The sequence below is a fragment of the Pseudomonas sp. OV226 genome, assembly GCF_003148705.1.
In the GTDB taxonomy this organism is placed as follows: domain Bacteria; phylum Pseudomonadota; class Gammaproteobacteria; order Pseudomonadales; family Pseudomonadaceae; genus Aquipseudomonas.
This window is the reverse complement of record NZ_QGGS01000003.1, coordinates 519,044-564,071: the sequence shown is the minus strand read 5'-3', so window position 1 is coordinate 564,071 and position 45,028 is coordinate 519,044. Positions and strand designations below refer to the sequence as shown.

Annotated in this window: 42 protein-coding genes and 1 pseudogene; 24 read left to right on the top strand and 19 right to left on the bottom strand. The window is 60.4% G+C overall.

Annotated features, from left to right (window positions below):
- Positions 1–348: 348 nt before the first annotated feature.
- Positions 349–1,842 (bottom strand): CoA-acylating methylmalonate-semialdehyde dehydrogenase, encoded by a 1,494-nt coding sequence (locus tag C7534_RS08550; RefSeq protein ID WP_046032948.1) that lies wholly within the window; start codon positions 1,840–1,842, stop codon positions 349–351.
- A 143-nt stretch (positions 1,843–1,985) separates the two neighbouring features.
- The gene (locus C7534_RS08545) at positions 1,986–3,335 is read right to left on the bottom strand and encodes an aspartate aminotransferase family protein (protein WP_046032949.1); all 1,350 of its coding nucleotides are present in this window, start codon (positions 3,333–3,335) and stop codon (positions 1,986–1,988) included.
- Positions 3,336–3,459: 124 nt separating this feature from the next.
- Here C7534_RS08545 and C7534_RS08540 point away from each other — a divergent pair, with 124 nt between their 5' ends.
- The 6 genes from C7534_RS08540 (at position 3,460) to C7534_RS08515 (ending at position 9,967) form a co-directional block, all read left to right on the top strand.
- Positions 3,460–4,380 (top strand): LysR family transcriptional regulator, encoded by a 921-nt coding sequence (locus C7534_RS08540; RefSeq protein ID WP_007940170.1) that lies wholly within the window; start codon positions 3,460–3,462, stop codon positions 4,378–4,380.
- A gap of 189 nt (positions 4,381–4,569) precedes the next feature.
- Positions 4,570–5,220 carry a TetR/AcrR family transcriptional regulator gene (locus C7534_RS08535; RefSeq protein ID WP_046032950.1) on the top strand — a complete coding sequence of 217 codons (651 nt, stop codon included), beginning with the start codon at positions 4,570–4,572 and terminating at the stop codon, positions 5,218–5,220.
- A 7-nt stretch (positions 5,221–5,227) separates the two neighbouring features.
- A complete protein-coding gene (locus C7534_RS08530; protein ID WP_109785522.1) occupies positions 5,228–5,809 on the top strand; it encodes an IMPACT family protein in 582 nt (193 codons plus the stop codon).
- Positions 5,810–6,341: 532 nt separating this feature from the next.
- On the top strand, positions 6,342–7,907 hold the full coding sequence (locus C7534_RS08525) for an ABC transporter ATP-binding protein (protein WP_109785521.1): 1,566 nt from the start codon (positions 6,342–6,344) through the stop codon (positions 7,905–7,907).
- Between the two features lie 27 nt (positions 7,908–7,934).
- Complete coding sequence (locus C7534_RS08520) at positions 7,935–9,041, top strand: ABC transporter permease (protein WP_109785520.1); 1,107 nt, start codon at positions 7,935–7,937, stop codon at positions 9,039–9,041.
- A complete protein-coding gene (locus C7534_RS08515) occupies positions 9,041–9,967 on the top strand; it encodes an ABC transporter permease (protein WP_046032954.1) in 927 nt (308 codons plus the stop codon). Before C7534_RS08520 ends, C7534_RS08515 begins: the two co-directional genes overlap by 1 nt.
- 40 nt (positions 9,968–10,007) lie before the next feature.
- Here C7534_RS08515 and C7534_RS08510 read toward each other — a convergent pair whose 3' ends face one another.
- Positions 10,008–10,448 (bottom strand): hypothetical protein, encoded by a 441-nt coding sequence (locus tag C7534_RS08510; protein ID WP_109785519.1) that lies wholly within the window; start codon positions 10,446–10,448, stop codon positions 10,008–10,010.
- Between the two features lie 82 nt (positions 10,449–10,530).
- On the opposite strand from C7534_RS08510, the gene C7534_RS08505 reads away from it, so the two are divergent.
- The 3 genes from C7534_RS08505 to C7534_RS08495 all read left to right on the top strand — a co-directional run bounded on the left by C7534_RS08505 (position 10,531) and on the right by C7534_RS08495 (position 13,206).
- Positions 10,531–10,881 carry a MerR family transcriptional regulator gene (locus tag C7534_RS08505; protein ID WP_077432433.1) on the top strand — a complete coding sequence of 117 codons (351 nt, stop codon included), beginning with the start codon at positions 10,531–10,533 and terminating at the stop codon, positions 10,879–10,881.
- A gap of 25 nt (positions 10,882–10,906) precedes the next feature.
- Complete coding sequence (locus tag C7534_RS08500; RefSeq protein WP_109785518.1) at positions 10,907–11,593, top strand: SDR family oxidoreductase; 687 nt, start codon at positions 10,907–10,909, stop codon at positions 11,591–11,593.
- A 254-nt stretch (positions 11,594–11,847) separates the two neighbouring features.
- Positions 11,848–13,206 carry an 8-oxoguanine deaminase gene (locus C7534_RS08495; RefSeq protein ID WP_109785517.1) on the top strand — a complete coding sequence of 453 codons (1,359 nt, stop codon included), beginning with the start codon at positions 11,848–11,850 and terminating at the stop codon, positions 13,204–13,206.
- Positions 13,207–13,303: 97 nt separating this feature from the next.
- Here C7534_RS08495 and C7534_RS08490 read toward each other — a convergent pair whose 3' ends face one another.
- Positions 13,304–14,392 carry a calcium:proton antiporter gene (locus tag C7534_RS08490; RefSeq protein WP_109785516.1) on the bottom strand — a complete coding sequence of 363 codons (1,089 nt, stop codon included), beginning with the start codon at positions 14,390–14,392 and terminating at the stop codon, positions 13,304–13,306.
- Positions 14,393–14,692: 300 nt separating this feature from the next.
- Between C7534_RS08490 and C7534_RS08485 the strand changes: the two genes are divergently transcribed.
- The 3 genes from C7534_RS08485 (at position 14,693) to C7534_RS08475 (ending at position 17,934) form a co-directional block, all read left to right on the top strand.
- Positions 14,693–15,775: a BMP family ABC transporter substrate-binding protein gene (locus C7534_RS08485; protein WP_077432445.1), complete on the top strand. Its 1,083-nt coding sequence runs from the start codon at positions 14,693–14,695 to the stop codon at positions 15,773–15,775.
- Positions 15,776–15,932: 157 nt separating this feature from the next.
- Positions 15,933–16,898, top strand: a complete 966-nt coding sequence (locus tag C7534_RS08480; RefSeq protein WP_109785515.1) for an isopenicillin N synthase family dioxygenase — start codon at positions 15,933–15,935, stop codon at positions 16,896–16,898.
- Between the two features lie 82 nt (positions 16,899–16,980).
- The gene (locus tag C7534_RS08475; RefSeq protein ID WP_046032961.1) at positions 16,981–17,934 is read left to right on the top strand and encodes an adenosine deaminase; all 954 of its coding nucleotides are present in this window, start codon (positions 16,981–16,983) and stop codon (positions 17,932–17,934) included.
- A gap of 33 nt (positions 17,935–17,967) precedes the next feature.
- Here C7534_RS08475 and C7534_RS08470 read toward each other — a convergent pair whose 3' ends face one another.
- Entirely contained in the window at positions 17,968–18,702 is a 735-nt protein-coding gene (locus C7534_RS08470) for an ArsR/SmtB family transcription factor (RefSeq protein WP_109785514.1), read from the bottom strand.
- A 317-nt stretch (positions 18,703–19,019) separates the two neighbouring features.
- Positions 19,020–19,949 carry a LysR family transcriptional regulator gene (locus tag C7534_RS08465; protein ID WP_046032963.1) on the bottom strand — a complete coding sequence of 310 codons (930 nt, stop codon included), beginning with the start codon at positions 19,947–19,949 and terminating at the stop codon, positions 19,020–19,022.
- A gap of 118 nt (positions 19,950–20,067) precedes the next feature.
- Here C7534_RS08465 and C7534_RS08460 point away from each other — a divergent pair, with 118 nt between their 5' ends.
- From C7534_RS08460 to C7534_RS32595, 3 genes are all read left to right on the top strand, one after another.
- Complete coding sequence (locus C7534_RS08460) at positions 20,068–20,361, top strand: putative quinol monooxygenase (RefSeq protein ID WP_109785513.1); 294 nt, start codon at positions 20,068–20,070, stop codon at positions 20,359–20,361.
- Positions 20,362–20,588: 227 nt separating this feature from the next.
- Positions 20,589–21,602 carry a zinc-binding alcohol dehydrogenase family protein gene (locus C7534_RS08455; protein ID WP_046032965.1) on the top strand — a complete coding sequence of 338 codons (1,014 nt, stop codon included), beginning with the start codon at positions 20,589–20,591 and terminating at the stop codon, positions 21,600–21,602.
- 150 nt (positions 21,603–21,752) lie between these two features.
- Positions 21,753–21,923: a hypothetical protein gene (locus tag C7534_RS32595; protein WP_175649049.1), complete on the top strand. Its 171-nt coding sequence runs from the start codon at positions 21,753–21,755 to the stop codon at positions 21,921–21,923.
- 8 nt (positions 21,924–21,931) lie between these two features.
- Here the strand turns inward: C7534_RS32595 and C7534_RS08450 are convergent, their stop codons facing one another.
- Together C7534_RS08450 and C7534_RS08445 are read right to left on the bottom strand one after the other, a co-directional pair.
- Positions 21,932–23,128, bottom strand: coding sequence for a multidrug effflux MFS transporter (locus tag C7534_RS08450; protein WP_109785512.1), 1,197 nt, complete (start codon positions 23,126–23,128; stop codon positions 21,932–21,934).
- Positions 23,129–23,236: 108 nt separating this feature from the next.
- On the bottom strand, positions 23,237–23,434 hold the full coding sequence (locus C7534_RS08445) for a cation transporter (protein WP_046032967.1): 198 nt from the start codon (positions 23,432–23,434) through the stop codon (positions 23,237–23,239).
- Positions 23,435–23,581: 147 nt separating this feature from the next.
- On the opposite strand from C7534_RS08445, the gene C7534_RS08440 reads away from it, so the two are divergent.
- From C7534_RS08440 to cueR, 3 genes are all read left to right on the top strand, one after another.
- A complete protein-coding gene (locus C7534_RS08440; protein WP_109785511.1) occupies positions 23,582–23,965 on the top strand; it encodes a hypothetical protein in 384 nt (127 codons plus the stop codon).
- Positions 23,966–24,084: 119 nt separating this feature from the next.
- Complete coding sequence (locus C7534_RS08435) at positions 24,085–26,478, top strand: heavy metal translocating P-type ATPase (protein WP_109785510.1); 2,394 nt, start codon at positions 24,085–24,087, stop codon at positions 26,476–26,478.
- A complete protein-coding gene (gene cueR / locus C7534_RS08430) occupies positions 26,475–26,888 on the top strand; it encodes a Cu(I)-responsive transcriptional regulator (RefSeq protein WP_046032970.1) in 414 nt (137 codons plus the stop codon). The genes C7534_RS08435 and cueR overlap by 4 nt, the downstream gene beginning before the upstream one ends.
- On the opposite strand, the gene C7534_RS08425 is transcribed toward cueR, so the two are convergent.
- Positions 26,842–28,059: an MFS transporter gene (locus C7534_RS08425; RefSeq protein WP_109785509.1), complete on the bottom strand. Its 1,218-nt coding sequence runs from the start codon at positions 28,057–28,059 to the stop codon at positions 26,842–26,844. The genes cueR and C7534_RS08425 overlap by 47 nt on opposite strands.
- Before the next feature lie 216 nt (positions 28,060–28,275).
- Positions 28,276–29,169 (bottom strand): PA4780 family RIO1-like protein kinase, encoded by an 894-nt coding sequence (locus C7534_RS08420; protein ID WP_046032972.1) that lies wholly within the window; start codon positions 29,167–29,169, stop codon positions 28,276–28,278.
- A gap of 443 nt (positions 29,170–29,612) precedes the next feature.
- Between C7534_RS08420 and C7534_RS33270 the strand changes: the two are divergent.
- Both C7534_RS33270 and C7534_RS33265 read left to right on the top strand, forming a co-directional pair.
- Positions 29,613–30,701 (top strand): annotated as a pseudogene (locus C7534_RS33270) (cache domain-containing protein); the annotation flags it as partial.
- A gap of 90 nt (positions 30,702–30,791) precedes the next feature.
- Positions 30,792–31,559, top strand: coding sequence for a methyl-accepting chemotaxis protein (locus tag C7534_RS33265; RefSeq protein WP_371916749.1), 768 nt, complete (start codon positions 30,792–30,794; stop codon positions 31,557–31,559).
- 141 nt (positions 31,560–31,700) lie between these two features.
- Here C7534_RS33265 and C7534_RS08410 read toward each other — a convergent pair whose 3' ends face one another.
- Both C7534_RS08410 and C7534_RS08405 read right to left on the bottom strand, forming a co-directional pair.
- Positions 31,701–32,492: an AraC family transcriptional regulator gene (locus tag C7534_RS08410; RefSeq protein WP_109785508.1), complete on the bottom strand. Its 792-nt coding sequence runs from the start codon at positions 32,490–32,492 to the stop codon at positions 31,701–31,703.
- Positions 32,493–32,593: 101 nt separating this feature from the next.
- Positions 32,594–33,871, bottom strand: coding sequence for an acetyl-CoA C-acetyltransferase (locus tag C7534_RS08405; RefSeq protein WP_109785507.1), 1,278 nt, complete (start codon positions 33,869–33,871; stop codon positions 32,594–32,596).
- Positions 33,872–34,058: 187 nt separating this feature from the next.
- Between C7534_RS08405 and C7534_RS08400 the strand changes: the two genes are divergently transcribed.
- Together C7534_RS08400 and C7534_RS08395 are read left to right on the top strand one after the other, a co-directional pair.
- On the top strand, positions 34,059–35,411 hold the full coding sequence (locus C7534_RS08400; RefSeq protein WP_109785506.1) for a 3-oxoacyl-ACP reductase: 1,353 nt from the start codon (positions 34,059–34,061) through the stop codon (positions 35,409–35,411).
- A 2-nt stretch (positions 35,412–35,413) separates the two neighbouring features.
- The gene (locus C7534_RS08395; RefSeq protein WP_109785505.1) at positions 35,414–36,268 is read left to right on the top strand and encodes a MaoC family dehydratase; all 855 of its coding nucleotides are present in this window, start codon (positions 35,414–35,416) and stop codon (positions 36,266–36,268) included.
- 109 nt (positions 36,269–36,377) lie between these two features.
- Here C7534_RS08395 and C7534_RS08390 read toward each other — a convergent pair whose 3' ends face one another.
- From C7534_RS08390 to C7534_RS08375, 4 genes are read right to left on the bottom strand one after another with little or no spacing between them, the layout of a single operon-like run.
- Positions 36,378–36,944: a DUF4136 domain-containing protein gene (locus C7534_RS08390; RefSeq protein WP_046032978.1), complete on the bottom strand. Its 567-nt coding sequence runs from the start codon at positions 36,942–36,944 to the stop codon at positions 36,378–36,380.
- A 54-nt stretch (positions 36,945–36,998) separates the two neighbouring features.
- Entirely contained in the window at positions 36,999–37,613 is a 615-nt protein-coding gene (locus tag C7534_RS08385) for a DUF4136 domain-containing protein (protein ID WP_046032979.1), read from the bottom strand.
- Positions 37,614–37,625: 12 nt separating this feature from the next.
- Positions 37,626–38,375: a methyltransferase domain-containing protein gene (locus tag C7534_RS08380; protein ID WP_046032980.1), complete on the bottom strand. Its 750-nt coding sequence runs from the start codon at positions 38,373–38,375 to the stop codon at positions 37,626–37,628.
- The gene (locus C7534_RS08375) at positions 38,375–38,677 is read right to left on the bottom strand and encodes a MazG-like family protein (protein ID WP_046032981.1); all 303 of its coding nucleotides are present in this window, start codon (positions 38,675–38,677) and stop codon (positions 38,375–38,377) included. Before C7534_RS08375 ends, C7534_RS08380 begins: the two co-directional genes overlap by 1 nt.
- Before the next feature lie 144 nt (positions 38,678–38,821).
- On the opposite strand from C7534_RS08375, the gene C7534_RS08370 reads away from it, so the two are divergent.
- Both C7534_RS08370 and C7534_RS08365 read left to right on the top strand, forming a co-directional pair.
- Positions 38,822–39,115, top strand: coding sequence for a hypothetical protein (locus tag C7534_RS08370; RefSeq protein ID WP_077432444.1), 294 nt, complete (start codon positions 38,822–38,824; stop codon positions 39,113–39,115).
- An 89-nt stretch (positions 39,116–39,204) separates the two neighbouring features.
- Entirely contained in the window at positions 39,205–40,545 is a 1,341-nt protein-coding gene (locus C7534_RS08365; RefSeq protein ID WP_109785504.1) for an MATE family efflux transporter, read from the top strand.
- Positions 40,546–40,559: 14 nt separating this feature from the next.
- Here C7534_RS08365 and C7534_RS08360 read toward each other — a convergent pair whose 3' ends face one another.
- The 3 genes from C7534_RS08360 to speA all read right to left on the bottom strand — a co-directional run bounded on the left by C7534_RS08360 (position 40,560) and on the right by speA (position 44,817).
- Positions 40,560–41,357: a DUF4123 domain-containing protein gene (locus C7534_RS08360; protein ID WP_109785503.1), complete on the bottom strand. Its 798-nt coding sequence runs from the start codon at positions 41,355–41,357 to the stop codon at positions 40,560–40,562.
- On the bottom strand, positions 41,354–42,670 hold the full coding sequence (locus C7534_RS08355; protein ID WP_109785502.1) for a type VI secretion system Vgr family protein: 1,317 nt from the start codon (positions 42,668–42,670) through the stop codon (positions 41,354–41,356). Before C7534_RS08355 ends, C7534_RS08360 begins: the two co-directional genes overlap by 4 nt.
- A gap of 233 nt (positions 42,671–42,903) precedes the next feature.
- Complete coding sequence (gene speA / locus C7534_RS08350; protein ID WP_077432419.1) at positions 42,904–44,817, bottom strand: arginine decarboxylase; 1,914 nt, start codon at positions 44,815–44,817, stop codon at positions 42,904–42,906.
- Positions 44,818–45,028 lie beyond the last annotated feature (211 nt).

Below are 45,028 nucleotides of genomic sequence, written 5' to 3'. Positions count from 1 at the left end.
ATTTTCAGAAGTTTTCAAAGTTTCGCTTGGAAATCTTTAACAACTTCAACCACTTGCGCTTCCGATCACCCGGTAGCGGGAGGCGAATTCTACAGCGTTACACGCTGCTGTCAACACCTCTTTTTCAACTCCTTTCGGACTTCGATGAACTGAAGCCACTCACTGCCGAAAACTGCGTAACTCTTTGTTTACCAAGGAGTTTCCCGTTTCGACTGCGCCGGAAGTGGGGCGAATTATAGACATCCTGAATCTGCCGTCAACACTTAATTTCACAATTCTGTCATATGGGTCAAAAAACCCCGGAAACACAAAGGCCGGCCCCAAGGGGCCGGCCTTCTTCCCTTCTACTTACAAGCTAGGGAATGCGAATTGCGAAGCTTCATGGCTCGCGCGCTGCGGCCAGCGCTGAGTGATGGCTTTACGGCGCGTGTAGAAACGCACGCCGTCCGGGCCATAGGCATGCAAGTCGCCGAACAGCGAACGCTTCCAGCCACCAAAGCTGTGATAAGCCACCGGCACCGGCAGCGGCACGTTAACGCCGACCATGCCCACTTCGATTTCATCGCAGAACAACCGCGCCGCTTCACCGTCACGGGTGAAGATGCAGGTGCCATTGCCATACTCGTGATCGTTGATCAGCTGCATCGCCTCTTCCAGGCTGTTGACCCGAACGACGCACAACACCGGCCCGAAGATCTCTTCTTTATAGATGCGCATCTCTGGCGTGACGTTATCAAACAGGCAGCCACCCAGGAAGAAACCTTCCTCGTGACCCGCCACGGTCAGACCACGGCCGTCCACCACCAGCGTCGCGCCGGAAGAAACGCCGTCTTCTACATACCCGCTGACCTTGTCACGTGCCTGCCCAGTCACCAGAGGCCCCATGTCCAGACCACAGTTGGTACCCGCACCGATTTTCAGCGCCTTGATCTGCGGCACCAGTTTGGCCACCAACGCATCCGCCACCTGATCACCCACGCACACGGCCACGGAGATCGCCATGCAGCGTTCGCCACAAGAACCATACGCCGCGCCCATCAGTGCGCTGACAGCGTTATCCAGGTCTGCATCCGGCATCAGCACCGCGTGGTTCTTCGCACCGCCCAGTGCCTGGACGCGCTTGCCGCGCTTGGTGCCTTCGGCGTAGATGTATTCGGCAATCGGCGTCGAACCCACGAAACTCAGCGCTTTGACTTCCGGCGCTTCGATCAGCGCATCCACCGCAGCCTTGTCACCATGCACGACGTTCAGCACGCCTTTAGGCAGGCCGGCTTCCAGCAGCAGTTGAGCGATCAGCAGCGTGGAGCTTGGATCGCGCTCCGAAGGCTTGAGGATAAAGCAGTTGCCGCAGACGATCGCCAGCGGATACATCCACAGCGGCACCATCGCCGGGAAGTTGAACGGAGTAATACCAGCCACAACACCCAACGGCTGGAAGTCCGACCAGGCATCGATGTTCGGGCCGACGTTGCGGCTGTATTCGCCCTTGAGGATTTCCGGCGCTGCGCACGCAAATTCTACGTTCTCGATACCGCGCTTCAACTCACCCGCCGCATCTTCCAGGGTCTTGCCGTGCTCTTCGCTGATCAACTGAGCAATGCGGGCTTCGTTCTGTTCCAGCAGTTGCTTGAAGCGGAACATCACTTGGGCACGTTTGGCCGGCGGCGTGTTACGCCAGGCCGGGAATGCAGCCTTGCCGGCGTCGATTGCCTTCTGAATGGTTTCACGACTGGCCAATGGCAGTTTGCGAATGGCCTGGCCGGTGGACGGGTTGAACACGTCAACCGTGCGACCGTCTTCGGTCACCAGTTCGCCATTGATCAAATGCGGGATAAGGCTCATGTAGCGCTCCTGAAAAGTTGTCCACAGGCGCGCCCAATCAGACGCGCCTTCTATATAGATAGCTCTGGGTATAAACCAAGCCGTGATGGCGCCTGTGAATACGCCATCGCGAGCAAGCTCGGCTCCTACAAGTCTTGTTGAAATCAGTCGATCTTGTTCAGCACTTCGCCGACCGCGTCGAACAGACGATCAAGGTCTTGCGGCTTGCTGTTGAAGGTTGGGCCGAACTGCAGGGTGTCGCCGCCGAAGCGCACGTAGAACCCGGCTTTCCACAACGCCATGCCCGCTTCGAACGGACGCACGATCGCGTCGCCATCACGCGGTGCGATCTGGATGGCACCGGCCAGGCCGTAGTTACGAATGTCGATAATGTTTTTCGTGCCCTTCAGGCCGTGCAGCGCGTTTTCGAAATGCGGTGCAACATCGGCGACGCTCTGTACGAGGTTTTCCTTTTGCAGCAAGTCGAGTGCTGCCAGGCCAGCGGCGCAGGCCACCGGGTGCGCGGAATAGGTATAGCCGTGCGGGAATTCCACGGCGTACTCAGGCGTCGCCTGGTTCATGAAGGTCTGGTAGATCTCGGAGCTGGCAATCACCGCGCCCATCGGGATCGCGCCGTTGGTGACTTGCTTGGCGATGCACATCAGATCCGGGGTGACGCCAAAAGTATCGGCACCGAACATTTTGCCGGTACGGCCGAAACCGGTGATCACTTCGTCGAACACCAGCAGGATGTTGTGCTGATCGCAGATCTCGCGCAGACGCTTGAGGTAGCCCTGAGGCGGAACCAGCACGCCAGCGGAGCCGGCCAGTGGCTCGACGAATACGGCGGCGATGTTCGAAGCGTCGTGCAGTTCGATCAACTTCAACAGCTCGTCGGCCAGCGCGATGCCGCCCAGCTCAGGCATACCACGGGAGTAGGCATTGCTCGCCAGCAGTGTGTGCGGCAGATGATCAACGTCCATCATCGCCTGACCGAAAATCTTGCGATTGCCGTTCACACCGCCAAGGCTGGTGCCGGCGATGTTCACACCGTGGTAACCACGGGCACGGCCGATCATTTTGGTCTTGGTGGCCTGGCCTTTCAGACGCCAGTAAGCGCGAACCATCTTCACCGCCGTGTCAGCGCACTCGGAACCTGAGTCGGTGAAGAACACGTGATTCAGATTGCCCGGGGTCAGGTCGGTGATTTTCTCAGCCAGCTGGAACGACAGCGGATGGCCGTACTGGAAGCCTGGCGAGTAATCGAGCGTGCCCAATTGCTTGGCGACCGCTTCCTGGATTTCCTTGCGAGTGTGCCCGGCGCCGCAGGTCCACAGACCGGACAGCGAGTCATAAACCTTGCGGCCCTTGTCGTCGATCAACCAGCTGCCTTCAGCGCCGACAATCAGGCGCGGGTCGCGCTGGAAGTTACGGTTGGCGGTGTAGGGCATCCAGTGAGCATCAAGCTTGAGCTGGCTGGCCAGGGAAGTCGGGGCGTTTTCAGGCAAGTTCATGGGCAAAACCTCGCAGGGCAATAAGCGGCGTAGAGATCAAAAGCGTTCTTGCAGCTAAATTGCCACGGGGATAAAGTCTGTGAAATCCAACTTTTCTAACGTTCAGTCAGGCTATTACTAAACTATGAGCACCCGTCGCCCTGATCCACTCGCGCAAGTCAGCGACTTTGATATCCGTTTATTGCGGATCTTTCGCAGCGTGGTCGAGTGCGGTGGCTTCTCGGCGGCGGAAAGCGTGCTGGGGATCGGTCGTTCGGCCATCAGCCAGCAAATGAGTGATCTGGAACAGCGCCTGGGCTTGCGATTGTGCCAACGCGGTCGCGCCGGATTTTCCCTGACCGAAGAAGGTCGCGAGGTGTACCAATCGGCCTTGCAGCTATTAAGTGCGCTGGAAAGTTTCCGCACCGAGGTCAACGGCCTGCACCAACACTTGCGCGGCGAATTGACCATCGGCCTGACCGATAACCTGGTCACCCTCCCCCACATGCGCATCACCCACGCCTTGGCGCAATTGAAGGAACGCGGCCCGGACGTGCAAATCCAGATCCGCATGATCGCGCCCAATGAAGTTGAACAAGGCGTGCTCGATGGCCGTTTGCATGTCGGCGTAGTCCCGCAGGCCAGCGCGCTGTCAGGGCTGGAATATCAGCCGCTCTACAGCGAACGCTCGCTGCTGTACTGCGCGGTCGGACATCCGCTGTTTTATGTCGACGACAAACAACTCGATGACGAGCGTCTCAATAGCCAGGACGCGATTGCCCCGACCTTCCGCTTGCCGGCGGAGATCCAGGCCCATTACCAGGCGCTCAATTGCACCGCCAGCGCTTCGGACCGTGAAGGCATGGCGTTCCTGATCCTGACCGGCCGGTACATTGGTTACCTGCCGGACCATTACGCCAGCCTCTGGGTGCAGCAAGGTCGTTTACGCGCCTTGAAACCGAAGGCACGTTTCTATGACCTGAGCCTTGCATCGGTCACGCGCAAGGGCCGCCGTCCGCATTTGGTCCTGGAAAGTTTCCTGGAAAGTCTCGCCGCAACGCGCTGAACGGTAGGAGCCGAGCTTGCTCGCGATGGCGGCTTAACATTCAGCATTCATGGTGACAGACCGGACGCCATCGCGAGCAAGCTCGGCTCCTACAAGTACAAAGGGTTTTATTGTGCCGGGACTTGTCTGAAGCCCGTGGGTGCGCTATCAACGCACTGGTTGCACCCACCTATTTGTCTGGAAGTGCCTATGACCTTTGAAGTCCCAGCTCACGGCGGCAAACCTGCCAGCCGCATTCGTCAGAAGAACGAAGAGACCATCATCAAAGCCGCCGAAGACGAGTTCGCCCGCCACGGCTTCAAAGGCACCAGCATGAACACCATCGCCCTGAATGCCGGGTTGCCCAAGGCGAACCTGCATTATTACTTCACCAACAAACTCGGTTTGTACGTGGCGGTGCTGAGCAACATCATCGAGTTGTGGGACAGCACCTTCAACACCCTGACCGCCGAGGATGATCCGGCCGAAGCGCTGACGCGTTATATCCGCGCCAAGATGGAGTTTTCCCGTCGCCAGCCACAAGCGTCGCGGGTCTTCGCCATGGAAGTGATCAGCGGCGGCGAATGCCTGACCGAGTATTTCAACCAGGATTATCGGGCCTGGTTCCAGGGCCGGGCGGCGGTGTTCCAGGCGTGGATCGACGCCGGCAAAATGGACCCGGTTGATCCGGTCAACCTGATCTTCCTGTTGTGGGGAAGCACTCAGCATTACGCCGACTTCGCCACACAGATCTGCCGGGTCAGCGGGCGTACCAAACTGACCAAACAAGACATGGAAGAAGCCGGCAACAATCTGATCCGCATCATCCTCAAGGGCTGCGGCCTGACCCCTGCCATTTAAGACACCTATGCCTTTTACCCTCAGCGACTTTTGCGAATACCGCGAAGAGATTCGCAAAAGCCGCTTCATCACCTTCGCCGCACCGATTGCCAGCCCTGCTAACGCCCAGGCTTTCATCGAGCAACATAGCGATCTGAATGCTTCGCACAATTGCTGGGCGTGGAAGCTCGGCGATCAGTACCGCAGCAACGACGATGGCGAGCCCGGAGGCACCGCTGGCCGGCCGATTCTGGCCGCCATCGAAGCACAGGACTGCGACCAGGTCGCGGTGCTGGTGATTCGCTGGTATGGCGGTATTCAACTGGGCACCGGCGGCCTCGCCCGGGCCTATGGCGGCGGCGCCAACAAGTGTCTGCAAGCCGCGCCGAAGATTGAGCTGATCAGTCGCGTACCCGTCAGTTGTGCCTGCGCCTTCGGCGAACTGGCGCTGGTGAAACTTCGTGTGGCGGAACTGGGCGGGCTGGTGGTGGAAGAAACGTTCACCGCCAACGGCGTCGAACTGCAATTGGCAGTGGGGAAAGCGCAAATCAGTGCTCTGCAATCGCAGCTGGCGGACTTGAGTCGCGGGCGCATTGTGTTGCAGCACTGAACGCACCAACAACGTTCATCCTTATTCCGTCGACGTTAGAGATTTGCCCACATCTACTGTGCACCCGCCTGTGGATAACCTGAGCACAGGTGCCTGTAACCCTTCTGTCATGCGGGTTTGCGGGCTTTGTTCACTTTTCGTCCAATTCGCCATCACTCACCATAAATTCGCGTAAAAACAAATAGTTAGCGCGGTTTATCACCTTTAGAAGATAGCCGTACAGTGCTTATGCCCGTCCTTTGAGCTTGCGCACAAATACTGTGGAGCAATCTGTGGATAACCCGTTCATGGCTGTCGCCGCCCCATATCTGGCATGGCTTGCGAGCAGTTGTTCGTTTTTTAACCAACTGCCGACGAGCAAAACCGGGGCCTGATCAATCGGTTTGCCCTGAAGTAGTGCCTGACTTAGCCTCGAGAGATAGCAATGCCTCGTCCTTGAGAGCCGTGCTTGCAGGGACTGCCGGCTTTCCTGACTCAATGGCCAGGAAATTGCTTTATCCACAGGCATCACTCCTGTCGACCCGAGTCAGTCATGCCCAACCCCGTGCCGATCCCCGATCAAACGCCGCGCCTGCACTTGCGCAGCATCAGCAAACGCTACCCCGGCTGCCTGGCCAACGACGCTATCGACCTGACCATTGCGCCTGGCGAAATCCATGCCCTGCTCGGGGAAAACGGCGCCGGTAAAAGTACGCTGATGAAGATCATCTACGGCGTCACCCAAGCCGATTCGGGAGAGATGATCTGGCAAGGGCAACGCGTGACCATGCGCAACCCCGCCCAGGCCCGAGGCCTTGGGATCGGCATGGTGTTCCAGCATTTCTCGCTGTTCGAAACACTGAGCGTGGCGCAAAACATCGCACTGGCGATGGGCCGGGCGGGTGGCACACCGAAACAGCTTGAACCGAAAATTCGTGAAGTGTCCCGACGTTATGGCATGGCGCTGGAGCCGGAGCGACTTGTCCACAGCCTGTCCATTGGCGAGCGGCAACGGGTAGAAATCATTCGCTGCCTGATGCAAGACATCCGCTTGCTGATCCTCGATGAACCAACCTCGGTGCTGACCCCGCAAGAGGCCGAGGAATTGTTCGTCACCTTGCGCCGACTCGCCGCCGAAGGCTGCAGCATTCTGTTTATCAGCCACAAGCTCGGTGAAGTCCGGGCGCTGTGCCACAGCGCGACCGTGTTGCGCGGCGGTCGAGTGGCCGGGCATTGCGTGCCGGCCGAATGCTCGGACCAACAATTGGCGCGGCTGATGGTGGGTGAAGCGGCAGAGTTGATAACGGACTACCCGAAGGTCGTGGCCAGCAATGCGTTCCTGGCTATTAACGGCGTGTCCTGGCCCAACCCCGACCCGTTCGGCTGCTCGCTCAAAGGCGTTGATCTTGAGGTGCGCAGCGGTGAAATCGTCGGCATCGCCGGTGTCGCGGGTAATGGTCAGGATGAATTGCTGGCCCTGCTCAGCGGCGAAGAACGACTGAGCCACAACGACGGATCGACGATCAGTTTCGGCGGGCAACCCGTCGCCCACCTGCGGCCTGATGCACGGCGTAAGCTCGGCCTCGCCTTCGTTCCGGCTGAACGCCTGGGTCACGGCGCGGTACCGGATTTGAGCCTGGCGGACAACGCGCTGCTCACAGCGTTTCAACAAGGGCTGGTCAGTCACGGATTGATTCAGCGCGCAAAGGTTGAAGCATTGGCCGAAGAAATCATCAAGCGCTTTGGCGTAAAAACCCCCGATACCCAAACGCCAGCCCGCAGCCTCTCCGGTGGCAACTTGCAGAAATTCATCCTCGGCCGGGAGATCCTCCAGCAACCCAAACTGCTGATCGCCGCACACCCGACCTGGGGCGTGGACGTCGGCGCCGCCGCGACCATTCACCGCGCGCTGATTGCCTTGCGCGATGCCGGCGCAGCGATTCTGGTGATCTCCGAAGACCTCGACGAATTGTTCCAGATCAGCGACCGCCTCGGCGCGTTGTGCAGCGGGCGGCTGTCGCTGCTCAAAGCCACTGTCGACACGCGCCTGATTGACGTCGGCGCCTGGATGGCCGGCCAGTTCGATGCCAATCAATCACCTGAACCCGCAACGGTTTAACGGCTTAACTGTTTATCGGAGCTTTCCATGCTGCTTTCTCTCGAACCCCGTGGCCAGCAATCGCGCCTGATGCTTTGGTGCTCACCGTTGTTGGCGGCGGTGCTGACGCTGGGTTGTGGCTCATTGCTGTTTGTCGCGCTGGGCCACGATCCGCTGCTCACCTTGCACACGTTGTTGATTGCGCCGATCAGCGATGGATACGGCGTATCGGAACTCCTGGTCAAAGCGCTGCCGATTCTGCTGTGCGCATTGGGTCTGGCCGTGGCGTATCAGGCACGCATCTGGAACATCGGCGCAGAAGGTCAATTACTGCTCGGCGCATTGGCCGGCAGTACCTTGGCGGTGAACATCATTGACCTGCAAAGTCGCTGGGCACTGGTGCTGATTTTGCTCGTCGGCACCGTGGCCGGTGCAGCCTGGGCCGGGCTGACCGCCTGGTTGCGCACGCGCTTCAACGCCAACGAAATCCTCACCAGCATCATGCTCAATTACATCGCCCTGAACCTGCTGCTGTTTTGTGTGCATGGGCCGTTGAAGGACCCGGAGGGGTTCAATTTTCCGCAGTCAGCGATGTTCGGGGACTTCAGCCGTTTGCCCTTGCTGACCGAAGACGGCCGGGTTCACGCCGGGGTGTATTTCGCCTTGCTGGCGTTGGTCGCGGTCTGGGTGTTGTTGCAGAAAAGCTTTGTCGGTTTTCAGATCAAAGTGTTGGGGCTGGACAAGCGCGCGGCGGGGTTCGTCGGGTTTCGCGAGAAACGGCTGATCTGGCTGGTGCTGCTGATCAGCGGCGGTTTGGCGGGGTTGGCCGGCGTGTGTGAGGTGACCGGGCCGATCGGTCAATTGGTGCCGCAGGTCTCGCCCGGCTATGGCTATGCGGCGATTACCGTAGCGTTTCTCGGGCGGCTGAATCCTGTCGGCATTGTGTTTTCGAGCCTGTTGATGGCGTTGCTGTACATCGGTGGCGAGAGCGCGCAAATGAGCATGAACCTGCCACAAGCCATCACCCAACTGTTCCAGGGAATGATGCTGTTTTTCCTGCTGGCCAGCGATGTGCTGATTCTCTATCGGCCACGTTTGAACCTGCGCTGGGCCCACCGCGCACCCGCCACCGCCGTACATGCAGGAGCGCTGTGATGGATATCGATCTGCTGAGCAATATTTTCTACGCCATGGTCCGTTGCGGCACACCCTTGCTGTTGGTGGCGCTGGGTGAATTGATTTGCGAGAAAAGCGGCGTTCTCAACCTCGGCCAGGAAGGCATGATGCTGTTTGGCGCGGTGATCGGTTTTATCGTTGCGCTGAACAGCGGCAACCTCTGGCTTGGTGTGCTGTTGGCGATGTTCGCAGGGATGCTGCTGTCGTCGTTGTTTGCGTTAGTCGCGCTGGTGTTCAACGCCAATCAGGTAGCCACTGGCCTGGCGCTGACGATTTTCGGCGTCGGCCTGTCGACGTTTGTCGGCGCGGCGTGGGTCGGTAAACCGTTGAGCGGTTTTGAACCGGTGGCGATTCCCTATCTGAGTGAAATCCCGCTGATCGGGCGAATGCTGTTTGCACAGGATCTGCTGGTGTATTTGTCGTTCGCACTGTTTGCGTTGGTGGCCTGGGTGATTTTGAAAAGCCGCGTCGGGCTGATCATTCAGGCGGTCGGGGAAAGCCCGGATGCAGCGAGTGCCCTGGGCTTGCCGGTGTTGGCGGTGCGCACGCTGGCGGTGTTGTTTGGCGGCGCGATGGCCGGATTGGCCGGGGCGTATCTGTCCCTGGCATACACGCCGATGTGGGCGGAGAACATGAGCGCCGGACGCGGCTGGATTGCATTGGCGCTGGTGGTGTTCGCCAGTTGGCGGGTGTGGCGCTTGCTGCTGGGGGCGTATCTGTTCGGCCTCGCCAGCATCCTGCACCTGGTGGCGCAGGGATTGGGGCTGGCGATACCCTCGAGCCTGCTGGCGATGCTGCCGTATGTCGCGACGATTGTGGTGTTGGTGCTGCTCTCGCGCGATGCGCTGCGTACGCGATTGTATGCGCCGGTTTCGTTAGGCCAGCCGTGGCAGGCCGGGCATTAGCGGCTAGCCGGGCGAGCCCCATCGCGAGCAAGCTCGGCTCCTACAGGTTTGGCGCTGGGCCTGTAGGAGCATGGCTTGCCAGCGATGACTGCCGAACAGGCAACACCTGAACCACGCCCCAGGCCAACTCAAAGATCAGGAAAACCACCAGCAAAGAACTGGCCCCATGCAGCAAGGCATAGAGCTGCCAAGCCGAAAACAGGAATCGACCGACCGCGTCATACCGGCCATAAATCTGCTGCGGATCACGAATCCGCAGCACTGCCCACACGCACACAATCGACCCCAACAGGTTCGCCATCAGCATGTGCATCGGTTCAAACGCAGGCAGTTCACCGGGCAAATCCAACGCCTGACTCACACTCGTCAACACTCCATGCAACGCCGCAAAACTCCACGGCGTGGCAAACGCCGCCGTCACGATCAAGTCATACCAGGCACTGCCTTGCACCACCCGGCGATATTGCGCTGAAGTCCACATCGGCATTGCTCCATAAATTCGGGGAGCAACAAGGCTAAAGCCTGGAGTATGCTCCAGGGTCAAGCCCTCTCGAGACGCCAACATGCGCATCGGTGAATTAGCCCAGGCCAGCGCCGTCAGCCGCGACACGCTGCGCTTCTACGAGCAGCGCGGACTGATCGCGGCGCAACGCAGCGCCAATGGTTATCGCGACTACCCCGCGGACATGGTGCAACTGGTGCAGTACATCAAAACCGCTCAACGACTGGGGTTTACCCTCGGCGAAATCGGCAACAGCGTCGCGGCCATCTGGCAATCACCTGATCCAGACAGTGCCGTCACGCAATTGCTGCAAGACAAACTCAAACTGATCGAAGCCCGGATGGATGAACTCGGCGCGTTGCGTCACGAGTTGCAACAACGGCTCGGGCAACGCTGTCCACTGAATCCATGATCCTCATTTTTCAAGGAAGCCACTCATGTCCAAGGCAAAAACCGCCCTTATCATCGGCGCCTCCCGGGGCCTGGGCCTCGGTCTGGTGAAAACCCTGCTGGCCGACGGCTGGCAAGTGACCGCCACCGTGCGTAATCCACAGAATGCTGAAGCGTTGCAGGCGTTGGGCGACGTGCGCATCGAGAAACTCGACATGGACGATCAGCCCGCGGTGATCGCCCTCAGCGAACAACTCAAAGGCGAGGTGTTCGATCTGTTGTTTGTAAATGCCGGGGTCAAGGGCCCGGACGTGCAAACACCCGGTGGTGCCACGTTGGCCGAAGTCGGCCAGTTATTTTTTACCAACGCCGTGGCACCGATCAATCTGGCCCAGCGTTTCGTCGGACAGATTCGTCCAGACAGCGGCGTGCTGGCGTTCATGAGTTCGGTACTGGGCAGCGTGACCATGCCCGACGCGCCTGAACTGGCGTTGTACAAGGCCAGCAAAGCAGCGTTGAACTCCATGACCAACAGCTTTGTGACGCAACTGGGCGAGCAAAAACTCACCGTGCTGTCGCTGCACCCAGGCTGGGTGAAAACCGACATGGGCGGTGAAGGCGCGGACATCGATGTCGACACCAGCACCCGTGGTCTGGTTGATCAGGTCAATGCCTATACCGGCAAGGGCGGGCATCATTTTGTGAATTACCGGGGTGAAACCATTCCCTGGTAAACAACTCCGCCGACTGTAGGAGCCGGGCTTGCCCGCGATCGCATCAACCAGGTTTCGCTGACAGACCGAGGTGCCTGCATCGCGGGCAAGCCCGGCTCCTACAGGGATTTGTGTTGTCTGGTCGGGCCGGGCTTGCCCGGAACAGCATTTTGTCCGAAACTGCGCCCCTCGCCCCCGCGGCGACCCTGGATCAGCAGACAGGGTAATCACTGAGCTGGCTAACCTGAACCCCACTTTCAGAGGAGCCGGCCAACATGCCTGCGACCCGTACCTGGTTAAAAAACCCCCTCTCCATTTTTACTGCCAATGGCCTCGATGCCCGTGGTGGCCTGGTAGTGCAAGACGGTTTGATCGTCGAAGTGCTCGGCCTGGGACAGCAACCCTCCACGCTTTGCCATGAAGTCTTCGATGCCCGCGAGCATGTGATCCTTCCGGGGCTGATCAACACCCATCACCATTTCTATCAAACCCTGACCCGTGCCTGGGCGCCGGTGGTCAACCAGCCGTTGTTCCCGTGGCTGAAAACCCTGTATCCGGTCTGGGCCCGTCTTACCCCGGAAAAACTCGCCCTCGCCACCAAAGTCGCGCTGGCCGAGTTGCTGCTGTCGGGCTGCACCACTGCTGCCGATCACCATTACCTGTTTCCCGAAGGCCTTGAAAACGCGATCGACGTGCAAGTCGAAAGCGTCCGTGAACTGGGCATGCGCGCCATGCTCACACGCGGTTCCATGAGCCTCGGCGAAAAGGACGGCGGCCTGCCCCCACAGCAAACCGTGCAGGAAGGCGAAGTGATTCTCGCCGACAGCCAGCGCTTGATCGCCGAATACCATGAACGCGGCGACGGTGCGCAAATCCAGATCGCGCTGGCACCGTGCTCGCCGTTTTCGGTGACACCGGAGATCATGTCGGCCAGCGCCGAGCTGGCGAACAAACTCGACGTGCGCCTGCACACGCACCTGGCCGAAACCCTCGACGAAGAAGACTTCTGCCTGCAACGCTTCGGCCTGCGCACCGTGGATTATCTGGACAGCGTCGGCTGGCTCGGCCCGCGTACGTGGCTGGCGCACGGTATCCACTTCAACCCGGACGAGATCGCCCGCCTCGGCACCGCCGGCACCGGTATTTGCCATTGCCCGAGTTCGAACATGCGCCTCGCTTCCGGCATCTGCCCGACGCTGGATCTCACGGCCGCCGGCGCGTTGCTCGGTCTGGGGGTAGACGGTTCGGCGTCCAACGATGCGTCGAACATGATGCTCGAAACCCGCCAGGCGCTGTACATCCAGCGTCTGCGTTATGGCGCCGAGAAGATCACGCCGGAGTTGGTGCTCGGTTGGGCCACCAAGGGTTCGGCGAGTTTGCTGGGACGCACCGATATCGGCGAACTGGCGGTCGGCAAGCAGGCGGACCTGGCGCTGTTCAAACTCGACGAACTGCGCTTCTCCGGCAGCCATGATCCGGTGTCGGCGTTGCTGCTGTGTGGCGCGGATCGCGCGGACCGGGTAATGGTGGGCGGCAAGTGGCGCGTGATTGACGGGCAGGTCGAAGGCCTGGACCTGAAGGGCCTGATTGCCGATCACAGTCAGGCTGCCCGACAGTTGATCGCCGGCGTCTGATAGGACGCCATCGCGGGCAAGCCTTGCTCCTACAGGATTTGCATCGTTCTTGAGAGCGACGCTGTACCTGTAGGAGCATGGCTTGCCCGCGATGCTTTTAAAGGCCCAACAGCGACAACATGATGAACGTCGCAAACAGCACAAAGTGGGTCATGCCTTCGATGGCGTTGGTTTCGCCATCGTTAAGGTTGATCGCGCTGACGATCAGGGTGATGAAAATCATCACCGTCTGCACCGGCGTCATCGCCATCTGGAACGGTTGGCCGGTGTAAAGCGCCATCGCTTCCATCACCGGCACCGTCAGGATGACCGTCGACAGTGACGCCCCCATCGCGATGTTGACGACCGACTGCATGCGATTGGCCAGTGCCGCGCGCAATGCCGTCAGAATCTCCGGCGCAGCCGAAATGGCCGCCACCAGAATCGCAGTTATCACCGGCGGCGCCCCCGTTCCTTGCAAGCCCAGATCCAGGGTTTTGGACATCACTTCGGCCAACGCACCGATCACCACCACGCCAAACACCAACGTGCCGATACTCAGCGCCAGATTGACCGGTTCCGGTTCTTCTTCCGGGACTTTCCGGCGGCGTTTTTCCGGGTAGCTGTAGCTGAAAAAGTAGCTGTGCGGACCAACCTGCATCCGCAGGAACAATGCGTAGAGCACAACCATCGCGCCGATGGTGAAGGCCGAATAGAGTTTCCAGTTGGCCTCGGGAATGAACTCCGGCACCACCATCGATACGCCCATGGCGGTCAGAATCATCACGCTGTAGCTGCGTGCCGAGTCATCGTTGTAGGACTGCTCGCCGTGCTTGAGACCGCCCATCAACGCCGCCAGGCCGAGGATGCCGTTGATGTCGAGCATCACGGCCGAGTAAATCGTGTCGCGCACCAACGTCTTTGAGGCTTCGTTGCTCATCATGATCGCCAGGATCACCACTTCCACCAGCACCGCCGCCAGCGTCAGGATCATCGTGCCGTAGGGATCGCCGACTTTTTCCGCCAGCAACTCAGCGTGACGGGCGACGCGCATGGAGGCGGCGACGATGAACGCAATCAACACCAGTCCGGCGGCCAGCGCGACAGGTTGGCCGTTGTGGAGCATCCAGTGCTCCAGCGGGTACGCGACAACCGCAGCGAGGACGGCCAGCAGCAGAAAGGTTTCTTGCCTGAGAAGTCTGAGCATCGCGATACCTTTTTGCGCAGTGGCGCGAAATCAGTGCGGTGAGCTACTGACTGCGGTGCGGCGCTAACGTTTCGTTAGACCTTAGCGCACCAGTGGATGGCAACCCTGTCTGGCCATGCACTTTTATTGGCCGCACCGACCTCATCGCGGGCAAGCCCGCTCCCACAGGATTTGCGCAGGTCATGTAGGAGCCGGGCTTGCCCGCGATGGCCGTTACGCGATCTCGTGATGTTTGTTGTCCTGTTGGTCAGCAATTTGCATTGCCCCTGCCAACCTCACAACAACATGGAGTTCGAATTCATGCATAACCGTCCGCTGAAGAAGCTGCTTTGCGCCGTCGCCGCCGCCATCGGTCTGAGCGCCAGCCTGATCGCCAGTGCCGCCGTCCCGCTGAAAGTCGGTTTCGTCTACATCGGTCCAATCGGTGACCACGGCTGGACGTATCAGCATGAACAGGGACGCAAAGTGCTCGCCGAAAAATTCGGCGACCAGATCACCACCAACTACGTGGAGAACGTCGCCGAAGGCGCTGACGCCGAGCGGGTAATCCGCAACATGGCCAAGGACAACTACGACCTGATCTTCACCACGTCTTTCGGCTACATGAACCCGACCCTGAAAGTCGCCAGGCAGTTTCCCAAGGTGACCTTCGAACACGCCACCGGCTACAAGCAGGACAAGAACCTCGGCACCTACCTGGCCCGCACTTACGAGGGCCGCTACGTCGGCGGTTTCCTCGCGGCGAAGATGACCAAGACCAAGAAGATCGGCTATGTCGCCTCATTCCCCATCCCGGAAGTGATCCGCGACATCAACGCCATTCAACTGGCCCTGAACAAGTACAACCCCGGCACCGAGATCAAAGTGGTGTGGGTCAACTCGTGGTTCGATCCAGGCAAGGAAGCCGACGCCGCCAACGCGCTGATCGACCAGGGCGTGGACGTGGTGTTCCAGCACACCGACAGCCCGGCACCGATCCAGGCGGCCGAACGTCGTGGTGTGTACGCCGTCGGCTACGCTTCGGACATGGCGCACTTCGGCCCGAAAGCCGTGCTGACCTCCATCGTCAACGACTGGGGCCCGCACTACGTTCAAGCGACCCAAAGCGTGCTCGACCACGACTGGAAATCGCAGGATTACTGGGGCGGCTTGAAGGAAGGCACGGTTGAACTGCCGATCAGCGACCTGGTGCCTGCGGCGGTGAAAACCGAAGCCGAGCAGATCATTGCCGACATCAAGAGTGGCGCGTTGCAGCCGTTTACCGGGCCGATCAAGGATCAGGCCGGCACCGAGAAAATCCCGGCAGGCGTCAGTGCGACCACTGCGCAACTGGCGTCGATGAACTACTACGTCGAAGGCATGAAGGCCGATATTCCGAAGTAATTTTTACTCCTCACACAAAACCCTTGTAGGAGTGAGCCGGCTCCGGGCGGCGTTCCGACGATAGCGGATTATCAGTCAACATGGATGTTGAATGTGACGACCTCATCGCGAGCAGGCTCACTCCTACAATGAATTTCAGCGTTCTTGAGAATTGCGCATGAACCAGCTCCCGATCATCGACATCAGCCCGCTCTACAGCGATGACCAAACCGCCTGGCAATCCGTCGCCAGTCAAATCGATCAGGCCTGCCGGGAGTGGGGCTTCTTCTATATCAAGGGGCACCCGATCAGCCCGGCACGCATCGACGCCCTGCTTGACCATGTCAAACGTTTCTTCGCCCAACCCAGCGCCGAAAAACTCAAGATCGACATCACCCAGACCCGCCACCATCGAGGCTACGGCGCCATCGCCACCGAACAACTCGACCCGAGCAAGCCCAGCGACCTCAAGGAAACGTTCGACATGGGCCTGCACCTGCCCGCCGATCATCCCGACGTGCTGGCGGAGAAACCGCTGCGCGGCCCCAATCGACATCCCGCGCTGCCCGGCTGGCAATCACTGATGGAGCAGCACTACGTCGACATGCAATCCCTGGCGCAAACCCTGTTGCGGGCGATGACGCTGGCGCTGGGCATCGAGCGGGATTTTTTCGATAGCCGTTTCAACGAGCCGGTCAGCGTGCTGCGCATGATCCACTACCCGCCACGCCACACCGCCAGCTCCGATGAACAACAAGGCGCGGGCGCTCACACCGATTACGGCTGCATCACCCTGCTGTATCAGGACACTGCCGGCGGGCTGCAAGTGCGAAACGTAAAGGGCGAGTGGATCGACGCGACGCCGATCGAAGGGACTTTTGTGGTCAACCTCGGCGACATGATGGCGCGCTGGAGCAACGACCGGTATCTGTCGACGCCGCACCGGGTGATCAGCCCGTTCGGTGTGGACCGTTATTCGATGCCGTTCTTTGCCGAACCGCACCCCGACACCGCCATCGAATGCCTGCCGGGTTGCCAGGATGAGCAGCACCTGGCGAAATACCCGGCCACTACCTGCGCGCAATTCCTGCTTTCGCGTTTTGCCGATACCTACGCCTATCGACGGGAACAGGAAGCGGTGTAATCAACCGGCTGGTCAGGTTTTGCTAATTGTTTCCACGGGCATCTGTAGAATGCTCGCCATCTGCACCTGATGAGAAAAGATTATGTACGACTGGCTAAACGCCCTGCCCAAGGCAGAATTGCACTTGCACCTCGAGGGTTCGCTGGAGCCTGAGTTGCTGTTCGCCCTGGCCGAACGCAACAAGATCGCCCTGCCATGGAGCGACGTCGAAACCCTGCGCAAGGCGTACGCCTTCAACAACCTGCAAGAGTTTCTCGACCTGTATTACCAGGGCGCCGACGTGTTGCGCACCTCTCAGGATTTCTACGACCTGACCTGGGCATACCTGTTGCGCTGCAAGGCGCAGAACGTGATTCACACCGAACCGTTCTTCGATCCACAAACCCATACCGACCGTGGCGTGCCCTTCGAAGTGGTGCTCAACGGCATCGCTGCGGCCCTCAAGGATGGCGAGCAACAACTGGGCATTACCAGCGGTTTGATCCTGAGCTTCCTGCGCCACTTGAGCGAAGAAGCAGCCGAGAAAACCCTCGACCAGGCGCTGCCGTTCCGTGATGCGTTTGTGGCCGTGGGCCTGGACAGTTCGGAAATGGGCCACCCGCCCAGCAAGTTCCAGCGTGTGTTTGACCGTGCCCGTCACGAAGGCTTCCTGACCGTGGCCCACGCCGGTGAAGAAGGCCCGCCCGAGTACATCTGGGAAGCCCTCGACCTGCTGAAAATCCAGCGCATCGACCATGGCGTGCGCGCCATCGAAGACGAGCGTTTGATGCAGCGAATCATCGACGAGCAGATCCCGCTGACCGTGTGCCCGTTGTCGAACACCAAACTCTGCGTGTTCGATCACATGTCCCAGCACAACATTCTCGACATGCTCGAGCGTGGCGTGAAAGTGACCGTGAACTCCGATGACCCGGCGTACTTCGGCGGCTACGTGACCGAGAACTTCCATGCGCTGTACACCGACTTGGGCATGACCCAGGATCAGGCCAAGCGCCTGGCGCAAAACAGCCTGGACGCCAGATTGGTCAAGCCATAAGCCACACCGCATAAACCGGAGGTTGCTGCATCTCTACAGCGCCATTTCGAGCTCGGTCTCTTTGGCGAAGCGATGGATTTCTCGCTGCCCTGCGGTGGTCACCTGCAGGGCGCGGGAGTCGTTGGGCAGGCTCAACCAGCCCGACTGCATGAACAATTGCAACAGTGCCGCGCCCAGTGAACCGCCCATGTGCGGGCGTCTTTCGCTCCAGTCGGGACAGGCACAGGCAACCCTGCTGTTGCGATGGGCCAGTGCCTGGATGAACACACCTCGTGTCGCCAGTTGGGTTGAGCCCTTGTGAGTAATCATGACCCGCTGATCGATCTGTTCGATCCAGCCTGCATCCAGCAGGCGCTGGTAAAGGTCGGCGGCCAGGGTGCCTCCCAAATGGTCATCGCACAGTCTGGCCCGCAGCAGTGACGAAGGCGCGGCCTGAGGTTTGGCGATGGGGTTCGGGCGCTTGAAAACATCCGGGACTTCTTGTGGCGTGCTGGCCAGGGTCGCGCTGGCCAATGCCTCGATGGCTGCACCGACCTCGGGGGCCGCCAAGCGGAAAAATCGCTTTCGGCCACGGATTTCAACCCTCAACAGACCGCCTGCGGACAATCGCCCCAAGTGTGCGCTGGCCGAAGAGGGTGACAGGCCGGCCAACAACGCCAGCTCTTCGGTTTGCCGCGCCGTGCCGTCCATCAAGGCCCACATCATTGCGCTGCGCTTTGGGTCAGCCAGCAATGTGGCGATCTGGCTGATGCAAGGTGCATGTTCCATGTATTCACTCCCTGTTGAATCGTTTCGTCTGCTGCTCAGAGACATCTTGACCAGTAATGTGTGGTCGGCCAAGACGCGGAAACCGCCATAAGCCGGGCGAAGCTCACCCACTCCCCTGTGCCATTGCTTCGCAGCCAGGGCGAAGGCCGGGTGATTGAGCGGGGTACCGCGCCGACTGGAACGCGGACTCGCCATCGCGAGATCGACGGTGCGTACATGAGGCGGCGCTAGTATAAGCGCGTTAACCGCCGGTTCCTGCCCGTGGGAAACCGTGGGTGGTGATAGTTGCTGAGAGAAATTTCGCTATTTGCCTGCGACTAATGATCGATCCCCGCTATCGTCGGAAATTGACTGCCTAATTGAGCGCATCGGCTGGCAAGCATTTCCCGTAACAGGTTCACCGGCTTACTCAATTGTGCGCGATGAGCGCACAGCAAATTCAGAGGAGCGCGCTCACAGAGCAACTCCGGCATCAGCACCTTCAGTCGCCCGGCGAGTACATCGGCGGCGACATCGAGCCAGGACTTGTAGGCGATCCCCGCGCCGGCAACGGCCCACAACCGGACGACATCGGCATCGTCACTGAAACGGTCACCACTGACGGTCAGGCCAACCTCGCGCTTGCCGTCATGGAAACTCCAGTGATCGTGGACCCGGCTGCCGAGCATGAATAACAAACAATTGTGCTGAGCCAGTTGCTCGAGCTGCCGGGGCTCGCCATGTCTGGCCAGGTAAGCGGGCGCCGCACACAACACCCGGCGGTTCTGCGGGGCGATGGGCAATGCCACCAGACTAGAGTCTTCCGGCTCGCCGTAGCGCAGGGCAATGTCCACCGGTTGGCGGAACAGGTCGGCAATGCGGTCTCCCAGCAATAGCCGCACGGTCAGTTTCGGGTGCTCACGCTGAAACTCGTCCAGCCAGGGCAACAACAGATTGCGGCCGAAGTCCGACGGTGCGGACAGTTGCAAAATCCCGCTGACCTGGTCCTGACCACTGGCCAGCAAGCGGCGTCCTTCGTCCAGATTGCTCAGGGCGGCGCGGGCATATTCCAGGAACCCCTCGCCTTCGGCGGTCAGGCGCAGGCTGCGGGTTGAACGCGCGAGCAACCGCGCGCCCAGTTGCTGTTCGATGCGCTTCAACGCCGCGCTGGCCACGGCCGCCGACATGTCCATCACCCGCGCCGCCGCCGACAGGCTCCCCAGGTCGGCAGCCCGGACGAACAACTGCAAGTCATCGAAACGCAGCATTTTCAGCCTCGATTATCAAAAAAATATTGAAAGAGACTGCTCTTTTAGCGGGTTTTATCTTGCTGTGAAATAGCCAATCATCTGTGCCATCGAATTCATTACGCTCCCGGAGTCGTCCATGTCCCAGCCATTTACCGCCATTGCCACGCTCATCGCCAAAGCCGGCCAGCAAGAGGCCCTTGAACGGCACCTGCGTGCACTGCTGGAACCAACCCGCGCCGAGGCCGGTTGCGGCCAATACGATCTGCATCAGGACCTCGCCAATCCGCATGCCTTTTACATGATCGAGCAGTGGAGCAGCGACGAAGCCCTGGAGGCGCATGACGCCAGCGCCCACATCCAGAATTTCCGGGCCAAGGCCGGCGATTTTCTCGAACACTTTGATCTCAAGCGCCTGCGCACCGTGGCCTGATCCCTAGTGCCGATCCGCACTTTTGTAGCAGCTGGCGAAGCCTGCGTTCGGCTGCGGAGCAGTCGTGAAATCAGGCGATGCGGTGTTTCAGGAAATCCGCGCGTACAGGATTTACGACTGCTCCGCAGCCGAACGCAGGCTTCGCCAGCTGCTACGGAGTGCGCCTCGGCTTAAATGATCGGTATCAGGCTGTCCCCTTTCTTTTATTACCTTTCGGAAACCCCTGTATGAAAGCCATCGCCTATTACACCTCGTTGCCGATCAGCGACGAACAATCCCTGCAAGACATCGAGTTGCCGGAACCGGTTGCGGGCCCGCGCGACCTGTTGGTGGACGTCAAAGCCATCTCGGTCAACCCGGTGGACACCAAAGTCCGCCAAAACGTCCAGCCTGAAGACGGCGCGGCCAAGGTGCTGGGTTGGGACGTGGCCGGGGTGGTCAAGGCTGTCGGTAAAGACGTGACCTTGTTCAAGGCTGGCGACAAGGTCTTTTACGCCGGCTCCATCGCCCGTGCCGGCGGCAACAGCGAACGGCATGTGGTGGATGAGCGGATCGTCGGCCACATGCCGAAAACCCTGGGTTTCGCTGAAGCCGCCGCGCTGCCACTGACCGCGATTACCGCCTGGGAATTGCTCTTTGAACGCCTGCAAGTGCGTGAAGGCCAAACCGACGAAGGCCAGCGCCTGCTGATCGTCGGCGCGGCGGGTGGGGTGGGTTCGATCCTCACACAGCTGGCCAGTCAACTGACCGGGCTCAAGGTCATCGGCACCGCTTCCCGCGCGCAAACCCAGAGTTGGGTTCGTGAGTTGGGCGCGGACCTGGTGATCGATCACAGCCAACCGTTGAGCGAAGCGCTCAAGCGTGCCGGGGTGGAATACGTGACCCATGTCGCCAGCCTGACCCAGACCGATCAGCACCTGGATCAATTGGTCGAGGCGCTGGCGCCGCAAGGCAAACTGGCGCTGATCGATGATCCCAAGTCACTGGACGTGACCAAGCTCAAACGCAAGAGCCTGTCACTGCACTGGGAGTTCATGTACACCCGCTCGCTGTTCGAAACCGCAGACATGATCGAGCAACACAAGTTGCTGAACCGCATCGCCGCGCTGATCGACGCCGGGACGTTGAAAACCACGGTCGGCGAGCACTTCGGCAGCATCAACGCGGCCAACCTGCGCCGTGCCCATGCGCTGCTGGAGAGCGGCAAAGCCAAAGGCAAGATTGTGCTGGAAGGGTTCTGAAACATGATGAAACAGTGTCGTTCCTGAAGGAACGACACCGTCAGTCTGAGAGTTGACGCCTGTCACAATAGCGATCGTATTCAGGACTACAATCGAAACCTCTGCGGCACAATCTTTACGTGGCAGTTATTACGAGAGGAGAGGTCAGCAATGAAGATCCTGATAAAAGAATTGGCTAAATCTCAATGGCAGGTCCGCCTGGACCAGCATGCCGTGACATTTCGCAGCGAAGCCGAAGCTCTGGCCTTTACCCGAACCCTCGAAGCACGCCTTTACGCCCCCCATCAAATTCCCGGTCGCCAGCAGCGAGCCGCTGGCTGACCCCGTCTTCAGGCCTGCGCTTGCGCCAACGCCCGAACCTTTTGCAAACGCCGGGTGAACATCGCCGCGCTCACCACCAGAACACCACACAGGCTGATGACCATCGCCATCGGTACGGCACTGCCATCGTGTAAAACACCGACCAGCGCCGCGGCACCCGCCGCGACGCTGAATTGCAGACACCCAAGCATCGCCGACGCACTGCCGGCGCGGGCGCCCTGCCCGTTCATCGCACACGCCGAAGCGTTGGGCAAAATGCAGCCGAGGCTGGCGATGCAAATAAACAGTGGAATCAGCAGAGGCCACAAGTGCGCGGGGTGCAAGGCGCTGACGGCGAGCAGCGTCAAACCGGCGGTCAGGTAAACCCACACCGCACGCGCCAGCAAGAACGCCGGACCCCGCTTGGCCAGCAATCGCGCATTGACTTGCGCCACCAGAATGAACCCCGCCGCGTTGGTGCCGAACAGCCAGCCGAAATGCTCGGCCGGTACGCCATAGAGCTTGATGAAAACGAACGGCGAACCGGCGATGTAGGCAAACATGCCGGCGATGGCGATGCCGCCCGTCAAGGCATGACCGAGAAAGATCCGATCCGACAACAGGCGACCGTACTGCCGAAAAGCCCCGGACAACGGCTGACGCGGCATGTGTGCGGGCAGGCTTTCCGGCAACCCGAGCGCCACGGCCAGCGCAGCCAAGGCACTGAAACCGGTCAACGCCAGGAAAATCGACTGCCAGCCCGTGGTGTTGACCAGCAAGCCGCCGAGCATCGGCGCGAGGATCGGCGCCAGGCCCATGACCAGCATGAGTTGCGAATAGACTTTCGCCGAACCCACCGCATCGCATTTATCGCTGACCACCGCACGGGATATCACCATGCCCGCACAACCGCCCAACGCCTGGACAAATCGTGCGCCGATCAGCCATTCCAGGCTCGGTGCATAGGCACAGGCCAGCGACGCAAGGGTGAACAAACCAACCCCGGCCAGCAATGGAATGCGCCGACCGAAACGATCGGCCACCGGGCCGTAAGCCAGTTGGCCAATCGACAAGCCGAGGAAATACGCCGCCAGTGTCAGTTGAACGTGTTGTTCATCGGTGCCGAAGGCGAGTGCCATCGCCGGGAAGGCCGGCAGATAGAAGTCGATCGCCAGCGGACCGAAAGCGCTGAGGGCGCCAAGAATCAAAATGGTACGAAAGTTCATCAGGCATCCAGTTGGGCATGAGTCAGCAGGCCGACAGTCTAGCCGTGCATGAACGCCTTGAACATTCCGATAGCTCGCTAACTATTAAAAAACACTGAATGCCTTGTGTCAGGCGACTTTGACCTCGTAGCCTTCTTCGCTGATCGCGGCGATCACTTGCTCGACCGTCAACGCGCTTTCAACGCCGACTTCCTTGGCCGCCAGATCGACCCGCACGCTGGCCGCCGGATCCATGGCTTGAAGTGCCTGAGTGATGGCTTTGACACAGTGACCGCAAGACATGCCTTGAACGTTGAACACTTGCATGGTGTGGCTCCTTTGTTGAGATTGCGTGCAGTCTCGAGCTTGCCACCATGGCAAGGTCAAGTTCTTGAACAAACTGCCGGGCTGGCAATCGGCGTCGCGCTCGGCCAAGCTGCGTGCATCAATGACTCGACTTCAGGAGATTCAGCCATGCGCTGGTCAGCTCTCAGCCTGTTTGGCTTCCTCAGCCTCTTTGCCGCGACACCTTCGGTTCAAGCCGCCGGGGAGGACTATGGCGTACTGATCATTTCCCGCGAGCGCCTGGAAGTCGCCACCTCCTGCGAAATCGGCGTGTACATCCAGGATCAACTATCTGCTCGACTGTTCCAGGAACAAAGCACCTCGTTCAACCTGCCGCCGGGCAATGTGTCCTTGCGCCTCAAGCTGCTGCCGGGCCAGGCGCCGGGTTGCAACCCGGGCATGCTCGCGCCGGGTTCGCAGATCATCTCGCTCAAGGCGGGTGATGTGTTGAAGTACCGGATTGCGATGACGCAAGAAGGGATGCACCTCAAGCGAGCAGACCTGGAATATTGACCCGCTGATCGTTCACGCGCTCCGCGTGGGAACGATCGCGGTGCCATAAATAATGGCGCTTGACCTTGCCAGCATGGCAAGGTTGATCCTGTAGGTCTCTACTACAGGGAGCGTGAGCGATGTCCGAATCCACCACTTTCGATTTGCCGATTGCCGGCATGACGTGCGCCAGTTGCGCCGGGCGTGTCGAGCGCGCCTTGAGCAAAGTCATCGGCGCCTCCGCCGTCAGCGTCAACCTGGCCACTGAACAGGCCCGAGTCCAGGCGCCCAGCGACAGTTTGCCGGCGTTGATGGCGGCGGTTGAACAGGCCGGCTACAGCGTGCCCCGGCACACTCTGGAACTGAGCATCGACGGCATGACCTGCGCCTCGTGCGTGGGCCGGGTCGAACGTGCGCTGGCCAAGGTGCCGGGCGTGAAGAGCGTCAGCGTCAACCTGGCCAACGAGCGCGCCCACCTCGAACTGCTCGGCCACGTCGATCCGCAAACCCTGATCGCGGCGGTGACCAAAGCGGGTTACTCCGCCAGCGTCTGGGAAGTCGAACACCCGCAAACCGACACTCAACAACAGCGCCTGCACCGCGAGCGTTGGGCGTTGATCATGGCCATCGTCCTCGCCTTGCCGCTGGTGCTGCCCATGCTGCTGCAACCATTCGGCGTGCACTGGATGCTTCCCGCCTGGGCGCAATTCGCCCTGGCAACGCCGGTGCAATTCATCTTCGGCGCACGCTTTTATGTGGCAGCCTGGAAAGCCGTGCGCGCCGGGGCCGGGAATATGGATTTGCTGGTTGCCCTCGGCACCAGCGCCGGTTACGGCCTGAGTCTTTACGAATGGGCCACCGCCGCCGGGCGCATGCCGCACCTGTATTTCGAAGCCTCGGCCGTGGTGATTGCCTTGGTCCTGCTCGGCAAATACCTGGAAAGCCGCGCCAAGCGCCAGACCGCCAGCGCCATTCGCGCCCTCGAAGCCTTGCGCCCGGAGCGGGCGATTCAGGTGATCGACGGTCGCGAACAAGACGTCGCCATCAGTGCCCTGCGCCTCAATGACCTGGTCATGGTCAAACCCGGCGAACGCTTCCCGGTGGACGGCGAAGTGGTCGACGGCCAGAGCCACGCCGACGAAGCGCTGATCAGCGGCGAAAGCCTGCCGGTGCCCAAGCAACCCGGCGACAAGGTCACCGGTGGCGCGATCAACGGTGAAGGGCGCTTGTTGGTGCGCACCCAGGCCTTGGGCGCGGAAACCGTGTTGGCACGCATCATTCGTCTGGTCGAAGACGCCCAGGCCGCCAAGGCGCCGATCCAGAAACTGGTGGATAAAGTCAGCCAGGTGTTCGTGCCCACCGTCCTGCTGATCGCGCTGGCGACATTCATCGGCTGGTGGCTGTACGGCGCGCCGATTGAAACAGCCCTGATCAATGCCGTCGCGGTGCTGGTGATTGCCTGCCCCTGTGCCCTGGGACTGGCCACACCAACAGCCATCATGGCCGGGACCGGCGTGGCCGCACGCTACGGGATACTGATCAAGGACGCCGAAGCGCTGGAACGTGCGCATGAAGTCAGTGCGGTGGTGTTCGACAAGACCGGCACGCTGACTTCGGGCACACCGCGGATCGCGCATTTGACCGCCATCGACGGTGACGAATCCGCCCTGCTGCAAATGGCCGGCGCGCTGCAACGGGGTAGCGAACACCCGCTGGCCAAGGCCGTGCTGGACGCTTGCGCCGAACGCGGTTTGAACTTGGCGGATGTCAGTGACAGTCAATCGCTGACAGGGCGAGGCATCGCCGGCACGCTGGAGGGTCGTCGACTGGCATTGGGCAATCGTCGTCTATTGGAAGAAAGTGGTTTAAACGCAGGATCATTGGCTGACTCGGCAACCGCCTGGGAAACCGAAGGCCGGACGCTGTCCTGGCTGATCGAACAAAGCCCCGAATCGAAAGTGCTCGGCCTCTTCGCCTTTGGCGACACGCTCAAACCAGGCGCCCTGCAGGCGGTGCAACAACTCAGCGCAAGGAACATCAGCAGCCACCTGCTCACCGGTGACAATCGCGGCAGTGCCAACGTTGTCGCCCAGGCGCTGGGCATCAATGACGTCCACGCCGAAGTGCTGCCCGCCGACAAAGCGGCCACCGTCGCCACCCTGAAACAAACCGGCGTGGTCGCAATGGTCGGCGATGGCATCAACGACGCCCCGGCCCTGGCGGCCGCGGATATCGGCATCGCCATGGGCGGCGGCACTGACGTGGCCATGCACGCGGCCGGGATTACTTTGATGCGCGGTGACCCTCGGCTAGTGCCGGCGGCGCTGGAGATCAGCCGCAAGACCTACACGAAGATCCGGCAGAACCTGTTCTGGGCCTTCGTCTATAACCTGATCGGCATTCCGCTGGCGGCGTTCGGCTTCCTCAACCCGGTGCTGGCCGGTGCGGCCATGGCATTGTCGAGCGTCAGCGTGGTGAGCAATGCGTTACTGTTGAAAACCTGGAAGCCCAAGGACCTGGAGGACAATCGATGAACATCGGTCAAGCAGCCCGCCAAAGCGGCCTGAGCGCGAAGATGATTCGTTACTACGAGTCCATCGGCCTGCTCAAGGCCGCACATCGTACCGAGAGCGGCTACCGCGTTTACGGTGACGACGACCTGCACACCCTGGCCTTCATCAAGCGTTCCCGGGACCTGGGGTTTTCGCTGGAAGAGGTCGGCAAGTTACTGACCCTCTGGCAGGACCGCCAAAGAGCCAGCGCCGATGTGAAGGCCCTGGCCCGTCAGCACATCGACGAACTGAACCAGAAGATCCGCGAACTCGGCCAACTGCGCGATACCCTGCAAGACCTGGTTGAGCACTGCCAGGGCGACCATCGTCCCGACTGCCCGATCCTCAAGAATCTCGCGTCGGGCTGCTGCGCCGAACCAGTTCGTCCCTGATCGCCAGCCCCTTCACCACCAACAACGTGGTGAGCGGAATGCCGTGGAACAGCAGCACCACGGCCCCCGGCGTCCACCATGAGTAAAACGGCGCGGCGATCAGCATGCCGACGCCGAACCCGGTCATTTGCAGCAGGGTCAGTAAGCTGAAAATCGGCAGACGCAGGCTGTCCGGTTCACGCTGCAGGCGCGACATCAGCCCCACCTCAGAGAAACCGTCGCCCAACCCCGCGGGCAGGGAAAACAGGAGCAAGCCGTACAGGGTCGGCTGCTGAAACATCAGGATGAAGCCGCAGGACATCAGCAACACCCCGAGAAAAAATCGCCGCTCCAGGTGGGCGTTGTCCGAGCCTTTCAGGCGACTGGCAATGCGCGCACCGATGAATTTCCCAAAGGCCCATACCGCCAGCATCAGTCCCAGCGTGGTGCTGGCCGATTCTGGGGTCAGCAGTTTGGAAACAATCGGCAACCCCACGTTATGTGCAGCGCTGCCCAAGGTGTCGGCCATGGTGACGGCGAGCATCGCGGCCACCACCGGTGCATTGCGCAGCCCTTGGCGCAGGGCCGACCATTCACCCCGCTCATGGGTCGATCCATCACTGGTCACCGGGATGGAAAAGCGCAGTGGCAAGATGAATAACGCGGCCAACAGATACGTCACCACGTTCAGCGCAAACACCGTTTCAAAACCAAACGCCGCGACCAGCAGCCCCGCCACCAGACTGCCGCCGACCATCGCGGCCGAGGAGGCAGAGGTGATCCAGGCATTGGTCTTGAGCAGGTGTTCGCCATCGATCAAGTGCGGCAGCTGACTGTTCAGGCCGATGGCAAACATCGAGTTACCCAAACCCAGGCCGAATGCGATGACAGGGAGCAACAGCGCCTGTTGATCAACCGGCAGCACCAGCAATAAGCCAAGCAAACCTGCGCGCAACAGGTCGAAGGCGATCAACGGCATGCGCCCGCCCCAGCGGCGATAAAACGCGGTACCGATCAGACTGGCGAAAATCCCTCCGCCGACACGACTGGCGAGGAAGATGCCGACACTCATGGCGCTGTTGCTGAGCAGGTAAACGTAAGTGGCCAGGGCGACCATGTTGAGAAAGGCGCCGAAATCCGAAATCAGACGGGCGGCAATGATCAGTCGGGCGTTGCGGGTGGAGGTGTTCACATTCAGTCCTTGAGTGTGGGGAGTATGGCTGTTGTGGATTGTCTGGTCTGACGCCATCGCGGGCAAGCCACGCTCCCACAGGTTTTGTGTCGACCATGGCGTTCGGGACCGACACTAAACTTGTGGGAGCGTGGCTTGCCCGCGATTGAGGCGACGCGGTTACAACAAATGGCACCCACAAAAAACCCGGCCGAAGCCGGGTTTTTGTTTAGCGCATCACTGCATCCAGGGCGGAGGCGGTTCTTCGGCTTTACTCGGTGGCGCATCGTCAGCAGCACGGATCGCTTGCTTGCGCTCTTCGTCCAGCCGTGCGGCCTCGATTTCGCGCATGATCCCGCCCACGTCGGCAAGTTCTTCCGGCTCGTCGAACTCGCCGGTCAGGACACTGGCCGGGTGCAAGGTGCCAGCTTCGTACAACGCCCACATTTCCTTGGCGTACTTGGTCTTTTTCAACTCCGGCGCAAAACGTCCGAAGTAGGACGCCATGTTGCCAACATCCCGCTCCAGCATGTTGAACGCATGGTTGTTACCCGCAGCGTCCACCGCCTGAGGCAGGTCGATGATGACCGGGCCGTCCGGGGTCAACAGCACATTGAACTCGGACAGGTCACCGTGCACCAGACCGGTACACAACATCAGCACGATCTGCGAAATCAGGAACGCGTGATATTCACGGGCCTGGTCCGGCTCCAGCACCACATCGTTCAGACGCGGCGCGGCATCACCGTATTCATCGGCCACCAGTTCCATGAGCAGTACGCCTTCGAGGAAGTCATACGGCTTGGGCACCCGTACACCGGCACCGGCCAGTCGGAACAAAGCCGCCACTTCGGCGTTCTGCCAGGCATCTTCGGTTTCTTTCTTGCCGAACTTGGAGCCCTTGGCCATCGCCCGAGCCTGACGGCTGTTGCGCACCTTGCGGCCTTCCTGGTACTCGGCCGCCTGACGGAAACTGCGTTTATTCGCCTCCTTGTAGACCTTCGCGCAACGTAACTCGTTGCCGCAGCGCACCACATAAACAGCTGCTTCTTTACCACTCATGAGTGGGCGCAGCACCTCGTCGACCAGACCGTCCTCGATCAGGGGTTCAATGCGTTTTGGAGTCTTCATCAGCTTTTATTGTGGGTCCTTTATTACCAAACACGCGAAAGTCATTCGTTATACGGCAATCCACCCGTTCGGGGGAGGGGTTGCCGACCTATGAACGTCGTGAAGCACACAATGTGCCGGATTAATCGCTCATCCATCGCCGGTCGTCAATGACCGGCCGAGATCATAGCTGAGCCAGCGAACTTTGTTGGCGAAGGGATTTGAAGGCATTTGCGACAGAAGCTGACATCTTGCGCAAACCCCTGCGTAGGATTTTTCCAATATGGACTCAATTTCTCCCATCAGCAGCCGAAGTCCTCAGGACAAAGGAATTTGTCCGACAATCGTTCTGATAGAAAAACGACGACGCTTCAGGGACCGAAGTACACCAACAACGTTTTCGGCTACCAATATTCCGCGAGTCATCTGCACTGCGTGGGCCTACAAGAAAATCTGGAGCGCGGATGAACATCAAACAGAAGTTGACCTGGGCGTTTGCAATCATCGCCTGCGTGCCCGTGGTGCTGGTCGCCACCCTGGTTGTGATGAACTTGCGCAGTGATGCCAAGGACAGTTTTGTCGATGGCAGTGGCCGTGAGATTCGTCAGGTCAGCAACGCCATGCAATTGTTTTTCGACGGCATCAGCCAGAACGTCGACTACCTGGCCAAACAGCCCCTGATCAAGGACTCCGACGACAGCCTCAAGACCTACATGAGCGCCAACGCCGAGAGCATTCCCCAGGGTGAAGCAGACAAAAAAGTCTTCAGCCTCCTCCAGGACCTGGGCAACAGCCATCCGTCCTACGCCTATGCCATTCTCGGCACTGCGGCCGGCGGTTATGTGTCCTGGCCGGACGATGCGAAGTTGAACAACTACGATCCACGCCAGCGTCCGTGGTACAAAGCGGCCCAGGCCAAACCGGGCAAGCCGTTTCGCACCGAGGCCTATTACTGGGCACAGGACGACGCGACTTACGTCAGTACCGTGCGTACCATCGACAACAAGTTGGGCACTAACGGCGGCGTGGTCAGCATCGACGTGACGCTCAAGCAGCTCACCGAAATCGTCAAGCAGATCAAGCTGGGTGAAACCGGCTACCTGATGCTGCTGGAAAACACCGGCATGGTCCTGGTGGACCCGAAACAACCAGAACACAACTTCAAGCCACTGAGCAGCCTCGGCGAGGGTTACGCGCAACTGGCCAAGGCCGGCAAAGGCCTGGTGGAAGTCGAGCTGAACGGCGAACGCTACATGGCCAACGTCTGGCCGTCGGAGCAACTGGGCTGGACCTTCATCGGCCTGATCAAGCAAAACGACGTGATGAGCTCGGCCACCCAACTGACCTGGCTGATCGCAATCATCGCCGCCGTGCTGGCCGTGTTCTTCGCCATCCTCGGTGCCAGCTTCGCCAGCGTTATCGTGCGCCCGATCCGCAGCGTGGCCAGCGGTCTGGAAGGCATCGCCCAAGGCGAAGGCGACCTGACCAAAAACCTGGAAATCCGTGGCAGCGACGAAACCGCGCAACTGGCCAGTTGGTTCAACCAGTTTTTGACGGCGATTCGCAACCTGATTCAAAGCATCGGCGGCGCGGCGACGAAAATTCTCGCCACCTCCAAAAGCTCGACCCAAGTCTCCAGCGACATGGCCGAAGCCGCCGGGCGCCAGCGTGAAGCCGTGGACATGGTGTCCACGGCGTTCCACGAAATGGTCGCCACCGCGAACGAAGTCGCGCGCTCCTGCAGCCAGGCGGCGGAGTCGGCCGACAGTGGCCAGCGTCAGGCCCGTGAAGGTCAGCAGCAGATTGATGCGGCGGTGAGCAGCGTTGATCGCTTGAGCCAGGAAATCGAACAGTCGGCGCAATCGATGCAACAGCTGGAACGCGACAGCAACGATATCCAGTCGATCCTGGGGACCATTCGCTCGATCGCCGAGCAGACCAACCTGCTGGCGCTGAACGCGGCCATCGAAGCGGCACGGGCCGGCGAGCAAGGTCGCGGGTTCGCGGTCGTGGCTGACGAAGTACGGGCGCTGGCCAAACGCACGGCGGACTCCACGGCGGAAATCGACGGGCTGCTCGGCAACCTCGCCAAGCGCACCAGCCAGGTGACCCAACAGATGCACGCCAGCCTGGAAGTGTCGCAACAGTCGGTGAGCCGAATCGGCGAAGCGCGTAACAGCTTCGGGCAGATTCGCGAGTCGGTGGACGTGATCCGTGACATGAACACGCAGATTGCGACAGCCGCCGAAGAACAGCATCACGTGGCCGAAGACATCAACCGCCACATCAGCCAGATTCATGGGGATGCGCAATTGGTCGCGGAACTGGCGAACTCCGCGCGCCTGGATTCGCAGAGCCTGGCCGGGCTTTCGAATGAGCTGGACGGGTTGGTTCGACGGTTCAGAACCTGATCCCCGGCACACCATAGAACCAGTGACTTGATCATTCCCACGCTCCGCGTGGGAATGAATCCCGGGACGCTCCGCGTCCCACCCAAAGCAGACGCGGAGCGTCCGTTGAGGCATTCCCACGCAGAGCGTGGGAACGATCAATCATTGCCTGAAGAGTTCGCCGGGGGTAAACCCGAACAGGCTTTTGAAGGCGGCAATGAACGCCGAAGTCGAGTCATACCCACATGCCAGCGCGGTGTTGGTCACGCTGTCGCCCTCCTCCAGCAGTCTCAATGAAGACAGCAGTCGCATCCGCTGTCGCCAGCCGCGAAAGCTCAACCCGGTCTCGCGCTGAAACAGGCGCATCAGGGTTTTTTCCGACAGGCCCAAGCGCTCCGCCCAGGCCTGCAATGTCACGTTTTGCTCAGGGCTTTCAATCAGTTCGTTGCACAATCCCAGCAACCGTTCATGCCGGGGCAACGGCAGGGAAAACCCCACCTCGGGCAAACTCGCCAACTGATCGAGCAACACGCTCACCAGCCGCGCTTCCTGGCTGTCGCCCTGTGGATACTCCACCGCCAGCAGGCAAAAACTCTTGATCAGTTCCCGCGCCAGCGGCGTGACTTCCAGCACCCGGCAACGTCCATCCGCCCACGCACAATCCTCGCGGCGCACATACAAACTGCGCATTTCAGCGCGCATCGAGGTAACGACCTGATGCTCAAGGTCCGCCGGAATCCAGATGCCCCACTGCGGTGGCGCAAAAAAACTGCCCTCGGCGGTATGCACCCCGAGCACGCCGCTGATCGCGTAGGAAAACTGCACCCAATCGTGACGATGCGGCGGCGTCCATGAACCGGCATTCAGGCTTTCTACCCGGGCAAACAGCGGACGGGGCAGAGCCGTCAGCGTCGGTATCGTCCGTTCGAGGGAAATTTGTCCGTTAGTCGGCATCAACTAGCCTTATATCGCAAGAGGGTTGATGGAGCCGACGTTAGGCCAAGTAGCAGATCCCTACAAATCTATTTGATGCCGAGATTCCCTGTAGGAGTTCTTCAGCGCTCGATAATCGCGGTGACGCCTTGACCGCCCGCCGCACAGATCGAGATCAGGCCTCGGCCCTTACCGGCCGCGTCCAGCAACTTCGCCAGATTGGCGACGATACGCCCGCCGGTGGCTGCAAACGGATGCCCGGCCGCCAGTGAACTGCCTTTGACGTTGAGGCGACTGCGGTCGATGGAGCCCAACGGCGCATCAAGCCCCAAGCGGGTTTTGCAATATTGCGGATCTTCCCAGGCCTTCAGCGTGCAGAGCACCTGTGCGGCGAAGGCTTCGTGGATTTCGTAGTAATCGAAGTCTTGCAAGGTCAGGCCATTGCGCGCCAGCAAACGTGGCACCGCGTACACCGGCGCCATCAACAGGCCTTCGGCACCGTTGACGAAATCCACCGCCGCTGCTTCCCCATCACGCAGATAAGCAAGGATCGGCAAGCCACGCGCCCTGGCCCATTCTTCACTGCCCAACAGCACCAGCGAGGCACCGTCGGTGAGTGGCGTCGAATTGCCCGCCGTCATCGTGCCCTTGGCGCTTTTCTCGAAGGCCGGTTTGAGCTTGGCGAGTTGCTCCAGGGTCAGGTCCAGACGCAAGTTGTTGTCGCGGGTCAGGCCGAGGAACGGCGTCATCAGGTCGTTGTGCCAGCCCTCGGCGTAGGCGGCGGTCAGGTTGCGGTGGCTTTGCAGCGCCAGTTGGTCCTGTTCTTCGCGGGGGATGCTCCAGGTCTGCGCCATCAGCTCGCAGTGTTCACCCATGGACAAACCGGTGCGCGGCTCACCGTTGCGCGGAAATTCCGGAATCAAATGCCGGGGCCGCAATTGCAGGAATGTTTTCAGTTTGTCGGCGGTGGTCTTGGCGCGATTGGCTTGCAGCAGGATCCGGCGCAGGCCTTCACTGACACTGATTGGCGCATCCGAGGTGGTATCGACGCCGCCGGCAATGCCGCAATCGATCTGCCCCAGGGCGATCTTGTTCGCCACCAGCAACGCCGCTTCCAGCCCGGTGCCGCACGCTTGCTGGATGTCGTAGGCCGGCGTTTCCGGCGACAGCCGCGAACCGAGCACGCACTCGCGGGTCAGGTTCATGTCCCGCGACAGTTTGAGCACGGCCCCCGCGACCACTTCGCCCAAGCGCAGGCCGTGCAGGTTGAAGCGTTCGATCAAGCCTTCGAGCGCTGCGGTGAGCATCGCCTGGTTACTGGCAGTGGCATACGCCCCGTTGGAGCGAGCGAAAGGAATTCGGTTACCGCCGATAATCGCGACGCGGCGCAGCTGAGTCATGAAAAGCTCCTTGTGAAATATTCGAACATCAAACCTGAACCCACAGGCTCTGCATTCCCCCGCAAGTCCTGCAGAACCCAGGTTCAACTACTCTGCAATGTTCAAGCGTAGGCCTTATCTCGTGGATCGAACGACTGATTGCCAATCGTGGTCCACACTTTGAACCCCAGCCGCCGGAGCACGTTCCATGTCTGACCGTTATATCGACTTCGCCAATTCGTCCATCGGCCATCGCCTGGTCGGGGCCTTGGGTCTGCCGTCGCCGGTACGCCTGGAGCGCTGGCAGGCCGGCCGATTGCGGCCGGTCGAAGGGGCGTTGTTGATCGGCGGTGGTCCGCTGGCGGAGAAAGTCGGCGCGCTCGCCAATCGCCTGACCGACGCGATTTACAGCTACGGCACCGAGCCCTCGCTGGCCACCGCGTGGATTCCCGGTCACGGCCCGAAACTCAAAGCGGTGGTCTTCGACGCCAGTCATCTGGTGCAGACCGATCAACTCAAACAGTTGCGCGAGTTCTTCCAGCCCTTGATGAAAAACCTCGACCACAGCGCGCACCTGGTCATTCTGGGGCGCGCTCCAGAGACCTTGAGCGACCCGTTTGCCGCCAGCGCCCAGCGTGCCCTGGAAGGGTTCAGCCGTTCGCTGGCCAAGGAACTGCGCAGCGGTGGCACGTTGCAGTTGATCTATGTCGGTGAAGGCGCCGAGGAACAACTGGAAGGTCCGTTGCGGTTTTTCCTTTCGCCTAAAAGCGCGTTTGTGTCCGGGCAAGTGATTCGGTTGAAAGCCTGCGACACGCCCGTTCAGGACTGGACGCGGCCGCTGGCAGGGCGCAAGGCGTTGGTGACCGGCGCGGCGCGTGGCATCGGCGCGTCCATCGCCGAAACCCTGGCCCGTGATGGCGCCGAGGTGATTCTGCTGGACGTACCACCGGCCAAAACCGATCTCGAGGCGCTCGCCGCACGGCTTGCCGGGCGCAGCATCACCCTGGATATTTGCGCCGAAGACGCTGCCGCGCAGTTGATCGAACACTTGCCCGACGGGGTCGACATCGTGGTGCACAACGCCGGTATCACCCGGGACAAAACCCTGGCCAACATGACGCCGGAATTCTGGGACGCGGTGTTGGCCGTCAACCTCAATGCGCCGCAGGTGCTGACCAAGACCCTGCTCGACAGCGCCACCCTGCACGACAACGGTCGCGTGATTTTGCTGGCCTCCATCAGTGGCATCGCCGGCAATCGCGGGCAAACCAATTACGCTGCCAGCAAAGCCGGGCTGATCGGCCTGGCTCAAGCCTGGGCGCCGTTGCTGGGTCAACGCGGCATCAGCATCAATGCCGTGGCGCCAGGATTTATTGAAACGCAAATGACCGCGCACATTCCATTCGGCTTGCGCGAAGCCGGCCGACGCATGAGTTCACTCGGCCAGGGCGGCTTGCCGCAGGACGTCGCCGAAGCCGTGGCATGGTTGGCGCAACCGGGGACGGGTGCGTTTACCGGGCAAGCACTGCGGGTCTGTGGACAAAGTGTTTTGGGGGCCTAGTGATGATGACCCATTGGCACACGCTCAACCGTGAACCGAGCCTGCCGGCGTTGTACGTGCGAGCGGCGACGCGACGCAAGATTACCGGCACCACGTTGCCTCCCACGGGCTTGCACTGTTGGGTCGAGGTCGACCACAAACGCCTGGCGGCTTATCGCAAGGTCTGCGGGTTTGCCGACAACGGGTTGCTGCCGCCGACCTATCCGCACATCCTCGCGTTTGCCTTGCAGATGCAATTGCTCACCGCCAAGGAATTCCCGTTCCCCCTGTTGGGGTTGATTCACCTGAGCAACCGCATTCGCGTCTTGCGTCCCTTGGGCGGGGTGAGTCGTGTACGCGTCAGCGTGCAGGTGCAGAATCTGCAACCGCATGCCAAGGGTGCGACGTTCGACCTGGTGACCTCGCTGAACGATCAATTGGGGCCGCTCTGGGAAGCGCAGAGCCAGATGCTGTGCCGGGGCGTCACACTTGACGGTGATCCGATCGAAGACGTTTTGGCCCCAAGCCTGGAGATGATCGAAGTGAGCCGCTGGCAAGCGCCCGCCGACATTGGTCGCCAGTACGCCAAGGTGTCCGGCGATTACAACCCGATTCACCTGAGTGCCTTCAGCGCCAGGATGTTTGGTTTTCCCGCGGCGATCGCCCACGGGTTGTGGAACAAGGCACGTACCTTGGCGGCGCTGGCCGATCACCTGCCGACGGCGAATATCGAGATTGCCGTGCAGTTTCGCAAACCGGTACGCTTGCCCAGTGAAGTGACATTGCTGGCGAGCGTGGCGGGGAGCAGTGGTGATTTTCAGCTGGTCGGTGCCGGGGATCTTGAGCACATGGTCGGGCATTGGCGGCCGGTGGCCTGATGGTTTGGCAACGCAAAAACCGGAGTCGAAAAAAAACCGCTGATGCGTTCACGTCAGCGGTTTTTTTGACTGGCAACTCGCCAGTTAACATCAGACATCCCATGCAGTGTCAGTGGGTCAATTTGGGTGGGTAGTTGGCCAGGATGCGTACGACGGTTTCATGAATCGCATTGCTGCGATCGGTCGGGTTCGGCGAGCCGCTGAGCAGTTGCTCGTCACTGCCGCGCCACACCAGTTTGCCGTCCTTGCCGTCGAGCAGATCGATCTGGATGGTCGCCACTTTGTAGCTGACGTTGCGGGTTTCGTTGTACATCGGCGCGCCCCAGTAACCGTTCCAGGGGTTGCCATAACCGCCGCCATAATTGGTGGTCACTTGTTGCTGGCGCTCTTCGACGATCAAGTAAGTCTGCACACTCAAGTCACCCTTGGTGCCGGCAGCGGCCGGACGCAAGCCTCGCTGGTCCAGTTGATCGGCAACGGATTGGCGGATGCGTTGCTCGGTCAGATCACTCTTGATCCGCGGATCATCGGGACGGTACTGCAGAGCGGGTTCTTTCCAGCTCCAACTGCGGTAGGCGGCAAAATCACGGCTGGCGTCAAAGTCATGATTGACCTGGTTGGCGGCGCAGGCACTGAGCAGCGCGGCCATAGCCAGTACAACGAGACGGCGGAACATGATGGTTCTCCGGTTGAAGGCATAACTCTGCGAAATGCTTCTTATCTACAGAAGCTAACTAGGAGGATACGCCGACATTGCCTTTTCTACAGCCTTTCGCAGGGCATCGGCTTGCTCGCTCTGGCTGCCGTTATGGCCCGTTTCGGCGCTGGCACTCCACACCGGTTGACCGGTGCCCGCATCGAACATGTCTACCTGCACCACCAAGACTTGTTCCTGATAGGTACGGATGATCGGCACGCTGCCGTACATCCCGTAACCGTTACCGTAGTGGTTGTACCCGCCATAACCGCCGCCGTAATAACCGTAGTCGTCCTGAACCTGACGCAAGCGGGTTTCCAGGTGCAAGTTGGCGCTGACAAACAGGTCGGCTGGACGGTTATCGTGCAACGGTCGCAGGCCGCGCTGATCCAGGGCATTGCTGACCACTTCGGCCACCTGCGCCGAGTCAGCCCAAGTGGTACCCGGCGGCAGTTGACCATCGAGCCAGGCCCAGCTGCGATAACGCCCGTAGTCACGGGGTGGCGCGGGGTAGGCGCTGCGATCGAAGGTGTTGGCCGCGCCGGGTGGCGCCGGCGGGATAGGGTTGGACGATGCCACATACGGATTGCTGCCCTGACAGGCCGCCAGCCCGAGACAGATCACCAGCAACCCTGAACGACTTTTCATTTCGTGCTCCGATCAGACCGGTCGACAGATCCAGTGCAAATAGCGCCCAAGCCCGGCAAAGCTTGGGTGACGTCGATGGGCCAGTTCCATTTCGAGCAAGTCCACCAGCTCGGCGCGGGCCTGGAATTCCACAGGCATATAGTCGTGAAAAACCCGCACTCCACTCTGGGTTTCGACCTGCCACAGGCCTTCAAGTTGCGCCGCCAGTTCGCGTGGATCAAGGGGCTGTTGCGGGGTCAGGCTCTGCTTCTCGCCGGCCATGTCGTTCTTGCGCATCTTGCGAAAGTGGCCCTTGAGCAGGTTGCGGTAAATCAGCGCATCGCGGTTATAGAAGGCCAGGGACAACCAGCCACCGGGCTTGGTCAATTGATGCAGCACCGGCAGAATCGCGTGAGGCTCCGCCAGCCATTCGAGCACGGCATGGCACAGCACCAGGTCGTAGGGTTCGGTGAGCTGACCGAGCAGATCCTGCCACGGCGCCTGAATGAACGTTGCGCTCTGCCCGGCCTCGGCAAAGCGCTGGCGCGCCCCTTCGAGCATCGGCTCGGCGGGCTCGGCCAGCGTGACGTCATGGCCGCGCTCGGCCAGCCACAACGACATGTGGCCCAGACCGGCGCCGATGTCGAGTACGCGCAATGGTCGGTCCGGCAGGGTTTCGGCCAGGTCGGCCTGAAGCACCGCCAGGCGGATCGCGCCTTTGGCCCCGCCGTAGATTTTTTCGGCGAAGCGGGTCGCCAGTTGATCGAAATGACGATCGCTCATCAGCTGAACCTCTTTTCGCTGTCTGCGAGTTTGCTGCGCACGACTTCATTCATGTCCAGTCCCAACTCGCTGCACAGCAGCAATAGATAGAGCACGATATCGCCGACTTCCTGCCCGGCATGGGCGAGTTTGTCGGCCGGCAACTGACGTGACTGGTCTTCGGTCAACCACTGGAAAATCTCCACCAGCTCGGACATTTCCACACTGGCGGCCATGGCCAGGTTTTTCGGGCTGTGAAATGGCCGCCAGTCGTTGCGGTCACGGATGGCGTGCAGGCGTTCGGTCAGTTCAACAAGGTTCATCGGGCTCTCCTGAAGGCGTATAGCTTCGGGGGGATGCTGCGTGAAGGCAAGCGGCAAGCACCGCAAAACCACTATGCTTGCAGGGAACTCGCCACCGCGATCAATGGCCCAAGGCTCAATCACTTTCATCAGGACGTTAACGACATGCAGGTAGAAGGTTTTTTCGACTGGCTTGGCCAGGCGCTCGGTTCGGTCATCCGCTTTATCGTTGACGGCCTCAGTGGCTTGTTCAATCTGTTGAGCCACGCCGGCGCAAACTTTGTCGAGGGCTTGTCCCGCACGCTTGGGATGGATACGTCGATCATCAGCATCGTGGCGCTGATTGTGGGGTTGATGTTGTTGTGGTCGGCGATTCGGGCGTTTATGAATGCGTCGGTCATCATGGGGATTATCTGGTTACTGCTGGGGCTTTGGTTGTTGAGCTGGATCATTCACTAACCCCACCTGTTGCTGATCGTTCCCACGCAGAGCGAGGGAACGATCATCACCAACTGTCGCTACAATGCCGGCTTCGCCAAGGAGCCTGCATGTCCAACCTGATTACCGACTGGCGCGACCGCCCGACCCATCGTCGGGTCTGGGCGCTGGCTGCGCCGATGATCCTGTCGAATATTTCCGTACCGCTGGTGGCATTGGTCGACAGTACGGTCATCGGCCACCTGCCCCACGCTCATCAGCTGGGCGCCGTCGCGGTCGGGGCCAGCTTGTATACCTTCCTGGCCTGGGCCATGGGTTTTCTGCGTATGGGCTCAACCGGCTTCGCGGCGCAGGCCGCCGGACGCGGGGACGGTGCGGCTTTGCGGCAGATTTTGCTGCAAGGCCTGTTGTTGGCCTTGGGCCTGTCGATTGTGCTGGGTGCTGCGGGCGTTCCTTTGAGCAGCGTCGCGCTGCACTTCATGCAGCCGTCGGCAGAACTGGATCAACTGACCCGCGAATTTTTCCACACACGTTTGTTCGGCCTGCCGGCGGCACTGGCCAGTTATGCCTTGGTGGGCTGGTTCCTGGGCACCCAGAATGCCCGGGCACCGCTGGCGATTCTGCTGAGCACCAACCTGGTGAACATCGCACTGAACCTGTGGTTTGTCCTCGGTCTGGAATGGGGGGTGGTCGGTGCGGCGCGGGCCTCGGTGATTGCCGAATGGACCGGTGCGCTGATCGGCCTGCTGCTGACGCGCAAAGCCTTGCGTGCCTACCCCGGTCACATCGTTTGGGCCGCGCTGGCGCTGTGGCAGAGTTGGCGGCCATTGCTGGCGGTTAATCGCGACATTTTCATCCGTAGCCTGGCGCTGCAATCAGTGTTTTTCCTGATCACCGTGCAGGGTGCTCGCCTCGGCGATGCCACCGTTGCCGCAAACGCGCTGCTGCTTAACGGCTTGCTGCTGACGGCGCACGCACTGGACGGTTTGGCGCATGCCGTTGAAGCCCTGTGCGGGCACGCCATCGGGGCGCGTGATCGAGAGGCATTGCGGCGTTCATTGGTGGTCGCCTGCGGTTGGTCATTGCTGGCGAGCCTAGGCTTTGCCGTGCTGTTTGCATTCGCCGGGCATTTGTTTATCCAGATGCAGACCGACATTCAGAGTGTGCGCGACACCGCCTTCATCTACCTGCCCTACCTCGCCGCGCTGCCGTTGATCGCGGTGTGGAGTTACTTGCTCGACGGGCTGTTCATCGGCGCCACTCGCGCCCGGGAAATGCGCAACGGCATGCTGTTGACCGTGATCCTGCTGCTGCCCTTCGCCTGGGCCCTGCAAGGCTTGGGCAACCATGGGCTGTGGATCACCTTTTTGCTGTTCATGTTATTACGCAGCCTGACCCTGGGTACTTTTGCCTGGTACTTGCGCAAGAACGATGGCTGGTTCACCGGATGATAGGGGCCGGGGCTTCAGGGTTGATCGCCCTGCCACAGATTGCGCAGTCTATCGAGACGTTCCTGCTGAGTGATCCCCGGCAGCGGCAGTTCAGGTACAGCGCCGGGGTATTGCAAGCGTAACCATAACCATCCATCGAGCACCGGCCGCTCGCTGAAACCCAGCGCCAACCCCTCCAGCAGTTGGGACCACAGGTCGGTGTAATCGCTCCCGGTGGATTGGCTCCAGCGCCAGGCGTGCTGTTCCAGCAGGCAGGTTTGCAATGAGTCACGCTGACGTGCACTGAGGGCTTCCTCTATGCCCAGCGGCTCGACGGCAAGCCCCGGATTGAACAACTGCTGCCAGCCCTGACAGCCAATTGCCCGATCAGCCCAGGTTCCACCGAACCAGCGTAACCGGCTGATCGGACCGAGCCAGCGACTCAACTCCCGGGCATCGCACGCATCGAAAAAATAGCTGGCCGTCTGGGGGTTGTAGTAGCTCAGCAAGGCGCGGTGATGCAGGCCAACGGTGACGGTGAGCATGCGTTGCAAATGTTCGAGCAACTGCAACGGTGACGCGTCACTGGCCAGCCACAACCCGTTCCAGAGGTGGGGTTCACGCTGACAACGTTCGGTCAGTGCCGAGTGTCCCTTGAGGTCGATCAACACCGGGCCGTGCTCCCTCAACGGCTGCCATTCGCAGTGGTTGAACAGCCAGAACTGCCGGACCTGGGCAAACTGCTCCCGCAGCGCCTCTGCGGCCCCGGGCTCGCCCGGCACATCGAGCAACAGCCATTGCGGGGTGACGTCGGGAGCCTGGACGGCAATCATGCCGCACCGCTCCGGCCAAGCTGTGTCGCGGCCCGGCACGTGCAAAGGGTTTGCGTGCAATGAATAAAACTGCCCCCGCCGGGCAACAGGCACAGCAACACCAACGGTTCGCTGGACCGCAACAAACGCAACAATCCATCGGCCGACACCGCGTCATCGACCACCGCAGTGGGTTGTCGCTCGGCCGGGACCGGGGCGGCGGAAGGACCGGGGAGAAACCCGGTAATCATCGGTTGATCCGGATCGCCCTCGATAAAGCTCACCAGCACTTCCACGCCCTCAGTTAACGACTTGACGGGCGCATAGCTCAATTCAGGTGAAATCGACAACCAGCAGTGGCTGGGGGCCGCGCCTTCGCCCTGATAGAGCCAGTCAAATTGCACGGCAACGGGCCTGGACGCTTCGGGTTGCGGCTCATCGACCTCGACCACCCAGGCCCGTTGCAGGCCATGCATCCTGGGGCCAACGACCGAACTCTGCGGTATAGGAGACAACTCTGCGGCCACCGCACGGATTTGGTTGCCATACGTCAATGCAGGGGCTTGTCCCGCGTGATGCTCGACATGGGTCAGCCACCAGAGACGACTCCCGTCGGCATACGGGTGGCCGGACAGCCGGACACGCTGGCCGCTGCGCAGCGTCGCCAGGTTCGAATGACCATCGCTGGCCTGTGTTCGGTCGTGAAGCGTGAACTGATGCACACCCGAGTGTCCGGTGTCGGGCGTAAAGGCCATCGTTGCGTCACACCGAACGCGCCCCGCCCCGTCTCTAATGACCAGGCAGTGACCGCGCCTGTGATGCTCGAAGTGGTAATGCAGGCGTTCCTGCGCGCACAGCCGCTGGAAAAATTGCAGGTCTGATTCCTGATACTGCGTACAGAAATCACGCGGGGGGTAATCGCCACTCACCTCAAAACGCCGATCCGTGCCGGCAATGCCATGCTCCTTGAGCACCTGAGCGAGGATCTGTGGTACCGAACGGTTACTGAACATACGCTGGCTGAACCGCTGGGCCAGGCAGGCCAGTTTCGGCCGCAGGCGCACACGACAATGCCTGGGGGTGGCGTCATGTCCACCCTGGACCAATTCATGCAACTGCCCGTGAATCCCGTTCCCCGCAGGTCCGAAATGCAAAAAAACCGGGCGATACATCAGGCTGGCCAAGTCCAAAGCCGGATCATCGACCAACAGATCGACATTGAACTCAAAGGGCTCGCTGATCGCTTCACTGCCGGTAAAGGCCAAGACCTCAAAGGGATCTGGCAGACCCTCTACATCCAGACGAAATGGCGGCTCGTTGACTGGATCGAACATCGGCGATTCTCTACAGGAGGGGCGGCCGGGGATTCTCGCCGAGAGACATGGCCGAGTAGAGAGGCGAAGTACAACTTAGGAAATGACCTACGCGAAAAGAAGACCACATCACGTGGATAGATGTGGTTGTGAGTCATTTCGCTTAAGAAAAAAGAAGCGTCGCACCAGGTCATCTGAAATTTCCGCAGCATGCGGAACATTTTCAGACAACCCGATGAGAGCAGTGCCTTACCTTACGAAGACAGGTAAGACGAACGGGTCAGGCCCAGGCGCAGCGCGTCGAGGAACTGGGTGCGCTCGGCAGCGGTGATGCGGGCACTGGCGCACTTGTCGCGGTAGTGGGTCATCAACTCTTCCGGCGACAAGTGCACGTAACGCAACATGTCTTCGATGGTGTCATGGGTTTCGATACCGGCGTGGTACACGCTGCCATCGGCGTTCTGGTAAATGTTCACCGAGTCGGTGTCACCGAACAGGTTGTGCATGTCACCCAGGATTTCCTGGTAAGCGCCGACCAGGAAAATCCCCAGCAGGTAGTCTTCACCGTCGTTCAGCGCATGCACCGGCAGGCTGGTTTCGATGCTCTGCTCGTCGACGTATTGCTTGATCTTGCCGTCGGAGTCGCAGGTCAGGTCTTGCAGCACGGCGCGGCGCAGCGGCTCTTCGTCGAGACGGTGCAGCGGCAGGATCGGCAGGACCTGGCCGATGGCCCAAGTGTCCGGCAGGCTCTGGAACACCGAGAAGTTGCAGATGTACTTGTCGGCCAGTTTGTCGTTGAGTTCGTCGAGCACCTGACGGTGCGAACGCTGACGCGCCTTCAACGAGTTGTGCAGGCGACGGCACACGGCGAAGTAGCATTGCTCGGCCAGGGCTTTTTGCGCCAGGGTCAGCTTGCCATCGGCGTACTGGGTGGCCACGTCGCTCATGTAGTGCGTGGCGCGCCAGTAGGTTTCGGTAACCATCTCGATGTCGGTCGGACCCAGCAGATCAACCAGCCACTGCACGGTTTCCGGCAGTTCTTCCTTGTTGTCGATCTTCGGCACGTCATCGTTGTGTTTCTCGACGTCGGTCACTTGCACCACCAGCATGGCGTGGTGCGCGGTCAGGGAACGGCCGCTTTCGGAGAAAATGTTCGGGTGCGGCAGGCTCTGCGCGTCGCAGAATTCCTTGAGCATCCCGACCACGACACCGGCGTAATCGTCCATGTCGTAGTTGATCGAACTGGCGTTACGCGAGTGCGTACCGTCGTAGTCCACACCCAGGCCGCCGCCAACGTCGATGTGATCCACCGGCAGGCCAAGGTTGCGCAGTTCGCCGTAGTAACGAATCGCTTCCTTGAAACCGTGTTGGTAGTCCGCCAGGTTGGCGATCTGCGAGCCCATGTGGAAGTGCAGCAGGCGAATGCCCTGATCCAGGCCCGCCGCGCGGAAACGCTCGACCACCGACAGCAATTGCGCCGCCGACAGACCGAATTTGGATTTCTCGCCACCGGTGTCGGCCCACTTGGACGAGGCCAGGGACGACAGGCGAACGCGCAGGCCGACCTGAGGCTTGACCTTGAGCGATGCCGCTTCTTCGATCACCAGGCCGACTTCGGATTCTTTCTCGATCACGATAAAGACGTTGTGACCCAGTTTCTGGCCCATCAGCGCCAGACGAATGAACTCGCGGTCCTTGTAGCCGTTGCACACGATGGTGCCGCCCTTCGGCGCCAGCGCCAGCACGGCCAGCAACTCTGGCTTGGAGCCGGCTTCCAGACCGATGGAGACGTCCTGGGTGGCGATGATGTTTTCGATGACCGCTTCTTGCTGGTTCACCTTGATCGGGTACAGCGCGGTGTACTTGCTCTGGTATTCCAGACGCTCGATGTTCGCATCGAAGGCGCCAGTCAGCTGACGCACGCGGTCTTGCAGGATATCCGGGAAACGCACCAGCAATGGCAAGGACAAACCGCTTTGGCGCAGTTGGTCGACTTGCTCGAACAGATCAATAGGCGAACTGGTCGGACCGTTCGGACGAACTTCGACGCGACCGGCGTCATTGATCGCGAAATACCCGGCCCCCCAATGGCGAATCCCGTAAACACTGCGGCTGTCCGCAACTGTCCATTGGCTGCCATCGTCTTTGCGTGTGCGTCGTACGGACATTGAAGTCCCCTATAAAGAAGTCATAGAGCGTCGCCTGGGTTCAGGCCGGCGCAGTCTAAAGAATGAAAATGACGATTAGCCTGCATGCAAGGGCGATAGACCGCACATTCAGGTTTGAGTTTAGAAACCAGTCAGAACAGGCTCTGTGAAAACCATGTAGACGACGCCAGGCCTGGTGTCAGGACCGGATCAAGCCGAGGGTGGTTTTCAC

What these genes read in the sequence shown, in the direction of transcription:
- C7534_RS08550 (WP_046032948.1), bottom strand. Translation starts at nt 1,842, where the DNA reads ATGAGCCTTATCCCGCATTTGATCAATGGCGAACTGGTGACCGAAGAC.
- C7534_RS08545 (WP_046032949.1), bottom strand. Translation starts at nt 3,335, where the DNA reads ATGAACTTGCCTGAAAACGCCCCGACTTCCCTGGCCAGCCAGCTCAAG.
- C7534_RS08540 (WP_007940170.1), top strand. Translation starts at nt 3,460, where the DNA reads ATGAGCACCCGTCGCCCTGATCCACTCGCGCAAGTCAGCGACTTTGAT.
- C7534_RS08535 (WP_046032950.1), top strand. Translation starts at nt 4,570, where the DNA reads ATGACCTTTGAAGTCCCAGCTCACGGCGGCAAACCTGCCAGCCGCATT.
- C7534_RS08530 (WP_109785522.1), top strand. Translation starts at nt 5,228, where the DNA reads ATGCCTTTTACCCTCAGCGACTTTTGCGAATACCGCGAAGAGATTCGC.
- C7534_RS08525 (WP_109785521.1), top strand. Translation starts at nt 6,342, where the DNA reads ATGCCCAACCCCGTGCCGATCCCCGATCAAACGCCGCGCCTGCACTTG.
- C7534_RS08520 (WP_109785520.1), top strand. Translation starts at nt 7,935, where the DNA reads ATGCTGCTTTCTCTCGAACCCCGTGGCCAGCAATCGCGCCTGATGCTT.
- C7534_RS08515 (WP_046032954.1), top strand. Translation starts at nt 9,041, where the DNA reads ATGGATATCGATCTGCTGAGCAATATTTTCTACGCCATGGTCCGTTGC.
- C7534_RS08510 (WP_109785519.1), bottom strand. Translation starts at nt 10,448, where the DNA reads ATGTGGACTTCAGCGCAATATCGCCGGGTGGTGCAAGGCAGTGCCTGG.
- C7534_RS08505 (WP_077432433.1), top strand. Translation starts at nt 10,531, where the DNA reads ATGCGCATCGGTGAATTAGCCCAGGCCAGCGCCGTCAGCCGCGACACG.
- C7534_RS08500 (WP_109785518.1), top strand. Translation starts at nt 10,907, where the DNA reads ATGTCCAAGGCAAAAACCGCCCTTATCATCGGCGCCTCCCGGGGCCTG.
- C7534_RS08495 (WP_109785517.1), top strand. Translation starts at nt 11,848, where the DNA reads ATGCCTGCGACCCGTACCTGGTTAAAAAACCCCCTCTCCATTTTTACT.
- C7534_RS08490 (WP_109785516.1), bottom strand. Translation starts at nt 14,392, where the DNA reads ATGCTCAGACTTCTCAGGCAAGAAACCTTTCTGCTGCTGGCCGTCCTC.
- C7534_RS08485 (WP_077432445.1), top strand. Translation starts at nt 14,693, where the DNA reads ATGCATAACCGTCCGCTGAAGAAGCTGCTTTGCGCCGTCGCCGCCGCC.
- C7534_RS08480 (WP_109785515.1), top strand. Translation starts at nt 15,933, where the DNA reads ATGAACCAGCTCCCGATCATCGACATCAGCCCGCTCTACAGCGATGAC.
- C7534_RS08475 (WP_046032961.1), top strand. Translation starts at nt 16,981, where the DNA reads ATGTACGACTGGCTAAACGCCCTGCCCAAGGCAGAATTGCACTTGCAC.
- C7534_RS08470 (WP_109785514.1), bottom strand. Translation starts at nt 18,702, where the DNA reads ATGGAACATGCACCTTGCATCAGCCAGATCGCCACATTGCTGGCTGAC.
- C7534_RS08465 (WP_046032963.1), bottom strand. Translation starts at nt 19,949, where the DNA reads ATGCTGCGTTTCGATGACTTGCAGTTGTTCGTCCGGGCTGCCGACCTG.
- C7534_RS08460 (WP_109785513.1), top strand. Translation starts at nt 20,068, where the DNA reads ATGTCCCAGCCATTTACCGCCATTGCCACGCTCATCGCCAAAGCCGGC.
- C7534_RS08455 (WP_046032965.1), top strand. Translation starts at nt 20,589, where the DNA reads ATGAAAGCCATCGCCTATTACACCTCGTTGCCGATCAGCGACGAACAA.
- C7534_RS32595 (WP_175649049.1), top strand. Translation starts at nt 21,753, where the DNA reads ATGAAGATCCTGATAAAAGAATTGGCTAAATCTCAATGGCAGGTCCGC.
- C7534_RS08450 (WP_109785512.1), bottom strand. Translation starts at nt 23,128, where the DNA reads ATGAACTTTCGTACCATTTTGATTCTTGGCGCCCTCAGCGCTTTCGGT.
- C7534_RS08445 (WP_046032967.1), bottom strand. Translation starts at nt 23,434, where the DNA reads ATGCAAGTGTTCAACGTTCAAGGCATGTCTTGCGGTCACTGTGTCAAA.
- C7534_RS08440 (WP_109785511.1), top strand. Translation starts at nt 23,582, where the DNA reads ATGCGCTGGTCAGCTCTCAGCCTGTTTGGCTTCCTCAGCCTCTTTGCC.
- C7534_RS08435 (WP_109785510.1), top strand. Translation starts at nt 24,085, where the DNA reads ATGTCCGAATCCACCACTTTCGATTTGCCGATTGCCGGCATGACGTGC.
- cueR (WP_046032970.1), top strand. Translation starts at nt 26,475, where the DNA reads ATGAACATCGGTCAAGCAGCCCGCCAAAGCGGCCTGAGCGCGAAGATG.
- C7534_RS08420 (WP_046032972.1), bottom strand. Translation starts at nt 29,169, where the DNA reads ATGAAGACTCCAAAACGCATTGAACCCCTGATCGAGGACGGTCTGGTC.
- C7534_RS33265 (WP_371916749.1), top strand. Translation starts at nt 30,792, where the DNA reads ATGGCCGAAGCCGCCGGGCGCCAGCGTGAAGCCGTGGACATGGTGTCC.
- C7534_RS08410 (WP_109785508.1), bottom strand. Translation starts at nt 32,492, where the DNA reads ATGCCGACTAACGGACAAATTTCCCTCGAACGGACGATACCGACGCTG.
- C7534_RS08405 (WP_109785507.1), bottom strand. Translation starts at nt 33,871, where the DNA reads ATGACTCAGCTGCGCCGCGTCGCGATTATCGGCGGTAACCGAATTCCT.
- C7534_RS08400 (WP_109785506.1), top strand. Translation starts at nt 34,059, where the DNA reads ATGTCTGACCGTTATATCGACTTCGCCAATTCGTCCATCGGCCATCGC.
- C7534_RS08395 (WP_109785505.1), top strand. Translation starts at nt 35,414, where the DNA reads ATGATGACCCATTGGCACACGCTCAACCGTGAACCGAGCCTGCCGGCG.
- C7534_RS08390 (WP_046032978.1), bottom strand. Translation starts at nt 36,944, where the DNA reads ATGTTCCGCCGTCTCGTTGTACTGGCTATGGCCGCGCTGCTCAGTGCC.
- C7534_RS08385 (WP_046032979.1), bottom strand. Translation starts at nt 37,613, where the DNA reads ATGAAAAGTCGTTCAGGGTTGCTGGTGATCTGTCTCGGGCTGGCGGCC.
- C7534_RS08380 (WP_046032980.1), bottom strand. Translation starts at nt 38,375, where the DNA reads ATGAGCGATCGTCATTTCGATCAACTGGCGACCCGCTTCGCCGAAAAA.
- C7534_RS08375 (WP_046032981.1), bottom strand. Translation starts at nt 38,677, where the DNA reads ATGAACCTTGTTGAACTGACCGAACGCCTGCACGCCATCCGTGACCGC.
- C7534_RS08370 (WP_077432444.1), top strand. Translation starts at nt 38,822, where the DNA reads ATGCAGGTAGAAGGTTTTTTCGACTGGCTTGGCCAGGCGCTCGGTTCG.
- C7534_RS08365 (WP_109785504.1), top strand. Translation starts at nt 39,205, where the DNA reads ATGTCCAACCTGATTACCGACTGGCGCGACCGCCCGACCCATCGTCGG.
- C7534_RS08360 (WP_109785503.1), bottom strand. Translation starts at nt 41,357, where the DNA reads ATGATTGCCGTCCAGGCTCCCGACGTCACCCCGCAATGGCTGTTGCTC.
- C7534_RS08355 (WP_109785502.1), bottom strand. Translation starts at nt 42,670, where the DNA reads ATGTTCGATCCAGTCAACGAGCCGCCATTTCGTCTGGATGTAGAGGGT.
- speA (WP_077432419.1), bottom strand. Translation starts at nt 44,817, where the DNA reads ATGTCCGTACGACGCACACGCAAAGACGATGGCAGCCAATGGACAGTT.